43 protein-coding genes and 7 pseudogenes (1 of these 50 only partly in view) are annotated in these 56,706 nt (G+C 69.8%); 24 read left to right on the top strand and 26 right to left on the bottom strand.

What is annotated here, in order from left to right; all coding sequences use genetic code 11:
* Positions 1-35 precede the first annotated feature (35 nt).
* The 3 genes from ACRQ5B_RS02555 to ACRQ5B_RS02545 all read right to left on the bottom strand — a co-directional run bounded on the left by ACRQ5B_RS02555 (position 36) and on the right by ACRQ5B_RS02545 (position 1,519).
* The gene (locus ACRQ5B_RS02555; RefSeq protein ID WP_432396653.1) at positions 36-518 is read right to left on the bottom strand and encodes an SRPBCC family protein; all 483 of its coding nucleotides are present in this window, start codon (positions 516-518) and stop codon (positions 36-38) included.
* Entirely contained in the window at positions 515-874 is a 360-nt protein-coding gene (locus ACRQ5B_RS02550; RefSeq protein ID WP_364138691.1) for an ArsR/SmtB family transcription factor, read from the bottom strand. The genes ACRQ5B_RS02555 and ACRQ5B_RS02550 overlap by 4 nt, the downstream gene beginning before the upstream one ends.
* Before the next feature lie 183 nt (positions 875-1,057).
* Complete coding sequence (locus ACRQ5B_RS02545; protein ID WP_432396650.1) at positions 1,058-1,519, bottom strand: MarR family winged helix-turn-helix transcriptional regulator; 462 nt, start codon at positions 1,517-1,519, stop codon at positions 1,058-1,060.
* A 169-nt stretch (positions 1,520-1,688) separates the two neighbouring features.
* Between ACRQ5B_RS02545 and ACRQ5B_RS02540 the strand changes: the two genes are divergently transcribed.
* On the top strand, positions 1,689-2,993 hold the full coding sequence (locus ACRQ5B_RS02540) for an MFS transporter (protein WP_432396647.1): 1,305 nt from the start codon (positions 1,689-1,691) through the stop codon (positions 2,991-2,993).
* Here ACRQ5B_RS02540 and ACRQ5B_RS02535 read toward each other — a convergent pair.
* Positions 2,990-3,766 carry a gamma-glutamyl-gamma-aminobutyrate hydrolase family protein gene (locus tag ACRQ5B_RS02535; protein WP_432396644.1) on the bottom strand — a complete coding sequence of 259 codons (777 nt, stop codon included), beginning with the start codon at positions 3,764-3,766 and terminating at the stop codon, positions 2,990-2,992. The genes ACRQ5B_RS02540 and ACRQ5B_RS02535 overlap by 4 nt on opposite strands.
* A gap of 74 nt (positions 3,767-3,840) precedes the next feature.
* Between ACRQ5B_RS02535 and ACRQ5B_RS02530 the strand changes: the two genes are divergently transcribed.
* Both ACRQ5B_RS02530 and ACRQ5B_RS02525 read left to right on the top strand, forming a co-directional pair.
* Positions 3,841-4,329, top strand: a complete 489-nt coding sequence (locus ACRQ5B_RS02530; protein WP_432396641.1) for an SRPBCC family protein — start codon at positions 3,841-3,843, stop codon at positions 4,327-4,329.
* Between the two features lie 6 nt (positions 4,330-4,335).
* Positions 4,336-5,469, top strand: a complete 1,134-nt coding sequence (locus ACRQ5B_RS02525) for an LOG family protein (protein WP_432396638.1) — start codon at positions 4,336-4,338, stop codon at positions 5,467-5,469.
* A gap of 3 nt (positions 5,470-5,472) precedes the next feature.
* On the opposite strand, the gene ACRQ5B_RS02520 is transcribed toward ACRQ5B_RS02525, so the two are convergent.
* From ACRQ5B_RS02520 to ACRQ5B_RS02485, 8 genes and pseudogenes are all read right to left on the bottom strand, one after another.
* Positions 5,473-6,432: a matrixin family metalloprotease gene (locus tag ACRQ5B_RS02520; protein ID WP_432396636.1), complete on the bottom strand. Its 960-nt coding sequence runs from the start codon at positions 6,430-6,432 to the stop codon at positions 5,473-5,475.
* Positions 6,432-7,597: pseudogene (locus tag ACRQ5B_RS02515) on the bottom strand (VIT1/CCC1 transporter family protein). Before ACRQ5B_RS02515 ends, ACRQ5B_RS02520 begins: the two are co-directional and overlap by 1 nt.
* 148 nt (positions 7,598-7,745) lie before the next feature.
* Positions 7,746-8,597, bottom strand: coding sequence for an HpcH/HpaI aldolase family protein (locus ACRQ5B_RS02510; RefSeq protein ID WP_432396633.1), 852 nt, complete (start codon positions 8,595-8,597; stop codon positions 7,746-7,748).
* Positions 8,582-9,367: a 2-oxo-hept-4-ene-1,7-dioate hydratase gene (gene hpaH / locus ACRQ5B_RS02505; protein ID WP_412882272.1), complete on the bottom strand. Its 786-nt coding sequence runs from the start codon at positions 9,365-9,367 to the stop codon at positions 8,582-8,584. Before hpaH ends, ACRQ5B_RS02510 begins: the two co-directional genes overlap by 16 nt.
* Before the next feature lie 2 nt (positions 9,368-9,369).
* The gene (hpaD, locus tag ACRQ5B_RS02500) at positions 9,370-10,455 is read right to left on the bottom strand and encodes a 3,4-dihydroxyphenylacetate 2,3-dioxygenase (RefSeq protein ID WP_432396629.1); all 1,086 of its coding nucleotides are present in this window, start codon (positions 10,453-10,455) and stop codon (positions 9,370-9,372) included.
* Between the two features lie 48 nt (positions 10,456-10,503).
* Positions 10,504-12,030, bottom strand: a complete 1,527-nt coding sequence (hpaE, locus tag ACRQ5B_RS02495) for a 5-carboxymethyl-2-hydroxymuconate semialdehyde dehydrogenase (RefSeq protein WP_432396627.1) — start codon at positions 12,028-12,030, stop codon at positions 10,504-10,506.
* Between the two features lie 32 nt (positions 12,031-12,062).
* Positions 12,063-12,743, bottom strand: a complete 681-nt coding sequence (locus ACRQ5B_RS02490) for a GntR family transcriptional regulator (protein ID WP_432396624.1) — start codon at positions 12,741-12,743, stop codon at positions 12,063-12,065.
* Positions 12,736-14,214 (bottom strand): fumarylacetoacetate hydrolase family protein, encoded by a 1,479-nt coding sequence (locus ACRQ5B_RS02485; protein WP_432396621.1) that lies wholly within the window; start codon positions 14,212-14,214, stop codon positions 12,736-12,738. Before ACRQ5B_RS02485 ends, ACRQ5B_RS02490 begins: the two co-directional genes overlap by 8 nt.
* A gap of 239 nt (positions 14,215-14,453) precedes the next feature.
* Here ACRQ5B_RS02485 and ACRQ5B_RS02480 point away from each other — a divergent pair, with 239 nt between their 5' ends.
* Positions 14,454-16,334 (top strand): FAD-binding monooxygenase, encoded by a 1,881-nt coding sequence (locus ACRQ5B_RS02480; protein ID WP_432396618.1) that lies wholly within the window; start codon positions 14,454-14,456, stop codon positions 16,332-16,334.
* Positions 16,335-16,554: 220 nt separating this feature from the next.
* Positions 16,555-16,788, top strand: a complete 234-nt coding sequence (locus ACRQ5B_RS02475; protein ID WP_364138655.1) for a hypothetical protein — start codon at positions 16,555-16,557, stop codon at positions 16,786-16,788.
* 75 nt (positions 16,789-16,863) lie between these two features.
* Here the strand turns inward: ACRQ5B_RS02475 and ACRQ5B_RS02470 are convergent.
* A pseudogene (locus tag ACRQ5B_RS02470) lies at positions 16,864-18,392 on the bottom strand (sodium:solute symporter).
* 270 nt (positions 18,393-18,662) lie between these two features.
* On the opposite strand from ACRQ5B_RS02470, the gene ACRQ5B_RS02465 reads away from it, so the two are divergent.
* Positions 18,663-19,238 carry a helix-turn-helix domain-containing protein gene (locus ACRQ5B_RS02465; RefSeq protein WP_412882279.1) on the top strand — a complete coding sequence of 192 codons (576 nt, stop codon included), beginning with the start codon at positions 18,663-18,665 and terminating at the stop codon, positions 19,236-19,238.
* 127 nt (positions 19,239-19,365) lie between these two features.
* Here ACRQ5B_RS02465 and ACRQ5B_RS02460 read toward each other — a convergent pair whose 3' ends face one another.
* Complete coding sequence (locus tag ACRQ5B_RS02460) at positions 19,366-20,190, bottom strand: DUF559 domain-containing protein (protein ID WP_432396614.1); 825 nt, start codon at positions 20,188-20,190, stop codon at positions 19,366-19,368.
* A 428-nt stretch (positions 20,191-20,618) separates the two neighbouring features.
* Between ACRQ5B_RS02460 and speB the strand changes: the two are divergent.
* From speB to ACRQ5B_RS02415, 9 genes and pseudogenes are all read left to right on the top strand, one after another.
* Positions 20,619-21,595, top strand: a pseudogene (gene speB, locus ACRQ5B_RS02455) (agmatinase).
* Positions 21,592-23,255, top strand: a pseudogene (locus ACRQ5B_RS02450) (thiamine pyrophosphate-binding protein). The pseudogenes speB and ACRQ5B_RS02450 overlap by 4 nt, the downstream one beginning before the upstream one ends.
* Positions 23,256-23,437: 182 nt before the next feature.
* Complete coding sequence (locus ACRQ5B_RS02445) at positions 23,438-26,077, top strand: MFS transporter (RefSeq protein ID WP_432396612.1); 2,640 nt, start codon at positions 23,438-23,440, stop codon at positions 26,075-26,077.
* Between the two features lie 210 nt (positions 26,078-26,287).
* A complete protein-coding gene (locus tag ACRQ5B_RS02440; RefSeq protein ID WP_432396609.1) occupies positions 26,288-28,021 on the top strand; it encodes an ABC transporter ATP-binding protein in 1,734 nt (577 codons plus the stop codon).
* Between the two features lie 140 nt (positions 28,022-28,161).
* On the top strand, positions 28,162-30,102 hold the full coding sequence (locus tag ACRQ5B_RS02435; protein WP_432398666.1) for an ABC transporter ATP-binding protein: 1,941 nt from the start codon (positions 28,162-28,164) through the stop codon (positions 30,100-30,102).
* A gap of 113 nt (positions 30,103-30,215) precedes the next feature.
* On the top strand, positions 30,216-30,635 hold the full coding sequence (locus ACRQ5B_RS02430) for an acyl-CoA thioesterase (RefSeq protein WP_412883223.1): 420 nt from the start codon (positions 30,216-30,218) through the stop codon (positions 30,633-30,635).
* Positions 30,636-30,760: 125 nt separating this feature from the next.
* Positions 30,761-31,015: a hypothetical protein gene (locus tag ACRQ5B_RS02425; protein ID WP_412882284.1), complete on the top strand. Its 255-nt coding sequence runs from the start codon at positions 30,761-30,763 to the stop codon at positions 31,013-31,015.
* Positions 31,016-31,107: 92 nt separating this feature from the next.
* Positions 31,108-33,339 carry an McrB family protein gene (locus ACRQ5B_RS02420; RefSeq protein ID WP_432396606.1) on the top strand — a complete coding sequence of 744 codons (2,232 nt, stop codon included), beginning with the start codon at positions 31,108-31,110 and terminating at the stop codon, positions 33,337-33,339.
* Between the two features lie 135 nt (positions 33,340-33,474).
* Positions 33,475-34,670: pseudogene (locus tag ACRQ5B_RS02415) on the top strand (5-methylcytosine restriction system specificity protein McrC).
* Positions 34,671-34,685: 15 nt separating this feature from the next.
* Here ACRQ5B_RS02415 and ACRQ5B_RS02410 read toward each other — a convergent pair.
* The 3 genes from ACRQ5B_RS02410 to ACRQ5B_RS02400 form a co-directional block, all read right to left on the bottom strand.
* Entirely contained in the window at positions 34,686-34,943 is a 258-nt protein-coding gene (locus ACRQ5B_RS02410; protein ID WP_412882286.1) for a hypothetical protein, read from the bottom strand.
* A gap of 241 nt (positions 34,944-35,184) precedes the next feature.
* Positions 35,185-35,688, bottom strand: coding sequence for a very short patch repair endonuclease (locus ACRQ5B_RS02405; protein WP_432396602.1), 504 nt, complete (start codon positions 35,686-35,688; stop codon positions 35,185-35,187).
* A gap of 74 nt (positions 35,689-35,762) precedes the next feature.
* A complete protein-coding gene (locus ACRQ5B_RS02400; RefSeq protein WP_432396599.1) occupies positions 35,763-36,197 on the bottom strand; it encodes a pyridoxamine 5'-phosphate oxidase family protein in 435 nt (144 codons plus the stop codon).
* A gap of 134 nt (positions 36,198-36,331) precedes the next feature.
* On the opposite strand from ACRQ5B_RS02400, the gene ACRQ5B_RS02395 reads away from it, so the two are divergent.
* The 3 genes from ACRQ5B_RS02395 (at position 36,332) to ACRQ5B_RS02385 (ending at position 39,150) form a co-directional block, all read left to right on the top strand.
* A complete protein-coding gene (locus ACRQ5B_RS02395) occupies positions 36,332-37,036 on the top strand; it encodes a DUF6318 family protein (protein ID WP_432396596.1) in 705 nt (234 codons plus the stop codon).
* A 455-nt stretch (positions 37,037-37,491) separates the two neighbouring features.
* Positions 37,492-37,968 carry a PKD domain-containing protein gene (locus tag ACRQ5B_RS02390; protein ID WP_432396593.1) on the top strand — a complete coding sequence of 159 codons (477 nt, stop codon included), beginning with the start codon at positions 37,492-37,494 and terminating at the stop codon, positions 37,966-37,968.
* Positions 37,969-38,079: 111 nt separating this feature from the next.
* Positions 38,080-39,150: an alkene reductase gene (locus tag ACRQ5B_RS02385; protein ID WP_432396590.1), complete on the top strand. Its 1,071-nt coding sequence runs from the start codon at positions 38,080-38,082 to the stop codon at positions 39,148-39,150.
* A 76-nt stretch (positions 39,151-39,226) separates the two neighbouring features.
* Here the strand turns inward: ACRQ5B_RS02385 and ACRQ5B_RS02380 are convergent, their stop codons facing one another.
* The gene (locus ACRQ5B_RS02380; protein ID WP_432396588.1) at positions 39,227-42,883 is read right to left on the bottom strand and encodes a TM0106 family RecB-like putative nuclease; all 3,657 of its coding nucleotides are present in this window, start codon (positions 42,881-42,883) and stop codon (positions 39,227-39,229) included.
* A 148-nt stretch (positions 42,884-43,031) separates the two neighbouring features.
* Here ACRQ5B_RS02380 and ACRQ5B_RS02375 point away from each other — a divergent pair, with 148 nt between their 5' ends.
* The 5 genes from ACRQ5B_RS02375 (at position 43,032) to ACRQ5B_RS02355 (ending at position 49,589) form a co-directional block, all read left to right on the top strand.
* Positions 43,032-43,613 (top strand): SOUL family heme-binding protein, encoded by a 582-nt coding sequence (locus ACRQ5B_RS02375; protein ID WP_432396585.1) that lies wholly within the window; start codon positions 43,032-43,034, stop codon positions 43,611-43,613.
* 14 nt (positions 43,614-43,627) lie between these two features.
* Positions 43,628-46,015 (top strand): Tex family protein, encoded by a 2,388-nt coding sequence (locus tag ACRQ5B_RS02370; protein ID WP_432396582.1) that lies wholly within the window; start codon positions 43,628-43,630, stop codon positions 46,013-46,015.
* A gap of 205 nt (positions 46,016-46,220) precedes the next feature.
* Positions 46,221-47,615: an OFA family MFS transporter gene (locus tag ACRQ5B_RS02365; RefSeq protein ID WP_432396579.1), complete on the top strand. Its 1,395-nt coding sequence runs from the start codon at positions 46,221-46,223 to the stop codon at positions 47,613-47,615.
* A gap of 1 nt (position 47,616) precedes the next feature.
* Complete coding sequence (locus ACRQ5B_RS02360; protein WP_290258633.1) at positions 47,617-47,760, top strand: MFS transporter small subunit; 144 nt, start codon at positions 47,617-47,619, stop codon at positions 47,758-47,760.
* A 2-nt stretch (positions 47,761-47,762) separates the two neighbouring features.
* Entirely contained in the window at positions 47,763-49,589 is a 1,827-nt protein-coding gene (locus ACRQ5B_RS02355; RefSeq protein WP_432396576.1) for a gamma-glutamyltransferase family protein, read from the top strand.
* A 63-nt stretch (positions 49,590-49,652) separates the two neighbouring features.
* Here the strand turns inward: ACRQ5B_RS02355 and ACRQ5B_RS02350 are convergent, their stop codons facing one another.
* The 7 genes and pseudogenes from ACRQ5B_RS02350 to ACRQ5B_RS02320 all read right to left on the bottom strand — a co-directional run bounded on the left by ACRQ5B_RS02350 (position 49,653) and on the right by ACRQ5B_RS02320 (position 55,475).
* Positions 49,653-50,075, bottom strand: a complete 423-nt coding sequence (locus ACRQ5B_RS02350; protein WP_432396573.1) for a hypothetical protein — start codon at positions 50,073-50,075, stop codon at positions 49,653-49,655.
* Between the two features lie 270 nt (positions 50,076-50,345).
* Positions 50,346-51,081 (bottom strand): annotated as a pseudogene (locus tag ACRQ5B_RS02345) (YqjF family protein).
* Complete coding sequence (locus tag ACRQ5B_RS02340) at positions 51,081-51,860, bottom strand: isocitrate lyase/PEP mutase family protein (protein ID WP_432396570.1); 780 nt, start codon at positions 51,858-51,860, stop codon at positions 51,081-51,083. Before ACRQ5B_RS02340 ends, ACRQ5B_RS02345 begins: the two are co-directional and overlap by 1 nt.
* A 60-nt stretch (positions 51,861-51,920) precedes the next feature.
* The gene (locus ACRQ5B_RS02335; RefSeq protein ID WP_432396567.1) at positions 51,921-52,310 is read right to left on the bottom strand and encodes a DUF1622 domain-containing protein; all 390 of its coding nucleotides are present in this window, start codon (positions 52,308-52,310) and stop codon (positions 51,921-51,923) included.
* Between the two features lie 48 nt (positions 52,311-52,358).
* The gene (locus tag ACRQ5B_RS02330) at positions 52,359-53,273 is read right to left on the bottom strand and encodes an SDR family oxidoreductase (protein WP_412882302.1); all 915 of its coding nucleotides are present in this window, start codon (positions 53,271-53,273) and stop codon (positions 52,359-52,361) included.
* A gap of 158 nt (positions 53,274-53,431) precedes the next feature.
* Positions 53,432-54,337: a nuclease-related domain-containing protein gene (locus ACRQ5B_RS02325; protein WP_412882305.1), complete on the bottom strand. Its 906-nt coding sequence runs from the start codon at positions 54,335-54,337 to the stop codon at positions 53,432-53,434.
* 235 nt (positions 54,338-54,572) lie between these two features.
* Positions 54,573-55,475: an MSMEG_6728 family protein gene (locus ACRQ5B_RS02320; RefSeq protein WP_432396563.1), complete on the bottom strand. Its 903-nt coding sequence runs from the start codon at positions 55,473-55,475 to the stop codon at positions 54,573-54,575.
* 145 nt (positions 55,476-55,620) lie between these two features.
* Between ACRQ5B_RS02320 and ACRQ5B_RS02315 the strand changes: the two genes are divergently transcribed.
* Positions 55,621-56,193 (top strand): hypothetical protein, encoded by a 573-nt coding sequence (locus tag ACRQ5B_RS02315; RefSeq protein WP_432396560.1) that lies wholly within the window; start codon positions 55,621-55,623, stop codon positions 56,191-56,193.
* Positions 56,194-56,277: 84 nt separating this feature from the next.
* Here ACRQ5B_RS02315 and ACRQ5B_RS02310 read toward each other — a convergent pair.
* Positions 56,278-56,706 (bottom strand): annotated as a pseudogene (locus ACRQ5B_RS02310) (transglycosylase family protein) (it continues 224 nt past the right edge of the window).

The following is a 56,706-nucleotide window of genomic DNA, read 5'->3' as shown; positions in this document are numbered from 1 at the left end:
CGGGTTCGTCAGGCCCGTCGTCCGGCCCGGACCCGTCAGACCGTGGCGCCGGCCAGCAGTTCCTCGAGCCGTTCGTAGCCCTCGCTGACGCCGCCCTCCATTCCGGACTGGGCCATGCCGTCCCGGGCCTCCATACTGGGGTAGACCGCATGGGCGCTCAGCCGGGTGCGGCCGCCGCCGAGATCCGTGAAGGTCATGAATTCAATGCTGACCACGTCCGGGTAGCCGTCGAATTCAAAGGTCTGGATGGCGAACTCGTTCTCCCGGACCGTGTGGAAGACGCCGCTGAAAACGTGCGGAACGCCGTCGTGCCCGGTGTGCGTGTAGCTGTAGCTGCCGCCGGTGTGGAAGTCGTAGTGGTCCACCTCCATCCTCATCCCGCGCGGGCCGAGCCACTGCACGATCAGGGCGGGGTCCTTGTGGGCGCGGAACACGTCCGCCACGGGGTAGTCGAAGTCCCGTTCGAAGTCGATGAAGGGCAACCCTTCCGGGACGCTGAGTTTCAGGGCGTTGCTCATGATGAGTCCTTTGCCTGGGTGCCGCGTGCTGCGGCCTGGGTGTGGAGCGCGGCGTCGAGGCTGCGGAACTGCTCCTCGCGGACCAGCCGGTACTGGTCGATCCATGCGGTGAGCGCCTCCAGTCGTGCGGGGTCCAGGTGGACGGGCCGGCGCTGCGCGTCGCGCGTGCGCGTGACGAGCCCCGCCTGTTCGAGGACCTGGATGTGCTTCGAGACCGCCTGCTTGGTGATCGCGAAGGGTTCCGCCAGTTCGTTCACCGTGGCCGGCCCCCGGCTGAGCCGGGCGATGATCCTGCGGCGGACGGGATCGGCCAGCGCCAGGAAGGCGGAGTCGAGCTGGTCGTCGTCGTGGACCATGAAGTGCCCCCTCAGAGTTGGAGGTGCAGCCGCGGTGCGTGGCATGCCATCGGGTGGTCACCGGGGAGTAATCAACTCAACACTTGATCAACCAGATGGTTGTTTAACGGTACCTCCGCAAGAGCGCATGCGCCAGACCCGAGGTGGGAGATGCCCCGTGTGGGACCCGCGCTCCGGGCCGCTTCAATCCCCGGACTCAGGCGACGGCGTGCAGCCGGGGAGGGCGTCCACCAGCGGGGCGAGTTCCGGGATGTCCTGCGCCGCGGCCAGGGCGCGCTCCAGTGTGCTGTCGTGGACCGGCCGGGCCCGCTCCAGGAGTGCGATGCCGCTGGCCGTGAGTTCGGTGTAGATGCCGCGGCGGTCGTCGTCGCAGAGGATCCGGGTCAATAGGCCCCGGTCCTCCAGCCGGTTTACCAGCCGGGTGGTGGCGCTCGCGCTCAGTGCCGTGGCGCGGGCGAGCTGCTGCATGCGCATGTGCCAGCCGTCCTGACGGCTGAGTGCGTCCAGAACGGTGTACTCGACCACGGAGAGTTTTGCCTCGGCCTGCAGGGCCCGTTCCAGCTCCGTCTCGATCAGTCCATGCAGGGCCGCGAGGGTGCGCCAGCCTTGTGCGCGGACCTCTACGGCGTCGTCCTTGATGCCCATTCGTGTGCTTCCTTTCCCAATCGGACCGCCCGCGGCACCAGTCCGTGCCCGGCCAACCCAAAGTAGTTGCTTGCGCGCTATAGTTGCGTGTGCAACAATAAATAACGCGTCTGCAACTAATAGCTTACGCGTCCCCCCACTCTCAGTACAGTTTTCGAAGGAGTCATCCATGCCTATCGGCCTGATAGCACTCGCCCTCGGCGGGTTCGGAATCGGACTCACCGAGTTCGTCATCATGGGCCTGCTGCCGCAGGTCGCCGCGGATTTCCACGTCACCGAGGCGGTCGCCGGCTGGCTCATCTCCGGGTACGCGCTCGCCGTCGTCGTGGGGGCGCTGGCACTGACCGCCGCCGTGACCCGGTTCGAGCGCAAGCCCGTGCTGGCGGCCCTGATGGTGTTGTTCATTGCCGGCAACCTCATCTCCGCCCTCGCCCCCGGCTACACCGTCATGATGTTGGGCCGGATCATCGCCGCACTGGCGCACGGTGCGTTCTTCGGCATCGGCGCGGTGGTCGCCGCCAGCATGGTCGCGCCCACCAAGAAGGCCGGCGCCATCGCCATCATGTTTACCGGCCTGACAGCCGCGAACGTCCTGGGCGTCCCCTTCGGCACTATGCTGGGCCAGGCGGCCGGGTGGCGCTCCACCTTCTGGGCCATCACCGTCATCGGTGTCCTGGCACTGGCCGGCATCCTGGCCCTGGTCCCGCGGACCGGCGCCGGCGATGCGGGCACTGGTTCTACCGCAGGCGGTTTGCGCGGCGAGCTCCGCGCCTTCCGCTCCGGGCAGGTCTGGTTGTCCATCCTGGTCACCATCCTGGGCTACGGCGGCATGTTCGGGGCCTTCACCTACATCGCCTTCACGCTGACCGAGGTCACCGGCTTCTCCGCCGCCACCGTTCCGTGGCTGCTGATCGTCTTCGGCGTCGGTCTCTTCATCGGCAACACCATTGGCGGCAAGGCGGCGGACCGCAACGTGGACCGCACCCTTCTGATGGTGCTGGCGGCCCTTGTGCTGGTGCTAGTGGCCTTCGCGCTCACCGCGGCCAACCAGCCGATGACCATCGCCTCCATGGTGCTGCTGGGCGGCTTCGGTTTCGCCACCGTCCCCGGCCTGCAGATGCGCGTCATGAAGTACGCGGACAGCGCCCCCACGCTGGCCTCCGGCGCCAACATCGGCGCGTTCAACGTCGGCAACGCCCTGGGCGCCTGGCTCGGCGGCGTCACCATCACCGCCGGCCTGGGTTACACCTCCCCGATCTGGGCGGGCGCGGCCACCACGCTGGCCGGGCTCGTGGTGATGGCCATCGCCGCCGCCGGTGCCGTGAAGCGGGCACGGAACGCCGTCGTGCGGACCGAGGGAACGAACGACGTGGGTACGAACGACGGCGCCATGAACGACGACGGCGCCATGAACGACGACGGTGCCGCCGCCCCCGCGGAAACCGCCGAACCCGTGGCCGCGGGCCGGGGCTAGGCTCCCGCCCGCTCTGCCGGCACCCGCTGCCGGCAGACCGCCACGAACGCCGCGAACGGCGCCAGCCGCTCGGCCGCGGGAAGTTCGGCGGCCTCGGGGTGCCACTGCACCGAGGCCACCCAGCGCGCCGGATCCTCCAGCGCCTCAACCGTCCCGTCGTCGGCGAGAGCCGTGACCATCAGGCCGTCGCCCACCCGGGCGACGGCCTGGTGGTGTCCGGAGGCGATTCTGACCCGCTCCGGATTCCAGTCCGCGTACAGGGCGGCGACCTTCGATCCGGCCACGATGTCCACGTCGTGCCAGGCCCACGGCCCGGCGTCGTGGTCCGGATCGTTGGACGGGGCGGCCTCCCGGTGCGGCACCGCGCCCGGGTCCATGTCCTGGACCAGGGTGCCGCCGTAGAGCACGTTCAGCAGCTGGTGGCCCCGGCAGATGCCCAGTACCGGAACGCCGCCGGCCATCGCCTCCCGCGCCACCGCGAGGTCCAGCTGGTCCTGGGCGGCGTTGACGTCGTAGCAGGGGCCGCCGTCGGTCTCCCCGTAGAGCGCCGGATCGAGGTCCCCGCCGCCGGGGAGGATGACGCCGTCGAGTCCGCGCACGGCCTCCGCGTCCGTCAGGAGCACCGGTTCGCCGCCGGCCCCGCGCAGGAGCGCCACGATGTAGTCGAAGAGGTCGTTCGCCTCGCCCACCCGGGGGTCCGGGTCGGAGGAACTGCTGAGCCGGACGGGCACCCCGATGCGGGGTCCTCCGGCGGATGAGGTCGGAATCTGCATGCCTCATTCTGTACCACGTTCCGGGCTCCGCCGCGGCGACAGTCCCGCCGCGCGACGGAGGCTAGGATGGCCGGATGAACAACCGGTACCTGGTCTCCCGCAGCCGTTTCATCGCCGCCTCTCCGGAGGAGATCTTCGAGGTGCTGGCCACCCCCGCCCTGCACAGCGAGATCGACGGTTCCGGCACCGTGAAGGGCGCCCAGCCGCGCGGCCCGGAACGGCTGGGACCCGGCGCCCGGTTCGGCATGGAGATGAAAATCGGCGTGGACTACAAGATCCTCAATACCGTCAGTGAGTTCGAGGAGGGCCGCCGCATCGCCTGGCGCCACTTCTACGGCCACATCTGGCGGTACCTGCTGGAACCGGCCACCGAAGCCGGTGTCCCGGGCACCCTGGTCACAGAACAGTGGGACGCCCGCGCGGTCCGGGGACGGTTCCTGCTGCGCCTGGCCGGCTACCTCCGCCGGCACCCCGCCAACCTGGAGCAGACCCTGGCCCGGCTGGACCGGTACCTGGCCGAGCGGCCCGCCCGGGACGTCCCCGCCCCGGACGCCCGGGCGTAGCGCCGGATGAGCGCCGCCCGCAGCCTGCACCCCAGCCCCCGCACCCTCGAGGTCGAGAGCCTGGAGAGCTTTGACCGGCTGCTGTCCGGCGGCGCCCGGTCCCTGCACGGCTGGCACCTGCAGTCCCTGGACCTCCGCGGCCGGCGCGCGGCGCTGGAGTCAGCCGACGTCCAGGGCGCCGTGTTCCTGGGTTGCACCTTCGACGACGGCGTCGAGGTCATGCTCCGGTCCGGCGGCGCGCTGATCTTCCCCAAGCTGGAAAAGGTGCCGTTCAACCCGTACCGCGGGACGCTGTACACCCCGGAGGAGCTCTACGCCGGCATCGCCGACACCCGCTACGAGGACACCCCGGACGCCCGGATCTACCACTGGAGCATCCACTCCGGGCAGCGCCGCCGGCTCGACGCCACCCTCGCGGCCGCCCTCCACGATCACGCGATCGGGGACGCCCTGGAGGAATTCACCCGCTCCGACGCGGCCCGGGGAAAGACCCTCGTGGGGGTGATGGGCGGCCACGCCGCCACCCGTGGATCGGCCGGCTTCACGGAGGCCGCACTGCTGGGGCGGCTGCTCGCCGGCGCCGGGCGGCTGGTGGCCACCGGCGGCGGCCCGGGCGCCATGGAGGCCGCCAACCTGGGCGCCTACCTCAGCGGGGCCGCCGAAAACGACTTCCGGCAGGCGCTGGCGGACCTGGCCGCGGTGCCCGGCTTCCGGCCCTCCGTGTCGGCCTGGGCCCGGGCGGCCGCCGCCGTCGTCGAACGCCACCCGGACGGGACGCCATCGCTGGGCATCCCCACCTGGTTTTACGGGCACGAACCGCCCAACTACTTCGCCACCCACTTCGCCAAGTACTTCGCGAACTCCATCCGCGAGGCGGTCCTGCTGGAGCTGTGCAACGGCGGGATCGTGTTCCTGCCCGGTTCCGGCGGCACCATCCAGGAGATCTTCCAGGACGCCTGCGAGAACTACTACGGTGCGCCGGAGACCATCACTCCCATGGTCCTGGTGGGGCGGGAGCACTGGTTGCGCCGCTACCCGGCGTGGCCGTTGCTGCAGAGCCTCGCCTCGGGCCGGCAGATGGAACGGCGGATCTTCCTGGTGGACACCGTCGAGGAGGCGCTCGCCGTCCTGGACTCTTGAGCCCTAAAGGTCCTTGCGGCAGGGGACCCGGCCGAGTTCGTACAGGCCGTTCAGGTCGCCGGCGGCGAGCCCGTCCGGGGCACCGATCTCCGGATACATCAGCTGGTTCGGGTCGGTGACGTGCTCCAGGCCCATGACGTGGCCCAGTTCGTGCAGGATGACGGCGGTGGCGTAGGCGGACCCGTCGCCGCGCTGCAGTTCCTCGGTGATCTGCGGGGCGTCCAGCTCCAGGCTGCCGGTGACGTAGGTCTTGGGGCCGCCGCCGAAGCTGAAGTGGGTGCTGCCGCCGGTGCCGATCACGGGGCCCTCCAGCTGCGGCGCCTGCTCCGGCGTTGTCCAGGCGATCAGCAGGGGCGCCCAGTGGTCCCCGTAGGCGTCCTTTTGGTACGGGGCGCGGGCCTGGGACGGCAGCTCGGTGGTGGCGCCGTCGCTGACGAACCTGATTCCGGTCGCGGCGGCGACTGTCTTGATGGCGTCCTCCACCAGGGTTTCCGCGCCGGCCGGTGCCAGGGCGGCGTTGACCACGTAGTGCAGCGGCCGGCAGGGCGAGTAGCCCACCGGTCCGCCGTCCGCGTTGGTGGCCAGGAACGTGAAGGAGCTGCTGGCCGACGCGGGTTTGCGGGCCTGCCCGAGGGGCTGGTCCTGTTCCTCGTAGCCGGGTGGGGGGACGGCCATGGCGGTTCCGTCCGCCGGGACCCCGGCCTGCCGGGCGGGGCTGCTGGCCGTCGCATGGCCGACGGCGCCGGGCCCGGTGCCCAGCCCGGTCCCCGGCACGCGGCGGGCGGTGGCGTCGTGGGGGAGCCCCAGCAGTTCGGTCAGCCGGGGATCGTTGTAGACCAGCCCGGCAGTAGCGAAAGCGGCCACCGCGATGAACGCGATGGCCGCCAGGTTCCGGGCCGCCCGGAAGCCGCCGGCGGCACGGCTGTGCCGCGGCGGCCGGTTCCGGGAGCCCGGGTCTTCCACTAGCCGACCACCGCGCCGAAGGCCATGCCCAGCAGGTAGGTGACGGCGGCGGCGCCCAGGCCGATCGCCAGTTGGCGAAGGCCGCGGGTCACCGGGGAGGTGCCGGAGAGCAGGCCCACGACGCCGCCGGTGAGCAGCAGCGCGATACCGACCAGGCCGGCGGACACCACCAGGGCGGCGATGCCGGTCATGCCCAGGACGAACGGGATGATCGGGATGATGGCGCCGGAGGCGAAGAAGCAGAAGCTCGACGCCGCCGCGCTCCAGGCGGTGCCGACGGCCTCGTGCTGGTCCTCCGCCTCGGGTAGTTCCGGCCGGAGCGAGAGGCTGGGGTCGCAGTCGCAGTCCAGCAGGCCCATCCGCTCGGCCACCCGGTGCTCGGCGGCTTCCCGGGACATGCCGCGGGCCAGGTAGACGAGGACGAGTTCGTTGTGCTCGATGTCCAGGGACGGCGCCGCGGCCAGGGTGATCTGGGTGGGCCGGGTGGCGGCCAGCAGCTCACGCTGGGAGCGGACGGAGATGAACTCGCCGGCGCCCATGGACAGCGCACCGGCCAGCAGGCCCGCGACGCCGCTGAGCAGCACCACGGAGCTGCCGACGCCGGACGCGGCCATGCCCATCACCAGGGAAAGGTTGCTGACCAGGCCGTCATTGGCGCCGAACACGGCCGCGCGGAAGCTGCCGGCGAGACGGTTGCGGCCGCGGGTGGCCAGGCCCCGGACCACCTCCTCGTGGATTTGTTCGTCCGCGACCATGGCCGGGGTGGCGTTGGGGTCATTGGCGTAGGGGAGCGGCTCTCGGCGCGCTGGGCCAGGGCCAGGACGAACACGGAGCCGAAGTGCCGCGCCAGGAAGCCCAGCAGCTGGCTGGGCAGGGACGCGGGACGCGGCCGGCCGGCGTGCTCGCCGAGCAGCTGCAGCCAGTGCGCCTCGTGCCGGCCCTCGGCCTCGGCCAGGGCCAGCAGGATGGCGCGTTCCTCGCCGCTGCGGTTCTGGGCCAGGTCGCGGTAGACGCGGGCCTCGGCGCGTTCGTCGGCCAGGTACTGCCGCCAGCGCCGGATGTCGGCGGGGCTGTGTTCCGTCGTCGACGGGGCCGGGGCGTGGCCGGAGCCCGCCGGGGCGTCGCCGTGGGCGTGGTTTTGGTTGGATGGTGCGTGCTGGGACACGGAAAAACTCCTGGGTGGATGTGGCCTCATCGGGCCCGGATCAGCTCCCAGCGTACCCCGGTATTCCGCGGATTTTCGGCCGGTTGTCCTCACCGAAAAGTTTAGGGCCGCCGTAAAATCGCGGGCTCCGGCGGCCCCTCCGGGAGGGTCAGTAGCTGGCCGTCCCGCGGCCCGCAGCGGCGCCGTCGTCCGCCTCCGTTTTTCCTTCGGACGAGCCGTCCGCGCAGAACCGGGCGGCGAGTGCTTCGGAACCCCGGGCCAGGAGCGCGACGTCGGCGCCCACCAGGATGAACGCGGCGCCGGCCGCCCGGTAGCGGTCCGCCGTCGCCGGGGTGAAGGCGTTGACGCCGGCGGGTTTCCCTGCCTCCCGTGCCGCGGTCAGGCAGCGCTCGACGGCGGCGACGACGTCGGGGTGTTCCTGCTGTCCGAGCAGCCCCATCGAGGCGGCGAGGTCCGAGGGGCCCAGGAAGATGGCATCCACACCGTCGATGGCGAGGATGTCCGCCACGGCGTCGACGGCGGCGGTGGACTCGATCTGGACCGTGAGGCCGATGGTTTCTCCGGCCCGGGCAAGGTAGTCCGGGACCCGGTTCCAGCGGGCGGCGCGGGCCAGGGCGGACCCCACCCCGCGGACCCCCTGCGGCGGGTAGCGCGTGGCGGCGACAGCGGCTTCGGCCTCCGCCGCGGAGTTGACCATGGGAATCAGCAGGTTCTGCACGCCCAGGTCCAGGTACTGCTTGATCAGGACGGTGTCGTTGACCGGCGGCCGGACCATGGTGTGGACCGGGTAGCCGTGGATGGCCTGCAGCTGGGCCAGGATGGATTCCAGCCCGTTGGGGCTGTGCTCGGCGTCCACCAGCAGCCAGTCCAGGCCGGACCCGGCGCAGAGTTCGGCGATCAGCGGGCTGCCGGAGCAGACCCACATGCCCGCCAGCGGCCGGGTGCCCTCGGCCCGGCGGTGGAGGGCATCGCGGAAGGTTTCTTCTAGTCGAAACGGCATGTCACGGCTCCCAGCGGTCCGTAGTCGGCGTGGACGGTGTCGCCCCGGTAGACCCAGAGCGGGCGGGTGAAGGACCCGGCCAGGATGATGTCCCCGGCTTCGAGGGCGTCCCCGTGGGCGGCGATCTTGTTCGCCAGCCAGTGCACCCCGTTGGCCGGGTGGTCCAGGACGCCGGCGGCGACTCCGGTTTCCTCGACGGTCTGGTTCTTGTAGAGGATGGCGGAGACCCAGCGGAGGTCGACGTCGCCCGGTTTCACCGGGTTGCCGCCCACCACCATGGCGCCCATCGCGGCGTTGTCCGCGATGGTGTCCACGATGGTCCGTCCCTCCATCTCGATCCGGGAGTCCAGGATCTCCAGTGCCGGGACCACGTATTCGGTGGCCCGCAGCACGTCGAAGAGCGTCACGCCGGGGCCCTTGAGCCCGTCCTTGAGCACGAATGCGAGCTCCACCTCCACCCGCGGGTGGGTGTACCGGTCCCAGGGGACGGAGCAGCCGGTCTCCAGCACCATGTCATCGAAGATCGCCCCGTAGTCCGGTTCGGTGATGCCGGTGGCGGCCTGCATCGCCTTGGAGGTCAGGCCGATCTTCCGGCCCACCAGGGTCCGCCCGGCGTCCTCGTTCCGGCGCCGCCAGAGCCGCTGCACGGCGTAGGAGTCCTCCACCGTCATCTCCGGGTAGCGGGCCGTCAGCCGGGGCACGGGGGTGCGGGTCCGGCCGGCGTCGACCAGTTCGTCTGCGATCGCCTCGATCGCCTCCTGCTCCATCATGGTCAGAGCTGCGCGCCGAGCTTGAACCCGGTCCGGTCGCCCTCGGGGGAGCCGTCCTTACGGGTGTAGGAGAAGCCGTCCGCGCCGACCGTGACGGCCATTTCCGAGGCGTCGGTGCGCTCGATGACCGGCTGCGGGTTGCCGTCCAGGTCCAGGACCAGGGACGCCTCGGTGTACCAGGACGGGACCACGGGGTTGCCCCACCAGTCGCGGCGCTGGTTGTCGTGCACGTCCCAGGTGACGGTGGGGTTGTCCGGGTCGCCGGTGTAGTAGTCCTGGGTGTAGATCTCGATCCGGTGCCCGTCCGGGTCCAGGATGTAGAGGTAGAAGGCGTTGGAGACGCCGTGCCGGCCGGGGCCGCGTTCGATCCGGTCGCTGATCCGCAGGGCGCCCATCTTGTCGCAGATCTGGATGATGTTGTGCTTCTCGTGGGTGGCGAAGGCGACGTGGTGCATGCGCGGGCCGTTGCCGCCGGTCAGGGCGGTGTCGTGCACGGTCTGCTTGCGGTGCATCCAGGCGGCGTAGGTGACGCCGTCGGAGTCCTTGATGTCCTCGGAGACCCGGAAGCCCAGGTCCTCCAGGTACTTCCGGCCGCGGGGGACGTCCGGGGTGACCTGGTTGAAGTGGTCCAGGCGTACCAGTTCCCCGGCGGAGTACAGGTCGTAGCGCTGGGTGAGGCGCTCCACGTGCTCCACCTCGTAGAAGAACTCGTAGGGGAAGCCCAGCGGGTCCTCGACCCGGACGGCGTCGCCGATGCCCTTGGTGAAGCCCTCCTTGCGGCGCTCCACCCGGCAGCCGAGCTCCCGGTAGTAGGCCTCGGCGGCGTCCACCTCGGCGGGGGACTTCACCCGGTAGGCGAAGGCGGCGACGGCGGCCACCGGTCCCTTGCGCAGCACCAGGTTGTGGTGGATGAACTCCTCGAGGGAGCGCAGGTAGATGGCGTTCTCGTCCTCCTCGGTCACGTGCAGGCCCAGCAGGTCCACGTAGAACGCACGGGATGCGGCGAGGTCGGTGACCACGATCTCCATGTAGGCGCAGCGGACAATGTCCGGCGCCGGGACGGTGGGGGTGGGGATGAAGTCGGTCATGGGAGTCTCTCTTCGTTGAAAGGTGTCAGGTGGCGCTGGCTGGAAGATTCAGGCGCCGAACTTGGGCGTGTGAACCTTGCCAAGCGTGATGTGGACGGCCTGCTGGTCGGTGTAGAAGTCGATCGAGCGGTAGCCGCCCTCGTGGCCCAGCCCGGAGGCCTTGACCCCGCCGAAGGGGGTGCGCAGGTCGCGGACGTTGTGGCTGTTGAGCCAGACCATGCCGGCCTCGACGCTCTGCGAGAAGGTGTGCGCGCGGGTCAGGTTCTGGGTCCAGATGTAAGCGGCGAGGCCGTACTTGGTGTTGTTCGCCAGGGTGAGGGCCTCCTCGTCCGTATCGAACGGGGTGATCGCGACGACGGGGCCGAAGATCTCCTCCTGGAAGATCCGCGCGTCGGGGGCGACGTCGGCGAAGACGGTCGGGGCGATGTAGTTGCTGTTGTCCAGGCCCTCGGGGAGGTTCTCCGGGCGGCCGCCGCCGGCCAGTAGCCGGCCCTCGGTCTTGCCGATTTCGACGTAGGAGGCCACCTTCGCGTAGTGCTCGGGGTGGACCAGCGCGCCGACCTCGGTCCGGGGGTCCTGCGGGTCGCCGACGACGATGTTCTTCGCCCGGGCGGCGTACTTTTCGCAGAACTCCTCGTAGACGGGGCGTTCGACCAGGATCCGGGACCCGGCGGTGCAGCGCTCGCCGTTGAGCGAGAAGACGCCGAACAGGGCCGAGTCGATCGCGGCGTCCAGGTCGGCGTCGGCGAAGACGACGCAGGGGGACTTGCCGCCGAGCTCCATCGAGAGGCCCTTGAGGTTCTCCGCCGCGTTCCGGAAGATCGTCTGTCCGGTGGTGGTCTCGCCGGTGAAGGAGATCAGCGGCACGTCCGGGTGCTTGACCAGCGCGTCGCCGGCCTCTTCGCCCAGGCCGTTGACCAGGTTGAAGACGCCGTCCGGGAGGCCGGCGTCCTTGAAGATCGTGGCCCACAGGGAGGCCGAGAGCGGGGTGAACTCGGCCGGCTTGAGCACCACGGTGTTGCCGGTGGCCAGGGCCGGGGCCAGCTTCCAGGACTCGAGCATGAACGGTGTGTTCCACGGGGTGATCAGGCCGGCGACGCCGATCGGCTTGCGGTTGACGTAGTTGATCTGGGCGCCGGGGACCTTCATGGCGTCGTCGAACTGGGCGACGATCAGGTCCGCGAAGAAGCGGAAGTTCTCGGCGGCGCGGAGGGCCTGGCCCTTGGCCTGGGTGATGGGCAGGCCGGTGTCGAAGGTTTCCAGCTCGGCGAGCCGTGCCTCCTGCGCCTCGACGGCGTCGGCGATCCTGTTCAGCACCCGGGCGCGCTCGCGGGGCTTCATCGTCGGCCAGGGGCCGTTGGTGAAGGCTTCGCGGGCGGCGGCGACGGCGAGGTCGATGTCCTCCTTCTGGCCGGCGGCAGCGGTGGCGTAGGTCTGGTTGGAGGCCGGGTCCAGGACGTCGAAGGTCTTCCCGGACACGGAGTCAACGAACCGGCCGTTGATGTAGTGCTGGATGGTGGTGGGGAGGTCCTCCGGCACGTGCCGGGCGACGGTGGTTTCTGCAGGAGTCGTCATCGTTGAGGTCCTATCTGGTGATCGGTGGTCAGTCAGTGGTTGGTCTGGGCGAGGTAGGCGTCCAGGGTGGCGCTGCGGTGCCGGCGGGCGGCTTTCTCGATCTCGTCGGGATCGGCGGCGTCCTCGATCAGCCGCAGCAGCGCCTCGTGCTCCTCGACCGATTCGCTGGCCCGGCCGGGGACGAAGCGGAACGTGGAGGACCGCAGCGCGGCCAGCCGGTTCCAGCCCCGGTGCACCAGGTCCAGGATGTGCGGGTTGGGGCAGTGTTCGAACAGGACGCTGTGGAAGTCCTGGTTCAGCCGGGTGAACCGGACCGGGTCAAAATGCTGCAGGCACTCGCGCATCTCGGCGTTGACCGCCCGCGCCCGGGCCACGTCCGCGGCGCCGATCAGGGGAGCGGAGAGCGCGGTGGCGGCGCCCTCCACGATGCTGAGGGTCTGCATGGTGTAGAGGTACTCGGTGGGGTCGATCCCGGCGACGGTGGCGCCGATGTTCCGCTCGAACGTCACCAGGCCTTCGGCCTCGAGCCGCCGGATTGCCTCCCGGACTGGGACCACGCTGACGCCCAGGTCCTTGGCGATGGCGCCGAGTACCAGCCGGTAGCCGGGGGAGTAGCTGCCGTCCACGATCCTGGCCTTGACCGCGTCGTAGGCAAGCTGGGATGTGCTGGCGGCGCCCGTTGATGCGGTGCCCGGCGCGGCGGTCTCAGTCACGGGGCTGCTCCGCGTCCCAGGCTTCGTACTTCGCCCGCCAGGCGGCGTCGAGCGGGTAGAGGCCGTCCACGCTGTGGCCCTGGGCCACCATCTCGGCGATGAAAGCTTCCTCGCGTTCCTGGGCGATGGAATCCTCCGCCAGTTCCGCGGCGAGGGCCGGCGGGATCACCAGGATGCCGTCGGCATCGGCGACGATGATGTCCCCGGGCTGGACGGTGGTGCCGCCGCAGGCGATGGTGATGTCCGTGTCCCAGGGGACGTGCCGGCGGCCCAGGACGGCGGGATGCGGGTTGGCGAAGTAGGTGGGCATCTCCAGGGCGGCGACGGCGGAGAGGTCGCGGACGCCGCCGTCGGTGATGATGGCGGCGGCGCCGCGGACCTGGGCGCGGAGGGCCAGGATGTCCCCGACAGTGCCGGTGCCCTTCTCGCCGCGGGCCTCCATGACCAGGATCTCGCCGTCGTTGACGGTGTCGATGGCACGCTTTTGGGCGTTGAAGCCGCCGCCGTGGGTCTTGAAGAGGTCCTCCCGGTTGGGCACGTAGCGCAGGGTCCGGGCCAGGCCCACGATCCGCTTCCCGGGGCGGGTGGACTGGAGCCCGTCGATGCTGACGTTGTTCAGGCCGCGCTTGCGCAGTTGGGAGGAGAGGGTGGCGGTGCAGACGCTCTCCAGTTTCGCCTTCAGCTCCGGGGACAGAGCAGGTGCGGTGTTTTCGGCGGTACCGGTCTCGGGGAGGCCGGCCGCCGCGCGGGAGCCGTACGCCTCCTCGCGCTGGGTGTCGTCGGCCCTGGGTCGGGCGCCGAAGTCGGCGAACGGCGTCGTCCCCTCGGTCACCGTGGTCCGCAGCCGGCCGGTGCTGTGCGCGACGCCGCTGACTTCGACCTCGACGACGTCGCCGGGCCGGGCCACGGAGGCGCCGGCGGGGGTGCCGGTGAGGATGATGTCGCCCTCCTGCAGCGTGAGAAGCTGGGAGAGGTCCGCGACCAGCAGGGCGAAGGGGAAGAGCAGGTCCCCGGTGGTGTCGTCCTGGACCAGTTCGCCGTTGTGCCAGGTGCGGATCCGCAGCCCGGCGGGGTCGACGGCGTCGGCGGGGATCAGGGCCGGGCCCACCGGGGTGAATCCGTCGCCGCCCTTGGAGCGGAGGTTGGAGCCCTTGTCCGCGTAGCGGAGATCGTAGACGCCGAGGTCGTTGCTGGCGGTGACCGCGGCGACGTAGCTCCAGGCGTCCTCGATGCCGACGCGGCGGGCGTCCTTGCCGATGACCAGGGCCACCTCGCCCTCGAAGCCGAGCAGTTCGCAGCCGGCGGGACGTTCGACGCTTGAGCCGGAGAGGGCCAGGGAGGACGATGGCTTCAGGAAGTAGGAGGGCTGCTCCGGCGTGCGGCCGCGCTGGGCGGCCCGGCTGGGGTAATTGAGGTGGACCGCAATGACCTTCCGTGCCGCGGCCAGGGTGTGGTCGGTGACCTGTTCCAAGAGCTACTCCTCATCGAGTACGAAATCGTATACGATCACTGTCCCCCGGCGGCGGGGCTCTGTCAACCCCGTCCCGGCGGGATATTTCGGGCCACTTGTAAGCTGCGTCATACCTGCCGTACAGTCGATGAGCAGACACAAGCGTTCTATTATCGAACGCAAAATTCTATTATCGAACACATCGGGCCGCGCATCCGGCGCCCGAAACCCAACGCCACACAACGAAGTGAGGACAGCCCGTGCATTTCCACCACCACGGATACGTTTCCGGTGACCCGCGGGTCCAGGCTGCCGCCGGCGTCGGCCTCGACCGCCCCGACGAGCTGCCCGACCGGATGGACGTGCTGATCGTCGGTACCGGCCCCGCCGGCATGCTGGCCGCCGCGCAGCTCGCCCAGTTCCCCGGCGTCAGCACCCGCATCATCGAACGCCGCCCGGGCCGCCTCGCCATCGGCCAGGCCGACGGCATCCAGGCCCGCAGCGTCGAGACGTTCCAGGCCTTCGGCTTCGCCGAGCGGATCATCGCGGAGGCGTACCGGATCACCGAGATGGCGTTCTGGAAGCCGGACCCGGCCGACCCCTCCCGGATCGTCCGCTCCGCCCGCGCCCTGGACGACCCCGCCGGCATCAGCGAATTCCCGCACCTGATCGTCAACCAGGCCCGCGTCCTGGACTACTTCGCCGAGTTCATGGCCAACTCACCGGCCCGGATGCGGCCCGACTACGGCTGGGACTTCGTCCGCCTCGAGGTGGGGGAGGGCGACTACCCCGTCACCGTCACCCTCACCCGCACCGCCGGGCCCGACGCCGGCACCGAACGCACCGTCCGGGCCAAGTACGTCGTCGGCGCCGACGGCGCCCGCAGCCGCGTCCGCGACTCGATCGGATGCACCATGGCCGGGGACAAGGCCAATCACGCCTGGGGCGTCATGGACGTGCTGGCCAACACCGACTTCCCGGACATCCGGACCAAGTGCGCCATCACCTCCGGCTCCGGCGGCAGCATCCTGCTGATCCCGCGCGAAGGCGGCCACCTGTTCCGCATGTACGTGGACCTGGGCGTGGTCCCCGAGGGAGACGCCGGCGCCGTCCGGCAGACCAGCATCGAGCAGATCATCGCCAAGGCCAACGCCATCATCCACCCCTACACGCTGGACGTGCGCAACGTCGCCTGGCACAGCGTCTACGAGGTGGGCCACCGGCTCACCGACAGGTTCGACGACGTCGTCCCCGCGGACCGCGGGACCCGCACCCCGCGGGTATTCATCACCGGCGACGCCTGCCACACCCACAGCGCCAAGGCCGGCCAGGGCATGAACGTCTCCATGCAGGACGGCTTCAATATCGGCTGGAAGCTGGGCCACGTGCTCGAGGGACGCAGCCCGGAAGACCTGCTGGCGACCTACTCGGCCGAGCGCCAGGTGGTGGCCAAGAACCTCATCGACTTCGACAAGGAATGGTCCACCCTGATGGCCAAGAAGCCGGAGGAGTTCAACAGCCCCTCCGAGCTGGAGGACTTCTACGTCAGCACCGCCGAATTCCCGGCCGGCTTCATGACCCAGTACTCCCCGTCCATCCTGATCGGCGAGCCGGCGCACCAGGACCTCGCCGCCGGATTCCCGATCGGCAAGCGCTTCAAGTCCGCGCCGGTGGTCCGGGTCTGCGACACCAACCCCCTGCACCTGGGCCACCAGGCCACGGCGGACGGCCGCTGGCGGATCTACGTCTTCGCAGATCCCGCTGTAGCCGGCGCCCCCTCGCCCACCACGGACCTGGCGGCCTGGCTGGCCGGGGCCCCGGAATCGCCCGTGGCCGCGACGCCCGAAGGCCTGGACCGGGATGCCTGGTTCGACGTCAAGGTCATCTACCAGCAGCCCCACACGGAGGTGGACATCACCGCCGTCCCGGACGTGTTCAAGCCACAGGTGGGCCCCTTCGCGCTGACCTACCTGGAGAAGGTCTACGGCACGGACCCGGCCGCGGACATCTTCGACCTGCGCGGCATCAGCCGGGACGGCGTCGTCGTCGTGGTCCGGCCGGATCAGTACGTCGCCACGGTGCTGCCGCTGACGGCGACGGCGGAACTCGCCGCCTTCTTCGCCCCGCTCCTTCCCCGGTAGTCGACCCTCCCGGTCTCCTGAGGGCGGCGTCCGCCGCGCAGTCCCGCGAAACGCCGTCGGCGCCCCTACGGGTACCGGCGGCGTTTCCTTGACCGGAAGCGCGGCCGGTGTTCGAATGAAAACGCCAGGCGGGATTCCCGGCAGGCCCGCCAGCCGCTCCCGGAAACGTGAGCGGAGCAACCGCACACCGCTGCCAGCCCGAGCGCACGGAGGTCGCACCATGGACAACACCGGATCACAGGCCGCCCGGCCCTCGAGGGACTCCGTCGAGTCCGACCCCGACTACGATTTCGCCGACGACGCCCCGGTCGAGGACTCGGAGACCGTCGAGGAGGAGCTGCTGGAGGAGGCCGACCAGCGCCTGCCCCTGGATACGGAGGACTTTCTGGGTGAGGACCAGCCCGTCGGGTCGCCGGACGCGGACGAGTTCCGCGGCCCGGAGGACGGCGGGTAGCCCCGGCCCCACACAGCACGACGGCGGCGCCCCCCCACGGGAGGCGCCGCCGTCGTTCTTAGTCCGGGCGGGCCGTTAGTGCGTGAGAACCGGGACCTCGTCCGGTTCCTGTTCCGCGGAACCGCCGGCGACCCGCTGCTGCCACGAGCGCATCACGGCGGCGTCGGTCGGCTTGGTCAGCAGCGAGACCGCTACGTAGACCAGTGCCGAGGCGATGAGGCCGTAGTAGATCGGTTCGTTGGCGTAGATGCCGTCCAGTGGGACCTCGGCGTTGATCTCGAGGATGATCATGGTGCCAAGGGTGATGACCGATCCCACGGCCATGGACGCGGCGGCGGCGATCCCGGTGCCGCGCTTCCAGACCAGGCCGCCCAGGATTGCCACCAGCAGGCCGCCGACCAGGATGTCGTAGGCGATGGTGAGCGCGGCGACGACGTCCTTGGTGATGATCGCGATGACGATCGCCACGACGCCCAGGCCCAGGACCCAGGCGCGGTTGGCCTTGACGTCGTGCTCCGGGTTGTCCGTGTCATCGGTGTTGACGGTCTTGCCGAACCAGCCGGCGACGAAGGGCACGACGTCGGCGCGGGCCACGGTGGCCGCGGCGATCAGTGCGCCGGAAGCGGTGGACATCATGGCGGCGACGGCGGCGGCGAGCACCAGGCCGCCGATGCCGATCGGCAGCAGGTTGGTGGCGACCTCCGCGTAGACCACGTCCTTGCCGAGGGCCTTCACATCGATGGCGGGCAGGGCCACGCGGGCGCCCAGGCCGATCAGGGCGCCGGCGGCACCGTAGAGGATGCAGTAGATGCCCGCCGTCGAACCGCCCCAGCGGGCGACGGAGGGGGTCTTGGCCGTGAACACGCGCTGCCAGATGTCCTGGCCGATCAGCAGACCCAGGGTGTAGACGACGAAGTAGGTGATGATCGTTTGGGTGCCGATGCCGTCGATCTGGAAGAAGCTGGCGTCCACGCGGCTGCGGATGCCATCCAGGCCGCCCGCGGCGTTCAGGGTGAACGGGAGCATGAGCAGGAAGATGCCGACCGTTTTGATCACGAACTGGACCTGGTCCGCCAGGGTGATGGACCACATGCCGCCGATCGTGGAGTAGACCAGCACGATCGCGCCGCCGACGGCGATCGCGAGCGCCCGGTCCCAGCCGAAGAGCACCACGAAGATGGTGGCGTAGGCGCCGGTGGAGGTGGCGCAGAGCATCAGCGTGTAGGCCAGCATGACGATGCCCGAGGCCTGGGTGGCGCGGCTGCCGTAGCGCAGGGTCAGCATCTGGGAGACGGTGTAGATCTTCAGCTTCTGGATGGTGCCGGCGAAGAGGAGGCTCAGCAGCAGGACGCCGGCGCCGATCGCCACCACCAGCCACATGCCGGAGATGCCGAACTTGTAGCCCAGGCCCACGCCGCCGACGGCGGAGGCGCCGCCCAGGACGACGGCGGCCATGGTGCCGGTGTAGAGGAAGGGCCGAGCCGGCGGCCGGCCACGAGGAAGTCGCTGTTGTTTTTGGTGCGGGACTTGCCCCACCAGCCGAACGCCAGCATGGCGATCAGGTACACCACCACGATGGCGATGTTGAGGAATTGTGCATCCATAGAGGCTCCTTGGAGCGGTTGTGGCAGCCCGCGGGCCGGCCGCGGCACTGCGGAGCGGCCGCCGGATCTGCTGGACGGAAGAACATGCGGAGGGTGCGAGGTGTAACGTTCTTTGCCAAATAGGCAACACCTGTTGCCAAACGCTAGATTGTGATGGTGCTTACAGTCAACCTGTGAACGCCGTGTGTCCCAGCGGGAAACGGCCTCGGGGCAACGGCTAGGATTGGCACCAATGCTGGGGCCGCGCGGCCGGCCGTGAAAGGTTCCCTTATGAAGGCTCTCCCTGTTGAACCGAGCAACGTTCCGGTTGCCATCGGCTCCAGAATCCGCGCCGCGCGGCAGTCCCAGCGGCTCACCATCGAACAGGTTGCCGACGCCACCGGCCTGACCAAGGGCTTCCTGAGCCGGGTGGAGCGGGACCTGACCTCCCCGTCGGTGAGCTCCCTCGTGACCCTCTGCCAGGTCCTCTCCATCTCCATCGGTGACCTCTTCGCCGCCCCGGAGACGCACCTGACCCGACGGGGCGAGGGTCCGCGGATCTCCCTGGGCGGCGAGGGGATCGTGGAGCGGCTGCTTACGGCCCGCTCCGAGCGGCGGCTGCAGATTATCCAGGCCGTGATCGAACCCCGCGGCCGCGGCGAGTCCGAGCTGTACGCCGTGGACTGCGACGTCGACGTCCTGCACGTGGTCAAGGGCAGCATCCGGCTGGTCCTGACCAACGAGGCCTTCGACCTGGAGGCCGGCGACACGGTCACCTTCCCCGGCCGCGAACCGCACACCTGGATCAACCCCACCGACGAACCCGTCGAGGTGCTCTGGGTTTTGGTCCCCGCCGCCAGCCAATAGCGCCATTCCCCGTACGTTCCTCCCCGGTTACCTCGCCCCGGCCGGCGTACGGTCACGACTGGTGCCCGCCGTTCCGCGGGCTGTTTCTGGTGCCGGCCCGGGTAACTCGGCGGGAGCGTACGACGCCCTAGCGTCCGGCCCGCGGACCATGGGCCAGCGCTGCCCGGATCTCGGCCACGACCCGCTCCGGCTCGAACCACAGGTGTTCGGGCATGTAGCGCAGCACGGCGAACCCGTTCAGTGTGGCGGCGTTGTTCCGGCCCAGGTCACGCCGCATCGCCTCCCGGCCGGAGTGGAACGCGAACCCGTCCACCTCGACGATCAGGAACCCCTCCAGGAGGAAGTCCACCCGGCCGATCCCCGCCAGGAAGACCTGCGCCTCGTAGGAGATGCCGTGGGCGCGGAACAAATGGATGGCATCCACCTCCACGATCGACTCCGCCCGCAGGTCCAGTTCCCGCAGCACCGACCGCGCCGTGCCGGAGCGGTCGGCCCGTAATTGGTCCGCCAGCAGCTCCCGTGGCACGCCGAGCAGCCGCATGGCGGAGGTGGCCACCGCGGCGGAGGCTGGCAGGGCGAGGCAGCCCAGGGCGTGAAGGACCACGTCCTCGACGGCTGCCACCGGCGGGCCGGCAGGTGCCTCGAAGCGGACGGTCCGGTGCCGGACGAAGCCGCTGCCGTGGCCGTGGTTGCAGGCCAGATGATGGCTGCCTGGGGCCACGCGGAGCCAGAGCCCGTAGTGGGCCGCAGCGCTCGCGCAGGTCACCCGGGCATCGTTGAGGACGGCGGCGAGGAACTCCGGGCGGCATTCCGGGAGGGCAAAGATGCCCCGCCGCGGCTGTTGGACCCGGGCTGCGAGCCGGGCGACATCCCGCCGGGAGTAGCCCGCGGCCAGCAGTTTCCCGGTCCGGGCCACGCCGCCGAGCTGAGACAGATAGGTGAGCGGATCCATGGGATCCAGTCCAGGCCCGGACGGGACCGCCCGGAACGGGGGAGCGGGCCTATCTGGACAACTCCGGAACGGATTCCGCCCGGCTAGGCGTGCGTTCCTCCCCGGTTACGCCCGCAGACTCCCGCTCCCGCCCGGGCCGATCAGCGGAATGGCGGGGTTCGGCCGGCCGGACTGGAGTACGGGCCGGAGTAACTGGGGAGGAACGCACGGGGCCGCCCGGATCCAGCAGTCAGAAGTAAACAACAGGTGCGCAGCAGGCAACTTCGAGTGTATGATGACAGTCACATCCACCCCCGTATCCAGAAGGAGACGCCCGCTTGGAAGAGTTGCGCATCGAGGCCAACGGAAACCTTGGCCCCATCGATTCCGCCCGCATCCCCCGGTACGCCGGCGCGGCCACCTTTGCCCGCCTGCCCCGCCTCGACCAGGTGGCCAAGGCGGACGTCACGGTGGTGGGCGTGCCCTTCGACTCCGGGGTCTCCTACCGGCCCGGCGCCCGCTTCGGCGCCAACCACGTCCGCGAGGCCAGCCGCCTGCTCCGGCCCTACAACCCGGCCTGGGACGTCAGCCCGTTCGAGAACCTCCAGGTGGCCGACGCCGGCGACATGGCGGTCAACCCGTTCAACATCAACGAGGCCATCGAGTCCATCCAGCAGAACGCGCTGGACCTGACCGCCGCCGGCAGCAAGCTGCTGACCCTCGGCGGGGACCACACAATCGCCCTGCCGCTGCTCCGCGCCGCCGCCGAACGCGCCGGCCAGTCCGTGGCCATGCTGCACTTCGACGCCCACCTGGACACCTGGGACACCTACTTCGGCGCCGAGTACACTCACGGCACCCCTTCCGCCGCGCCGTCGAGGAGGGCATCCTCGACACCGAGGCGATCAGCCACATCGGCACCCGCGGCCCGCTCTACGGCAAGAAGGACCTCGACGACGACCACCGCTTCGGCTTCGGCATCGTCACCTCCGCCGACGTCTACTACCAGGGCGTGCTGGAAACCGTCGCCAAGGTCCGCGACCGGATCGGCAACCGCCCGCTTTACATCTCCGTCGACATCGACGTCCTCGACCCGGCCCACGCCCCCGGCACCGGCACCCTGGAAGCTGGCGGCCTCACCAGCCGCGAACTGATCGAGATCATCCGCGGCTTCCGCGGCATGAACCTCATCGGCGCCGACGTCGTCGAGGTCGCCCCGGCCTACGACCACGCGGACATCACCGGCGTCGCCGGCAGCCACGTTGCCTACGAACTGGTCACCCTGATGGCGGACAACGCGGCCGACGGCGGTCCGACGTCGGGCAACGGCTATGCGGCGCAGGCGCTGGGCCGCGAAAACCGCCGCCCGGCCGGCTTCGCCGCTCCTGTCCAGACCCCGGCCGCATCCGCGGAGGCGGCCCGATGAGCGGCGTGCGCAACGGCGGCGACCTCGTCGTCGAAACCCTGGAAGCGCTCGGCGCCAAGACCGTCTTCGGCATCCCCGGCCAGCACGCCCTGGGCCTGTTCGACGCCATGGGCCGTGGCAACCTCCAGTTCGTCTCCTCCCGGGTGGAAAACAACTCCGCCTTCGCCGCGGACGGCTACTCCCGCGCCACCGGCGAGGTCGGCGTGCTCTTCCTCTCCACCGGCCCAGGCGCCCTGACTTCCCTGGCCGGCCTGCAGGAGGCTTACGCCACCGGCGTGCCGATGGTCGTGGTGGCGAGCCAGATCCCGCTCGAGGGACTCGGCGCCCGGCGCAAGGGCATGCTGCACCAGCTCGATGACCAGAAGGCCTCCGCCGCCAACGTCACCAAGAGCCAGCGCCTGATCCAGCACGCCTCCGGCATCCCCTCCGCCATCCAGGACGCCTGGACCGAGGCCATCTCCTCCCCGCAGGGCCCGGTCTGGATCGAAATCCCACAGAACGTGCTGCTGGACCCGATCATGGTGCCCCCGGTGGAGGACGCCCTCGCCGAGGCCGCCGATAACCCGCCCCGGGTGGAGCTGGTCCGCGAGGCCGTGAAATGGCTCGAGGACGCCAAGCGCCCGGCCATCATCGCCGGCGGCGGCACCCGCCGCGGCCATGCGGAGAAGTCCCTGCTGTCCCTGGCCGAGAAGCTCCGCGCCCCGGTGATCTGCACCCCCGGCGGCAACGGCGCCTTCCCCTGGACCCACGAACTCTCGCTGCAGTCCTGGATCGAGGACCAGCACATGACCGAGCTGCTCGAGGACGCCGACGTGCTGATCGTCATTGGCTCCTCCCTGGGCGAGGTCACCTCCAACTACTTCACCTTCGAGCCGCGCGGCCGGATCATCCAGATCGACGCCGAACCCCGCGTGCTCGAGTCCAACCGGCCGGGCCTCGGCATCCGCGCCGACGCCGGCCAGGCCCTTGCCGCCCTCGACGAGGCACTGCTCGAACCGCACGGGGAACGCGCCGACTGGCACGGCACCCCGCCGGAAACCCTGGTCAAGGACACCCTCGCCAAGGTCCGCGCCCGGCTGGAGTCCCAGGACCTCGGCAAGGAACTGCAGTTCATGGCGGACATCCGCGAGGCGGTCCCCGCCACCATGCAGACCTTCTGGGATATGACCATCTCCGCGTACTGGGCCTGGAGCTGCTGGGACGCCCGCGAGGGCCAGTTCCACTCCGCGCAGGGCGCCGGCGGCCTGGGCTTCGGCTTCCCCGCCGCGATCGGCGGCGCGGTGGGCCTTGAGACGACGGGGCAGTCCGGTGCCTCGGCCCGGGTGCTGGCGGTCTCCGGCGACGGCTCGGCGATGTACTCCATCTCCGAGCTCGCCACGGCCAAGCAGCACAACGTCCCTGTCACCTGGCTGATCGTCGACGACGGCGGCTACGGCATCCTGCGCGAGTACATGGTGGGCGCCTTCGGCAAGGCCACGGCCACCGAGCTTGCGCGGCCGGATTTCGTCAAGCTTGCCGAGGCGTTTGGCGTTCCCGCGGTCCGGGTGGCCCCCGAGGATGTGGGGAGGCGCTGAAGGCGAGCTTCGCCGCGGACGGCCCCAACGTCGTCGTCGTCGAGACCTTGCTCAAGATGTTCGCCCCGACCCACCTGGACATCTAAACGCCCGAGGTCTAAAAACCCGTAGTACGAAAGGCCCCGATCCGCCCGGATCGGGGCCTTTTGCCGTCTCCGGAGCATCCCGGGGCAGGCCCGCTATGCCCTCCACGAACGCCCTTAGTTTCCCAAAGCAATCATTTTCATGTATTGTTGCTTCGGGCAAGCAAATAAGGGGGCATCCTCATATGTCAGTCGCATCGACCACTGCAGCCAAGTTGGTCCACCACATTTTTGATCTTCAGCGCGCCGTCCGGTGCGTTGCCGCCGCGAGCCTGCGCGGTGACGATACCGGCGTCGCGCTTCAGGGCGTCCTCCGCTTCGTGGGGGAGGGCGAGACCCGCGCCACCCACCTGGCGGAACGGCTCGGCGTCAGCGCGCCGGTCCTCAGCCGGCACCTGTCTGAGCTGGTCGACCACGGCTACGTCGTGCGCCGGCCCGATCCCGAGGACGGCCGCGCCCAGCTGGTGGCGCTGTCCCCGGCCGGCGTGGAGAAGCTCCGCGTCATCGAGGAACACCGGGCGGCCAGCCTGCAGTCCCTGTTGCAGGACTGGAGCGAGGACGACGTCGAAGAGACCGCCCGCTCGCTGAAAAACTTGCCGAGTCCCTTCGGAACTCGGCCCGGGCAAAGACGGCCGGATCCACCGATACCACCACCTTTGTTGAGGAGTAAAGATATGGCCAGTCACGCAGCGGCCGCCGGGCCAGCCCCGACAGCCACGCAGAATCCGCAGCCCGCACCGCAGGTGGTGATGTCGCACCGCCAGATCATGGAGGCCCTCACCGGCCTGCTGGCAGCGTTCTTCACCGCGATCATTAGCAGCACCATCGTCGCCAATGCCCTGCCGACCATCATGTCGGAGCTCAAGGGCACCCAGACCGACTTCGCCTGGGTGATCACGGCCGCGCTGCTGGCCAACGCGGCCACCACCCCCATCTGGGGCAAGCTCGCGGACCTCTTCGACAAGAAGTTCCTGGTCCAGCTGAGCATCGTCGTCTTCGTCGCCGGCTCCGTGATGGCGGGTTTCTCGCAGACCATCCCGTTCCTGCTCACGGCCCGCGTCATCCAGGGCATCGCCATGGGTGGCCTCACCGCCCTGGCGCAGGCCATCATCGGCTCGATGATCCCGCCGCGTGACCGCGGCAAGTACTCCGGTTACATGGGCGCCGTCATGGCCGTCGGCACCGCGGGCGGCCCGCTCCTGGGCGGCTTCATCGTGGACAGCCCGCTGGGCTGGCGCTGGACCTTCTTCGTCTGCGTCCCGCTCGCCATCATCGCCCTGATCCTCCTGCAGATCACGCTGAAGCTCCCGCACGTCAAGCGTCCCGCCAAGATCGACTGGCTGGGCTCGATCCTGCTCACCTCCGGCGTCAGCCTGCTGCTGATCTGGGTCTCCTTCGCCGGCAACCCGGACTACTACGACTGGTGGTCCTGGCAGACGGTCGCCATGGTCGGCGGCGGCATCGCCCTCCTGGCCCTGCTGGTCTTCGTCGAAGGCCGCGTCGCGCAGCCGGTCATCCCGCTCAAGATCATCTCCGAGCGCACCACGGCCCTGGCCATCCTGGCCTCCGTCGCCGTCGGCGTCGCGATGTTCGGTTCCTCTGCGTTCCTGGGCCAGTACTACCAGGTGGCCCGCGGCGCCAGCCCCACCGAGGCCGGCCTGCTGACCCTGCCGATGATCGCCGGCAACCTGATCGGCTCGGTTCTCTCCGGCCAGCTGATCAGCCGCACCGGCAAGTGGAAGCGCTACCTGATCGCCGGTTCCATCCTGCTGATCGGCGGCCTGGGTCTCGCCGGAACCATCGACCACACCACCGACCTCTGGATCACCGGCCTCTACACCGCGGTCCTCGGCCTCGGCCTGGGCCTGCTGATGCAGAACCTCGTCCTCGCCGTCCAGAACACCGTCCGGGCCACGGACATCGGCACCGCCAGCGCCTCGGTCGCGTTCTTCCGCTCCGTCGGCGGCGCGATCGGCGTGTCCGTCCTCGGGGCCGTCCTGGGCAACCGGGTCAAGGAACTCGCCACCCAGGGCCTGGCCGCGGCCGGGATCCCCGTCCAGGGCGGCTCCTCCGGAGGCAGCCTGGACCTCAAGGACCTGCCCCCGCAGATCCGCGACATCATGCGCGCCGCCTACGGTGACGCCACGGCGGAAATCTTCATGATCTCGGCGATCGTGGGCATCCTGGCGCTGGTTTCGGTCCTGTTCATCAAGGAGAAGCCACTGCGCCGCACCGTGGACGTCCAGGCCGAGCCCGCCGCCCAGACCGCGGCATCCGGAGCGATCACCGGTTCCGGCGCGGACATCGACGCCGGGGCTGCCGCCCACGCCGTCGCCGCGCACGGTTCTGCCGGCCAGGGTTCCGCCCAGGGTTCCGGCGAGCCGTCCACGGACACCACCCCTACCGGGATCGTGGACTTGGACCGCGAGTTCATCGAGGTCCTGAGCCGGCAACGGAACGGCGGAACCCGGTTCCCCGCCGCGGCCCGCGAGCAGGACCCGGCCGACGACGCCGACGCCCGCGCCGAGCGTGAGGGCGCCCGCCTCCGGTCCCGGACCATGGTGGCGGACGCGAAGGCTGACGACGCCGACGTGCTGCAGCTGCTCATGCAGACCCAGCGGCTGCTTGCCGAGCAGCAGGTGCAGCTCGCGGATGCCCTCCGCGCGGTGCACGACCAGGCCGCCGAGCAGCGCGCCATCGCCGCGGAACAGGCCCGCGTGGCCGAGCAGCTCACCACGCTCCGCCGCCAGCTGGCCAAGGAACGGAAGCTGCAGCGCGCCGCCGCGGATTACATCGCCACCCACGGCCGGCACCGCGGCGAATAGCCCCGCGCACCGCCCGGCGTCGCAGCCCGCATCCGACGGCCCCGTACCTTCCCGCGAGGGGAGGTGCGGGGCCGTTGGTCTCCCTTTCCGGACGCTGTTCCGCCGGCGCCCAAGACCTCGTAGAGTTGGACGGCTAAGGCTGTCGGCCCCTGCTGCTTTACTTTTGTCATGTATTTGGATTAACCGCTTCTTCCAGAAGGACCAGTGGGCATGCTTCTCACCCTCATCCGGCGCTACTCGAGGCCGTACCTGCCGTTCATCGCGGCCGTCGTCGTCTTCCAGTTGGCCTCCACCATCGCCGCGCTGTACCTGCCCAGCCTCAACGCCCAGATCATTGACGAGGGCGTCTCCCGCGGGGACACCGACTACATCTGGCGCACCGGCGCCCTGATGCTCGGCGTCGCCCTGGTCCAGGTGGTCACGGCCATCGCGGGCGTCTACTTCGGCTCCCGCGCGGCGATGGCGTTCGGCCGCGATCTGCGCCGCGGCGTCTTCCGCAAGGTCAGCAGCTTCTCCGCCCGAGACGTCAACGTCTTCGGGGCGCCGTCGCTGATCACCCGCGGCACCAATGACGTGCAGCAGGTGCAGATGCTGATGCTGATGGCGCTCAACTTCATGGTGGCCACGCCCATCATGTGCATCGGCGGTATCGTGATGGCCCTCCGCGAGGACCTGAACCTCTCCTGGCTGGTGTGGGTGTCCGTGCCGCTGCTGGTGGTGGTGGTCGGTTACCTGGTGGTCCGTCTGATGCCGCTGTTCCGCTCCATGCAGGCCAAGATCGACCGGCTCAACGCCGTCCTGCGCGAGCAGATCATCGGCATCCGCGTGGTCCGCGCCTTCGTCCGTGAACCGCACGAGGAGCAGCGCTTCGGCGCGGCCAACCAGGACCTGACCAACGTCTCGCTCAAGATCGGTTCGCTGTTCGTCCTGATGTTCCCGGCGATCGGCATGATCCTGCACATCTCCACCGCCGCCGTACTCTGGTTCGGCGGCCAGCGGGTGGATGCGGGGGAGATGCAGGTCGGCTCGCTGACCGCGTTCCTGCAGTACCTGCTCCAGATCCTGATGGCGGTCATGATGGGCACCTTCATGGCCATGATGATCCCGCGCGCCTCCGTCTGCGCGGACCGCATCGGCGAGGTGCTCGACGTCGAACCCTCCATCCACGAACCCGGCACCCCCGTGGCGCCCGCCGCCCGGGCCGGCCGGGTGGAATTCCGGAACGTCTCCTTCGCCTACCCCGGCGCCGAGGCCCCCGTGCTCAGCGACATCAGCTTCACCGCCGAACCCGGGCAGACCGTGGCCATCATCGGGTCCACCGGCGCGGGCAAGAGCACCCTGCTGGCCCTGCTGCCGCGCCTCTTCGACGCCGCCACCGGCGAGGTCCTCCTGGACGGCGTCCCCGTCACCAACCTGGACCGTGCCGAGATCACCAGCCGCGTCGCCATGGTCCCGCAACGGCCCTACCTGTTCTCCGGAACCATCGGCCACAACCTGCGGTTCGGCAAGTCCGAGGCCACCGACGCCGAACTCTGGGACGCCCTCACCGTGGCGCAGGCCGCCGACTTCGTCCGGGAGAAGAAGAACGGCCTCGACGCCCGGATCGCCCAGGGCGGCACCAACGTCTCCGGCGGCCAGCGGCAGCGGCTCTGCATCGCCCGGGCCCTGGTCACCGAACCCAAGGTCTTCCTCTTCGACGACTCGTTCTCCGCGCTCGACGTCGCCACCGACGCCCGGCTGCGCAAGGCCCTCAAAGCCAAAACCGCGGACGCCACCGTCATCATCGTCGGCCAGCGGGTCTCCACCATCGCCGACGCGGACCAGATCCTGGTGCTGGACAAGGGCCGGATCGTGGACCGCGGCACCCACGAGGAGCTCCTCGAGAGCTCCAGCACCTACCAGGAAATCGTCGAATCCCAGCTGACCGCGGAGGCCATCGCGTGAGCACCAACGAAAAGCTCGGCCGCACCGCGCCGAACGAAACCCCTCTCGACGGCACCGTGACCGGCCCGCAGGACGCACCGGACACCGTCGACGAGGACTTCGTCGAGGAGGAATTCACCCCCGGCGAGGCCGACGGCGGCATGTTCGGCGCCGTCCCGGCAAAGAAGGCCCAGCACTTCTGGCCCTCGGCGAAGCGCCTGATGGGCCTGCTGAAACCCGAACGCGCCGGCATCATCGCCGTCCTGGCGATGGTGACCGTCGCAGTCGTCCTCAACGTCGTCGCGCCCCGGATCCTCGGCCAGGCCATGGACGTGATCTTCGGCGGAGTCGTCGGCAAGCAGCTCCCCGCCGGAGCCACCAAGGACCAGTTCATCGCCGGGCTCCGCGCCCAGGGCCAGGACAATTTCGCGGACATGCTCTCCCGGATGGACGTGATCCCCGGCGTCGGCATCGACTTCCAGAAGCTCGCGTTCCTCATCAGCGTGGTGCTGGTGATGTACTTCGTCGCCAACATCTTCCTCTGGCTGCAGGGCTATGTCCTCAACGTCCTGGTCATGCGGGTGGTGCGCCGGCTCCGGGATGACACCGAGAAGAAGCTCAACGCCCTGCCGCTTAACTACCTCGACACCCGCCAGCGCGGCGACATCCTCTCCCGCGTCACCAACGACGTCGACAACATCCAGCAGGCCCTGCAGCAGGCGTTCGCGCAGCTGGTGAACTCGGCGCTGACCGTGATCGGCATCGTCATCATGATGTTCATCGTGTCCTGGCAGCTGGCCCTGATCGCCCTCATCGCACTGCCGCTCTCCGGGGTGGCCGCCGGCGTCATCGGCGCGCGCAGCCAGAAGCTCTTCGCCGCGCAATGGAAAAACACCGGCGAGCTGAACGGCCAGATCGAGGAGTCCTTCTCCGGCCACGACCTGGTCCGGGTCTTCGGCCGCGACGCGGACATGCTGGCCCGCTTCGATGAGCGCAACGAGGAACTCTACAAGGCCAGCTTCGGCGCCCAGTTCGTCTCCGGCATGATCATGCCGGTGATGCAGTTCGTCTCCTACCTCAGCTACGTGGGCATCGCCGTCGTCGGCGGCCTGCGCGTGGCCTCCGGCGGGATGAGCCTGGGCGACGCGACGGCGTTCATCCAGTACTCCCGCGAGTTCACCCAGCCGCTGGGTCAGATGGCCGGCATGGCCAACATGCTGCAGTCCGGCGTCGCCTCCGCCGAGCGCGTCTTCGAGTTCCTCGACGCCGACGAGCAGGATCCGGAGACCGCCACCGACCAGCTGCCGGCCAGGACCGACGGTCACGTGGAGTTCAACCACGTCACCTTCAGCTACACCCCGGACAAGCCGCTGATTGAGGATCTGTCCTTCACCGCCGAGCCCGGCCACACGGTCGCGATCGTCGGACCCACCGGCGCCGGCAAGACCACGCTGGTGAACCTGGTGATGCGCTTCTACGAGCTCAACGCCGGCACCATCACCCTGGACGGCGTGGACATCACCCGGCTCAGCCGCGCCGAACTCCGCTCCAAGGTGGGCATGGTGCTGCAGGACGCCTGGCTGTTCGGCGGGACCATCTACGAGAACATCCGCTACGGCAAGCTGGACGCCACCGAGGACCAGATCATGGCCGCCGCGAAGGCTACCTTCGTGGACCGTTTCGTCCGGGCCCTGCCGGACGGGTATGACACGGTCATCGACGAGGACGGCAACAACGTCAGCGCCGGTGAGAAGCAGTTGATCACCATCGCCCGCGCCTTCGTGGCCGACCCGTCGCTGCTGATCCTGGACGAGGCCACCAGCTCCGTGGACACCCGCACCGAAGCCCTGGTCCAGAAGGCCATGGCCGCGCTGCGGACCGAGCGGACCAGCTTCGTCATCGCGCACCGGCTCTCCACCATCCGGGACGCGGACACCATCCTGGTGATGGAGGCCGGCCGGATCGTGGAGCAGGGCCGGCACGCCGAGCTGCTCGAGAGCCAGGGCGCCTACTACCGGCTGTACATGTCCCAGTTCGCCGGCGAGGACGCGGAGGCGGCACTGGCCGACGCCGCGGGCGGCCCGGCGCCGGTGCGCAGCTGAGCGCCGCGGCGGCCGGGGCAGGCGGAACCGACGGTCCCGTCCCCGGGGGCGCAGGCGCCGGGAGCGCAGCCTCCGGGGGAGCGGAGCCGCGCCGGCTGGAGGTGCGGGTGCCGATGCGCTGGGGCGACATGGACGCCTACGGCCATATCAACAACGTCCAGCTGGTCCGCATCCTGGAGGAGGCGCGCATCGCCGCCTTCGGGCCGCCCGGCGGCACCGGACTGCCCGGCCTGGAGCCGGTGGTCCCGCTCTTCAACGAGGTCCCCGCCGGCATCCTGGCGCTGGTGGTCGAACACCGCATCCGCTACGTCCGGACCCTGGAGTACCGCAACATCCCGGCCCTCGTGCAGCTCTGGATCGGCGCGGTCAAGGGTGCCAGCTTCGACATCCACTACCTGGTCCAGGACCCCGTCACCGGCGAGGACTGCGTCAAGGCCAGCAGCCACCTGGCCTTCGTGGACGAAGCCACCGGACGGGTGGTGCGGCTGACCCCGGAGCAGAAGGCCAAGCTGGAGCAGTTCACCGCCCACTGACAACGCGGAGTTTCCGCACCGCGGCACGGGGCGGGAGGCCCTTACCCCGGCCGCCCGCGCCGCCCTGGACTGGACGCGCCCCACGGGCATCGGCACCAGAACCGACCAGAGCGAGGAGCAGGACCATGGCCAAGCGAAGCAAAGCGGCGGGCAGGAAGAAGACGTGGAAGGAACTCTCGCCGATGGCGAAGTTCGGCACCGTCACGGCGGCCCTCGTTCAGCTCTCCCTCCTGGTCGCGGCGCAACGGGACATCTCCCGCCGCCCGGCGGAGGAAATCCGTGGCAGCAAGGCGCTCTGGCGTGTGGCCACGCTGGTGAACTTCGTCGGACCGGGCAGCTACTTCACCTTCGGCGTGAAGCGTAAGGCCGGCGGCAAGTAGCCCGCACGGGCGCTTGGAGAACGTCCCGGACGGTCCGGCGGCGGGCCGCCCCGTGATGCGGGCGTTCAGCTTAAGCCTGTAAATTGGAGGGCATGACCCCCCACAAAAAGCCTGCCATGCACCGCGCCCTCGGTATCTCCAAGGAAATCGAAGACGCGGCGTGGTTTGTGCTCGGCCCGGGTCTGCTCGGCAAGGCCTCTCCGCTGGACGGCCGCACCCGGACGTGGTCCGTGGCCGCCGCCTCGGAGCTGCTGGAGCGGCTGGAACGGGGCATCCCGGATCCCAAGGCACCCATGATGACCAACCTGCGGGAAAACCTTGAGGGAGCCACCCGCGGCGCGAAGCAGCTCGCCGTCGAACTGCTGTTCCTGCAGTCCCTCCCGCTGGCCCACGAGGTCAAGTCCCTCAAGGTCAAGCGCGCCCGCGTGGCCGAGGCCGCGTCCTGGCTCGAGCCTCCCCTGGACCTGCCGGAGGAGCTCTACGCCGGTATGACGGATCACGGCGTTATCCGTGACCGCACCGCCGAGTTCAACTGGACCATCTGGGACCACCTGAAGTGGCTCTGCCGCTTCGTCCGCCACGTCGCGCAGCGTCCCGCCGGCGTCGTGCAGGCCGCCATCAAGGACCCGTTGGCGTTCCACGAGCTGACCATGGGCACCCCCGATGACCAGCCGGCGATCCGCCGCAGCATCGAATTCCTGGTCTGGCCGGCCTACTTCGAACCGATCGTGGCCGACGTCGAACGCCAGGAAATCCGGGACGCGTTCGCCTCCCTCGTCGGCGGCGCCAAGGGCGACTCGGACGAGGAAATCTCGGCCGACATCCACCGCATCCGCCTGCACCTGGACGAGCAGGCCGGACAGCGGATCGACTGGTACTCCCGGCAGCTGGTCAGCCAGTGGCGCAAGGTGGGAGACCCCGGCCGCCGCGCCTGGCTGCTGCGCAGCCACCACGACAATGCCGAGCTGCTCGCCGCGTGGCAGGACGAGGAGGCGGTGACGCTCGACGTCGAGCACCTCCGCCAGCTCGACCCGGGCGTCACCGCGGGACTGGTCCAGCACGCCGTCGACGAGGACTACAAGCACCTGAGCTACGTCGAGCGCGAGGACACCAAGACCGCCGTCTTCGCCTTCCTGACTGTCATGAAGCCCGGCGACCTCACCCTCTACCAGAGCGCCGGCGCGGTGCGCGTGGGCGTGGTGCTGGGCGAACCCGAACAGAACGAGGACAACCGCCGGCTGCGCCGCAAGGTCCGCTGGTTCGACGGCGACCACCAGCTCGCCGAGCTGCCCCGGCACGTGCAGCGGCAGCTGGCCAGCTCCGGCGTCGTCGTGGACGTTACCCGTGTGATCCAGGCGCTCGAGGCGCTGCTCCCGGCCGAGGCGGAGGGTGACACCCTCGACGGCGACGAGCCGGCCGCCGTCGTCGAACCCGTGGTTGAGGGCTTCCGGCCCCTGACCCCGGAGTTCGCCGCCACCCTGCACATGGACCTGGAACCGCTGCAGGAAATCGCCGAAATGCTGGAGGAGAACCGGCAGCTGGTGCTGTACGGCCCGCCCGGCACCGGTAAGACCTACCTGGCCAAGCACCTCGCCGCGGAGCTCGCCGGCGACACCGGCGACGAGCGCGTCAAGCTGGTGCAGTTCCACCCCTCGTACGCTTACGAGGACTTCTTCGAGGGCTACCGCCCGGACAAGACCGACGAGGGCCAGGTGTCCTTCAAGCTGGTGGCCGGGCCGCTGCGCCGGCTGGCCGAGGAAGCCGCGAAGCCGGGCAACGAGAACAAGCCCTACTTCCTGATCATCGACGAGATGAACCGCGCGAACCTGGCCAAGGTGTTCGGCGAGCTGTACTTCCTGCTGGAGTACCGCGACGACCGGATCTACCTGCAGTACAGCCCCACCGAGCCGTTCTCGCTCCCGGACAACCTCTACATCATCGGCACCATGAACACCGCGGACCGCTCCATCGCCATGATGGACGCCGCAATCCGGCGCCGGTTCTCCTTCATCGAGCTGCACCCCAGCACCGAACCCGTGAAGGGGACGCTGCTGCGGTTCTTGCAGGCCCGCGGCCTCGACACGACGCCGGCGCTGCTGCTCGATGAGCTGAACAACGCCATCGACGAGTGGGACCGGGACCTGATGATCGGACCGTCCTACTTCATGAAGAAGGCCGCCCAGACCCCCGCCGGGCTGCGGCGGATCTGGAAGTACGAACTGATGCCGCTGCTCGAGGAGCACTACCACGGTCAGCTGAACCGCGCCCAGCTGCAGGAGCGGTTCGGGCTCGAGCAGTTGATGGGTCGCCTTGCCCGCGTCTAGCGCCCTCCGGGACGGGTACGCGCGGCCGGGCGCCGCGCAGCCGGGCTTCGGGCAGCCCGACGACGCGCGGTCACCGGGCGAGGCGACGGCGGGCACGCGGGCCCCGCCGGGCAGTCGGCCGTCCGGCACATCGCCATGGACGAGCTGTCCCAGGGCGTGGTGGAGCGCCTCGATCCCGGCAGCGCCGCGTACATCAACGACAGCGGCCTGGCCAAGGCGTCGCCGCTGGGCATGGGACTGTTCCGGATCGAACCGGTTGGGAAGGTCGGCTCGGTCCGCACCCCCACGGTCCAGCTGGAGGTCCGGCCCAAGGAGCGCCTCGGCCTGGCGCGGCTGCTGTTCCTGCTCGGCTACACCGAGAACCAGGGCTTCCGCGATGACGCCGTCGCCGCCGTGGAGGACGCCGAACTCTGGAGCGCACTGGCCGAGTCCCTGGCCCAGCTCGCCGACCAGGCGCTGAGCCGCGGCGTCCTGCAGGGGTACCTGAACGTGGACGAATCGCTGCGGACCGTCAAGGGCAGGATCCGGATCTCGGACCAGATTTCCCGGCGGCCCGGCATGCTGGTGCCGCTGGAGGTTTCTTACGACGAATTCACCGAGGACATCCCGGAAAACCGCATCCTGCGCGCGGCGTTGGAGCGGATGTCGCAGGTGCCGGGGGTCCGGGCGGAAGTCTTGAGCCGGCTGCGGCGGTTGAAGGGCAAGCTCGACGCCGTCACCCGGCTGCAGTCCGGGGCGCCGCTGCCGCCGTGGCGGGCCAGCCGGATGAATGTCCGGTACCATCCGGCGCTACGCCTGGCCGAACTCATCCTGCGCAACGCCTCGGCCGAGGCCGGCGACGGCAAGCAGCAGGCGGCGTCGTTCGTCGTCGACATGTCCAAGGTGTTTTCCGACTTCGTGGGCGTCGCCCTGCGCGAGGCGATGGGCGCATTCCCGGGGAGATGCGGCTGCGGTACAACGCCATGCTCAACGAGGCGGTGGACGACGCGGACCGGATCATGGTCCAGCCCGGCGCGGTGCACCTGCTCGGCGGCCGCCCCGTGATGGTGTACGACGCCAAATACCAGGCCGCGTCCGACGTCGGTGCCTCCCTCTCGGGGGACCACTACCGGATGCTGGCCTACTGCACGTCCCTGCGGGTGCCTACCGCCTGGCTGATCTACCCGGGGTCGGGGGAGATCAAGCTGCGCCGGATCCTGAACACGGACATCGACGTGGTGGAGTTCCCGCTTGACCTGTCCCAGCCGCCAGCGCAGATTCTCGCCTCGGTGGCGGACCTGGCCCAGCAGTCGTGGGGCGAAGTGGTGCGTCAGGCAACCATCAGCCGCTAGGCCGGTGGCCTGTGGTTAGGCCGTGCCATCCTGAACGGTGGTGGAAACCGAGAGCAGGTGGTTCAGCAACGCCTTCTCGGGCTGGCCTGGATTGTCCGCCACATGCTGGCGGAGACGTTCCCGGACGAGTGCCTCTTCGGGGTTCTCGTCGGAAAGAATGGCGTCGATGATGTCGGTCACCTGCCGGCGGAGGGGATCGAGCTCCGACGCGGCCTCCGGACTGCGAACCGCGTGCAGCGGGCGGGCCTCGGTGGACAACAATAGGTGTGGCATCGTGCTTCTCCTGAGGAGTGAGTAGTACCCCGACGTACTGACCGATAGAGTCCTAGTTCCCCGAATGCCGAGTTTAGCCCAGGTGCGCGGGACTGTCTCTGGGCAGGGCCCAGATATTTCCGACGCGAGCATACCGGCACAGGTCTCTTACCCCGAAATCGTCAACGGCGCACGACGGCGGGTTGCAGCAAACCGGCACTGGGGCAGTGCCGGCGAAGCCGAGATTACCGGCCGGTAAGGCCTAGGACGCGGAGGCGGCGCGTGAAGGGTTCGACGGCGTGTCGTGCGTCACGTTGGCGTGGTGCTTTGTGTTGCCGGCCGTGTCCGGGCCGAGGAAGGATTCCAGCTCGGCTTCCAACGCTGGGAGATCTTTGATGCGGCACTCCCAGAGGGTGAGGACGTCCCAGCCCAGCTCCTCGAGCCGCTGGCGCTGTTCGGCGTCCCGGGACTTCGTGCGGCTCCGTTTGGTGTCCCAGAATTCGGCGTTGCTCTTGGGCGCGTGCTGGCCCACGCGGCAGTCGTGGAAATGCCAGAAGCAGCCGTTGACGAAGATGACCTTGCGCCGGCCGGCGAACACGAGGTCCGGGTTGCCCGGGAGCTTGCCGCCCCGGGCGGTGCCGTGGAGGCGGTAGCGGTAGCCCTTGGCATGCAGCAGCCTTCGGACCAGGAGTTCGGGCTTAGTGTTCTTGCCCCGGATGCGGGACATGTTCCAGCTGCGCCGCTCCGGGGTCAGACTGTCCGCCATGCGTTAAGTCTAGGCAGGCCTGCCGGCCGCGGCCGGCCCTGCCTCCGGTGGGTGACTCTTCTTGAGGCTCTGCCTTAGATGTCCCGTTCCGGGTGTTCGCCGAACTGGAAGTGGCGTCCGCTAAGGGCGGTGGGGGCGATCTCGACGTAGAAGTCCTTGAGCGTGGGGACCCAGGGCTTGAGCTGAAGGGCCTCCGTGGCGGCGATCTCGGCGGAGTGTTCCAGGGTGCGTGCGGTTCCGCGCACCACCACCGACCAGGCCTCTTCGGAGAGGATGCCGTCCGTTTCGAAGAGGACCTTGGCGTTGATGGTCAGCTCGGCGAGTTTGTTGCCGGGGGCGGTGCGCAGATAGAGCTTTCGGTCCGCGACGGCGTAATTCACCGGGAAGATGTCCGGTTCGCCGCCGACGGTGACCACAAGCCGCCCGTGCTTGGTGCCTTCGATGAGTTTCCAGCATTGATCCTCGGCCAGAGTCAGGATCGGTTGACCTTCAGCGTGTTCGAACATCATGGGCTCATTCTTCTATTCGGCGTAGAAGGACGCCAGAGGCCGAAAGGAACTGTTTGCCTCGAAGTTGAGCGGCCCGAATGATCTGTGGATAACTCTTACCGGGGGTCTGCGGTTCAGTTACCCTTAGGCATTGTTTGGATTTCAGGCGTCATGATTTTCTATTGGGGGATCAGCTGAACATGCCATCTCATAGTCCAATGCCTCGCCGGCTCGGAGCCGCAGCAGTCTTCCTTCTTGCCGCGCTGATCGGAACGACATCCTGTTCGGGCGGACAGTCGCCCCCACCGGCGCCGACGACGGCGGCCCCCGCGGAATCCTCAGCCTCGCCATCGCCGGCAACCACGTCGGCCACGGCTTCTGCCGCACCCGCCTACAAGCCGGCCGATGCCGCCGGCCGCGCCCAGAACGTCCCCGTCCCTGTCCTGCCCGAGGCCGCCAAAGCGGAGACCAAGGAAGGGCTCGAGGCCTTTGCGAAGTACTGGTTCGAGGTGCTCAGCTATGGGTACGAAACCGGAGATGTGAGCCGGTTGGATGCGATCACCTCGAGCGATTGCCAGCTGTGCTCGAATGTTGCCAAGTCCATAAGCACTAATTACCAACCCGATAGGTGGCTCGTCGGAGGAAAAATCGCGACTCCCTCGATCACCGGAAACGCTGGCCCGGATGCGAACGCCTATTATCAGGTTGTCGTGCAGGTTCGGCAGTCTGCTATCGCGTACTACAAAAGTGATGGCTCGGAATTCCGCGCTGCCACCCCGCCCTCCGACACCGGAAATGTGATGCTCGCCGTCTTTAAGGACGCAGCGTGGCGGGTGGCGGGATTGCACCCCATCCGATGAAGCCAAAACGTCGCCTATCCCGGCTGTTCATTGTGCTGGCGCTGGGCTTATCTCTGCTCTTCCGGGCTTCCGGCGCGGCGGTCGCCGACGAAGGGACGGACGCAGGATTCGGAAATCAGGGAGTCAATGTTGGTGGCTGGCGGCTGGACCCTGAAACCGGGCAATTCGCGCCACTGGGATCTGGAGTTCTCGCAAATGACCCCTACCAATACAAATACGAACTCCAATGTCATCTGGGCGGGGGAGAGTTCGACACCGTTTGCCTGAGCGATCTGGTCGACTGTAAATCCGGCCCGGACGGAAAACCCGGAATCCCTGTCGTCTGGCTCAAAGCGCCGGCTGGCGTGCCCAATCCGGTGTGGAGCTTCCACTCGGGGCCAACCTGCCTCTTCGATCCAAAACCGGCGGATCTGCTGCCGCGCATTGCCGCGATGATTCAGACCGAGTTTCAAAAGTTGCCGATCAACCCCGGGCAGGCCACCGCACAACCCAGCCCGCATACGCTCCGCGGAGCCGAAACCAACTTCTTCGCCCAGTCGGCGGCACAGCAATTCGACATCACCATCCTGAACCAGGCCGTCCACGTCACCGCCACCCCCGTCCAGTACACCTGGACGTACGGGGACGGCACCTCGCTGGGACCCACCCCGGCGGCCGGCGGCCCATTGCCGCAGGAACGCTGGGGAGAAAAGACCGCCACCAGCCACGCTTACGCCGAGACCGGTGACTTCGGCGTCGTCCTGACCACCCACTTCCAGGGAACGTACTCCGTCAACGGCGGCCCGCCGCTGCCCATCCCCGGACAGGGGCAGTTCAGCGGCCCCTCGCAGACTGTCAGCGTGTGGCGGTCCATCACCCGGAACTTCGCCGACGACTGCCTCCGCAACCCGCAAGGCCAGGGCTGCCCCGCCGGAGCCCCGCCGTCGCCCTGATCGGCCCGTGACCCCAGCCCGAGTGAAAGTGATTCGAGTCTCAGCCGGAATAGTTGCACGCGCCTCCTTGCTGTTCTACGTGGACATCATCCACAGCGAAAGGAACCGCGCATGCTGTTTTCCACTTTGACCGTTGGCCAAATGGAGCTCCCGAACCGACTCGTCATGGCGCCGCTGACCCGCCTGCGCTCCGGCAAGGAAGGCGTCCCGGGCCCGCTGGTAGCTGAGCACTACCGGCAGCGCGCATCGCTCGGCCTGATCGTCAGCGAAGGCACCTACCCCAGCGAAGCCGGCCGCGGCTTCCCGGGCCAGCCCGGCCTGGTCACCGAGGAACAGCTCAAGGGCTGGGCCGACGTCACCGCCGCCGTCCACGCCGAGGGTGGACGCATCTTCGCCCAAGTCATGCACGCCGGCCGTGTCACCCACGAGGCCACCACCGGCGGCCACGAGGTCGTCGCCCCGAGCGCCATCGCGATCGACGGCGTCACCCGCACCTACGAAGGCAAGCAGTCCTTCCCGGTGCCGCGGGCCCTCGCCACCGACGAACTGTCGTCCATCCGCGACGAATTCGTCCGCGCGTCCCGCAACGCGATCGAGGCCGGGTTCGACGGCGTCGAGCTGCACTCCGCCAACGGCTACCTGCTGCACGAATTCCTCACCCCCGCCGCCAACCAGCGCGATGATAACTACGGCGGTTCCCCCGAGAACCGCGCACGCTTCGTCATTGAGGTGGCCCAGGCCGTCGTCGACGCCGTGGGCGCGGACCGCGTAGGCATCCGCATCTCCCCGGAACACAACGTCCAGGGCGCCACCGAAACCGACGCAGCCGACGTTCGCGAGACCTACGGCATCCTGGTGGACGCCCTCTCGCCGCTCAAGCTTGCCTACCTGAGCGTCCTGCACAAGGACGCTGACAGCGAGCTGGTCAAGGACCTTCGCTCCCGCTTCGACGGCCCGTTCCTGCTGAACACCGGCTTCGGCGTCATCACCACCCGTGACGAGGCCGTTTCGCTGGTCGCCGACGGCCACGCCGACGCCGTCGTCGTGGGCCGCCCGGCCATCGCGAACCCGGACCTGGCCCGCCGCTGGCGTGAAGGACTGCCGGTCAACGAGCCGGACCAGTCCACGTTCTACGCCGAAGGCGCCGAAGGTTACACGGATTACCCGTTCTACCAGAACTAAATCCCGGCGGCCCCGGCTGCAACGGGGCGCCAGCAGGCGGCGGAGAGGAATTCCCTTCCTCTCCGCCGCCTGGCGTCTAAGCCCCGGTGCCGGTTCCGACCGATCGCTGGCACAGGGCAATGAAGCTGCCCAGTTGCTCCAACGATGCCGGCTGCGGCGGCAGGTAGTGGGTCAGCTCCGGCGACCGGACGATGACCGCGCGCCACTGCCCCCGGGAAACGGCCACGTTGATCCGGTTGCGGGATAGCAGGAATTCCATGCCGCGCGGTGCATCGGCCACGGCCGAGCATGCCATCGACACCAGCACCACCGCCGCCTCCTGGCCTTGGAACTTGTCCACCGTGCCCACCCGGACACCGCCCAGACCGGCCCGATTCAGTGCCTCCCGGATGAGGTTGACCTGGGCGTTGTAGGCGGCCACCACCAGGATGTCCGCGGTCCCCAACGGCCGGCTCTCCGCCGGCGTGTGCCACATCAGGCCGAGGTGCAGCCGGACCTGGCGGACGACTTCCGCCGCTTCTTCCGGGGACGAGGTGGTGTTGCCGGCGTGCGGGACCATGACCGTCTCGATTCCGGCCGGGACCCCGTCGAGGTGGCGCTGGTCGGCTGCCGGCGCCGACCGCAGCCGGCCGTCGTAGGCGAGCTCTGAGACGGCCCGGCAGAGCGCCGAGTTCATCCGCCACGAGTCGGCCAGGAAGTAGCCGAGCTCCGGTGGGAGCGTGGCGTGCCCCGCGGAGATCCAGCCGAGCGCCGATTCATCCACCGGCTCCGGGTGCTGGCCCTGGCTGACCTGCGGCAGTTGCTGCGGGTCGCCCAGCAGCAAGAGCCTGCTGCTTGCCTGCGCCACCGCCAGCGTGTTGGCCAGCGAGAACTGCCCGGCCTCGTCGATCACCAGCAGGTCCAGGGCTCCGGCCGGGACGGTGGCGCCGGTGAGGGTCCAGGCGGTGCCGCCGATCAGCGCCCCACCCCGGGAGGCGAGCAGCGCGGACACGCCCTTGGCGCTCCGGGCCTCCCAGGGGAGGGGCTCGGAGTGTTTGACGTCCTTGGCCACGAGGGCGGGGCTGACGCCGGCCGAGGTGGCGGTGCTGAGGAGGTGTTCCACGACGGAGTGGGATTGTCCGACGACGCCGATCTTCCAGCCGCGCTCGACCAGCCGGGCGATGACGCGGGCACCGACGTAGGTCTTTCCCGTCCCGGGCGGGCCCTGCACGGCAAGGTAGGAGCGGTCCAGGCCCAGCACGGCGCCGGTGATGGCGTCGATGAACCGGTCGGGTCCCTCCCCGGGTTGCGGCAGGGGAGAACCTCCCACCAGCCGGGGCGGCAGCCGGCGGACCAGGTCGAGGGCCGGGTGCCGCGGGAGAGTCCCCGACTCCAAACCCGCGGCGATGTCGGCGGCCAACGTTTCCAGCGCCTGCTCCAGGCTCCTGGTAGCGATCGGCTGGTCTTCGGTGAGCGCGATCGGCAGGTCTGCGTATGGCTCGATGTTTCGGTGCAGCCGGTCCCGGATGATGACCGTGTCCTTGCCGTCCTCATCGCCGAGTTCCAGGACTTCGGTGCCGAACCAGCCGTTGCGGCCGGCCCCGCTCTTGCCGGTGCTTTCAAGTCCGGCGGGCAGCGGGTGGCCGTACATCCGGAACCACTTGCTGCCTTCGCGCAGGTCCGATCCCGGGCTGATGGTGCCGGTCAGCTTCACCCGGCGCTCCGGCAATTTCCGGCCTTCCTGCCGCCAGTCATCGAGGATCTCCGCGGACTCGACCAGGAAGACGTTCCGGTCCTCGCCATGGGTGTCCGGTCCCTGTTCGCACCGGTCGAAATGAGCCCACCAGAACGATTTCCGTTCCCTCCGGTGGTAGCTGACGGCGGCGGCCAGCATGGCGACGGCCTTGCGGTCGTCCTCGGCCAAGCCGGAGTCGGGCGCGGCGAAACGGAGGAGCGCGGCTTCGGCCGGCCCCACCGTTTCCGCGGCACCCTTCTCATCTCCGGAGCCGTCGGCAGCTGCCGACCCTGCGGCGTCGCCCTGTCCCACAGCCGAGCCGTCACCAGCCGTCGCCGGCCCGCTCATACCGCCCGCCGCGGGGGAGATGCCGCGTTCTTCCGCCCGCCGCAGCAGCCAGTCCCGCAGTTCCAGGGTCGAGAGGCAGTCGTACTCGTTGTAGTCCGAGATGCCGGCCAGGATCGCCGCCGCCTCCTCGGCCCGGCCGGCGTCGCGCGCCTCGCAGTAGTGGGCGTAGGCCACCACGGAGGCGCCCGCGTCCTTCACGTCCCCGGTGCGGAGGTTGCTGCCCATGTAGAGCGGCTCGAGCCGCTTGATGCTGTAGGAGTTCTCCGAGATCCGGATGCTGTTGCGGACCGTCTGGTACAGGTCCACCAGGAGCCCGTCGCGCAGCCACTGGTCCACGGTGTCTTCGCCGGCGACGTGCTGCACCGAGAGCTTCCGCAGCGCCGTCTTCTCGTACGGCGCGTAGTGGTAGACGTGCATGTCGGGAAACTCGCTGCGGCGCTTCTCGACGTAGTCCAGGAAGTCCAGGAACGCCTGCTTCTCCGCCTCACGGCTGTGGGCCCAGAACGGACGGAAGACCCCCGGCGCGCCGGGCGAGGTGGGCGCCTCGATGACGCCGAAAAGGTATTCCAGTCCCCAGACCCCGGAGGCCGGATCCTGCCAGAGCGGGTCGCCCTCGAAGTCGAAGAAGATGTCCCCGGGGCTGGGCGGCGGCAGTTCCGCCAGCGTGTTCCGACTTAGCACGGCGTAGCGCAGCGTGTGCTCCTCGCCGTCCTTGCGGTACCGGACCTCCCCGTCCGCCGGGCCGCGCCCGCTCTGGATCCGGGCCTGTTCCTGCAGCCGCTGCAGCGTGGGGGAGGCGCCGGTCAGGTTGGCCTCCGCCAGCTCCGCCACCGTGTAGATTCCCAGCGCGTGCAGGTTTTTCCGCTGCACCGCGTTCATTCGCGCCACCAGCAGCAGGTCGTCTGTGGCCGCCACCTGCTCCCGGCAGTAGTCGCAGCGGCCGCAGGCACTGATCCCGTTCGCGCCCCACACAACGGGTCCTGGCTGGGCGGTGTGCGCCCCGGTCAGGGAAAGGAAGCGTTCGCGCCGCTCCCGGAAGACGGGGAGGATGTCCGCCAGTTTGTGGTGGCTCCGGACGTAATCGAAGCCGCCGCCGGGCAACGGCACGGTCGCGCCGAGGACCAGGGTGACGGCCGGGGCCACGTCGATGCCGGCCTTGAGCAGCTGGTCACCGTAGGCGGCCAGCTGCAGCAGGGCGGTCACCTTGGCGTGGCGGGCCAGCTTGGTATCGAACACCGCGTAGGCGCCGTCGTCCTGACGGACCAGAAAGTCGGAGCGGCCGTGGAACTGCCCGTCGAAGAAGGCGGCCTGGAAGACGACGTCGGCGCCGGCCCGCAGCGCCGCGATGGACTCTTCGTGCTTGGCTACCAGGGCGGTGCGGTCCATGCCTTCGGCGGGGACGACGTCGTACACTCCTGCCCCGCGCTCCGCATTCCATGGGCCGAACTCGGCGACGAAGGTGTCAAGGACCCGGTGTTCGTGCACGTCGCCCAGCACGGCCGCGTGCTGGAGCATTTCGTCGGGGCCGAAGTCGGCCTTCGCCGCCCTGCCGAGCTTCTCGTCCAGCTTGCGCAACAGCTGGTACTCGCACTCGGCGGCCACCACCAGGTCGCTCGCGGAGTAGACCAAGTCCGGGGCCGCGCCGGGTACTTCCGGTTCAAGGAAAAACACTGTGTCCCCGCCTCGTTTCTGTCCGCCTGCCTCTTTTGCCAAGCTACCAAAGCCCACTGACAAGAAAGACGTCTGGCCCCGCTCGGGAGGGCGATGCCGCCGCCGGGTCTGGCCGCGCCGCGAGGACCGGCGTAGGGTCGGTACGACCATGACCGAACAGCAGCCCTTTGACCTGGTGCGTCGCTATCCGCACTTCGAACTCCGCCGCTACCCCGCCCACGTCGTGGCCGAGGCGCAGGTCAACGCCCGCTTCGACCGGGCCGGCAACGCGGCTTTCCGCTACCTCTTCAACTACATCAGCGGCGCCAACACCGCCGGGCAGAAGGTAGCCATGACCGCCCCGGTGCTGCAGGCCTCCGGACCCGGCCAGAAGATCGCCATGACCGCGCCTGTGCTGCAGCAGGGCCCGTTGCCGGGAAGCGACGGCCCGGCGGACTTCGCCGTGGCGTTCGTGCTCCCGGCCGGCATGACGGCGGAGACAGCGCCGGTGCCCACCAGCCCCGAAGTGCACATCCGCTCCGTACCCGGGTCCCTTGCCGCCGCCGTGCGCTTCTCCGGCACGGGCACGGAGGACGCGTTCCGGCGCCGCCTCGAGGGCCTGCACGCGGCGCTGGCCCTGGCCGGCCTGACCCCCGTGGGGCCGCCGCGGTTCGCCCGGTTCGACCCGCCGTTCAAGCCCTGGTTTCTGCGCCACAACGAGGTGGTCCAGGACGTGCGCGAGCCCGGATAGGGCAAAATGGCTGGGTGAACTCCAGCTCCCAGCACCGCCCAGCCACCGCCATCGAGACCCTGATTGCCGAGGAACTGGGCGTCAAAGCCTGGCAGGTCGCGGCGGCGGTGGCCCTGCTCGACGGCGGCTCCACGGTGCCCTTCATCGCCCGCTACCGCAAGGAAGCCACGGGGACCCTCGATGACACGCAGCTGCGCACCCTTGAGGAGCGCCTGCGCTACCTGCGCGAACTCGAGGACCGCCGCCGGACCATCCTCGAGGCGATCGCCGCGCAGGGCGCGCTCACCCCGGAACTGGAGGCCGCCGTCGACGGCGCCGAGACCAAATCCCGGCTCGAAGACATCTACCTGCCCTTCAAATCCAAGCGCCGCACCAAGGCCCAGGCGGCCCGCGAGGCCGGGCTGGAGCCGCTCGCGGACACGCTTCTCAAGCACCCGGACCGCGACCCGGAGCGGGAAGCAGCCCGCTACCTCAACCCCGAGCACGCCGTGGGGGACGCCGCCGCCGCACTCGCCGGCGCCCGGTCCATCCTGGTCGAACGGGTCGCGCAGGACGCTGACCTGGCCGAGACGCTGCGCGAGCGGCTCTGGACCCAGGGCCGGATGGTCTCCCGCGTGAAGAAGGGCAAGGAGGCGGAGGGACAGAAATTCAAGGACTACTTCGAGTTCGCCCAGGCGCCGGCCGGGATGCCCTCACACCGGGTCCTCGCGCTGCTGCGCGGCGAGAAGGACGGGGTGCTCGAGCTGGACCTGAGCGAGGCGGCGCCGGACGACGACGCCGCCCTGGCCGCCGCCCGCGCCCGGTACGAGGCCGCCGTGGCCAGGTTCCTCGGCGTCGCCGACCGCGGCCGGCCCGCCGACGCGTGGCTCCTGCAGACCGCCCAGCAGGCCTGGCGCTCCCGCGTCCTGACCCGGCTGAGCGGTGACCTGCGCAGCCGGATGTTCGCCGCCGCGGAGGACGAGGCCGTGCGGGTCTTCGCCGCCAACCTCCGCGACGTGCTGCTCGCCGCCCCGGCCGGAAACAAGGCCACCCTTGGCCTGGACCCGGGACTGCGGACCGGCGTGAAGGTCGCCGTCGTGGACGGCACCGGCAAGGTCGTCGCCACGGACACGGTCTACCCGCACGCACCGGCCCGGAAATGGGACGACGCGCTCCGCACCCTCACCGCCCTGGCCCGCAAACACGAGGTAAAACTGGTCGCGATCGGCAACGGCACCGCCTCCCGCGAGACGGACAAGCTCGCGGCCGAACTGATCAAGCAGCTCGGGGCCGGGGGTACCGCCCCGCAGAAGCTCGTCGTCTCCGAGGCCGGAGCGTCGGTCTACTCCGCCTCGGCGCTCGCCGCCGCGGAGCTGCCCGGCATGGATGTCTCCCTGCGCGGTGCCGTCTCGATCGCCCGGCGGCTGCAGGACCCCCTCGCGGAGCTGGTCAAGATCGAACCCAAGTCGATCGGCGTCGGTCAATACCAGCACGACGTGACGGCCTCGAAGCTGGACCGCAGCCTGGACGCCGTCGTCGAAGACTGCGTGAACGCCGTCGGCGTGGACGTCAACACCGCATCCCCGGCCCTGCTGAGCCGGGTGGCCGGCGTCGGGCCGCTGCTGAGCGAGAACATCGTGGCGTACCGGAACGAGCACGGCCCCTTCGCCAAGCGCAGCGAGCTGAAGAAGGTACCGCGGCTCGGTGCCAAGGCCTTCGAACAGTGCGCCGGCTTCCTCCGGATCAGCGGGGGAGCGGAGCCGCTGGACGCCTCCAGCGTGCACCCGGAGTCTTACCCGCTGGCGCGCCGGATCAAGGCCGCCGCCGGTGCGGGCAGCGTCGCGGCGCTGAACCCGCAGGACTTCGTGGACGGCAGCTTCGGACTGCCCACGGTGCGGGACATCATCGCCGAACTGGAGAAGCCGGGCCGTGACCCGCGGCCCGAGTTCGCCGCGGCGAGCTTCCGCGAGGGCGTGGAGAAGATCTCGGACCTGGTGCCGGGCATGGTGTTGGAGGGGACTGTCACCAACGTGGCGGCGTTCGGCGCGTTCGTCGACGTCGGAGTGCACCAGGACGGGCTGGTCCACGTCTCCGCGCTGGCCAACCGGTTCGTCGCCGACCCGCACGAGGTGGTCAAGTCCGGCCAGGTGGTCCGGGTCAAGGTGCTCGAGGCCGACCCCGACCGCAAGCGCATCTCCCTGACGTTGCGGCTCGACGACGAACCCGGGCAGGGCGGGTCGGGCGGCGGCGCGCAGCGCCCGTCCGGCGGCCAGGGCGGCGGCGACCGGCGGGGTGCGTCCGACGGCGACCGCCGGAGCCCGCGCGGGCCACGGCCGGCGTCGGCAGCCAAGGCGCCTGCCGCCCCGGCGCCGGGGAACACCGCGATGGCCGAAGCCCTGCGCCGGGCCGGCCTCGGGAAGTAGTCGCGGCCTTACCGTTCGTCGCTTAATTGCTACCGCTCGTCGTGAATCCGCACATCATTAGTCCGGAACCTCGACGCCGCCGTGTGATCTGCACCATGATTGCCGAAGGCAACGGCCAAGTGAGGCCTTTCGCCTCTGTGCCCCGGGGAGGCGCAGATCAAACTGCGGGGACGGCGTCGTCCCCGACTGAGCAAGGGGAGCACCAATGGGCTGGCTGGACCGTGACCGCACAATCGCCCCTCCGGGGTTCAACCGCTGGCTGGTTCCGCCCGCCGCGCTCGCCGTGCACCTGTGCATCGGCCAGGCCTACGCCACCAGCGTGTACAAGACCGCCCTGGTCAAACACTTTGGCGCCAGCCTGACCGAGATCGGCATCATCTTCTCCATCGCGATCGTGATGTTGGGCCTCTCCGCCGCCATCATGGGCACCTGGGTGGACAAGAACGGCCCGCGCAAGGCCATGTTCACGTCGGCCATGTTCTGGGCCAGCGGCTTCCTGATCGGCTCCCTCGGCATCTTCACCCGCCAGCTGTGGCTGGTCTACCTGGGCTACGGCGTGGTGGGCGGCATCGGCCTGGGCATCGGTTACATCTCGCCGGTGTCCACCCTGATCAAGTGGTTCCCGGACCGGCCGGGCCTGGCCACCGGCATGGCCATCATGGGCTTCGGCGGCGGCGCGCTGATCGCCAGCCCCGTCTCCACCGCCCTGCTGAAGGCGTACGACCCCAACTCCGGCGCCCAGGGCTGGGTAGCCAGCGGCGACGCTGTCGGCAAACTCTTCCTGACACTCGCCGTCGTCTACCTCGCCTACATGCTCTTCGGCGCGTTCACCATCAAGGTCCCCGCCGACGGCTGGAAGCCCGCCGGCTTCGACCCGTCCAAGGTCAAGGCCGCCAAGCTGGTCACCACGGACAACGTCTCGGCCAAAAACGCGGTGAAGACCCCGCAGTTCTGGCTGGTCTGGGTGGCGCTGTTCTGCAACGTCACCGCCGGCATCGGCATCCTGGAGCAGGCCGCTCCCATGATCCAGGACTTCTTCCGCCAGCCCGGCGGCACCTCACTGGTCAGCGCCGCCGTCGCCGCCGGTTTCGTGGGCCTGCTCTCCATCGGCAACATGGCCGGCCGCTTCGCCTGGTCCGCCACCTCCGACGTCACCGGCCGCAAGCGCATCTACATGGTGTACCTGGGCGTCGGCGCCGTGCTGTACGTGCTGCTGGCCCTCGCCGGATCGTCCACCACCATCCTCTACGTGGCGCTGGCGTTCCTGATCATCTCCTTCTACGGCGGCGGCTTCGCCACCGCCCCGGCCTACCTGCGGGACCTCTTCGGCACCTTCCAGGTGGGGGCCATCCACGGCCGGCTGCTGACCGCCTGGTCCGCCGCCGGCGTCGCCGGACCGCTGATCGTCAACGCGTTCCTCGACGCCCAGGGCACCCCGGGCAAGCTGACCGCCGCGTCCTACCAGCCGGCGCTGCTGACCATGGTGGCCCTGCTGGTGGTGGGCTTCTTGGCCAACCTGATGGTCAAGCCAGTCGCCGCCCGCTTCCACGAACCCCGTCCCGAGAGCAACCGCTCCACCGAACCCGCCATGGAGGCCTGAGATGAGCACCCAGCACCCGCACGGAGCCGACACCCCCGTCAACGCGTCCCCCGCCCGGCTGACCATCGCGTGGGCCCTCGTGGGCCTGCCGCTGGCCTACGGCGTCTACGAGACGCTGACCAAAGTGACGGCGCTGTTCGGCTGAGCATGACGTTTACCGCGCCGGAACAGTTCACCACCCGGCCCACCCTGCAGGGCACCTTCGGCATGAGTGCCTCGACGCACTGGCTGGCGACGGCGGCCGCGCAGGCGGTGCTGGAACGCGGCGGCAACGCGTTCGACGGCGCCGTCGCGGCAGCCTTCGTCCTGCACGTCGTCGAGCCGCACCTCAACGGGCCCGGCGGGGACATGACCGGCGTCTTCGTGACCGCCGCGGACCCGGACACCCCGGTGGTGCTCATGGGCCAGGGCCCGGCGCCGGCCGCCGCCACCGCGGAGCATTACCGCAGCGAGGGCCTGGACCTGGTTCCCGGGTCCGGGGCCCTCGCCGCGGCCGTGCCCGCCGCCGTCGACGCCTGGCTCCTCCTGCTGCGCGACCATGGCACCTGGGAACTGGACGCGGTGCTGGAGTTCGCGATCGGCTACGCCCGCGACGGCCACCCGCTGCTGGGCCGGGTGGGCGCCACGATCGCGACCGTGGCTGAGCTGTTCCGCGAGCACTGGCCCAGCTCCGCCGAGCTCTGGATGCCCGGCGGCACCATCCCCGCCGAGGGCAAACTGTTCCGCAACCCGGCCTACGCCCGCACCCTGGAACGCCTGGTCGCGGCCGGACAGGCCGACGGCGGCTCCCGCGAGGACCGGATCGACGCGGCCCGGCGCGAATGGAGCCAGGGGTTCGTGGCCAGCGCAATGGTCGCCTCCGTCCAGCTCCCGCACCGGCACTCCTCCGGCACGGACCACGCCGGCGTCCTGGCGGCCGAAGACGTGGCCGGGTTCCGCGCCCGGTACGAGCCAGCCGCCACGGTCGAGTTCCGCGGCCACACCATTGCCAAGACCGGACCCTGGGGCCAAGGCCCGGCGTTGCTGCAGACGCTCGCGATCCTGGACGGGTTTGAGGACCGGTACCTGGACCCGTCGACCGAGCTCGGGGCGCACACCATCCTGGAGGCGCAGAAACTGGCGCTGGCGGACCGGGAAGCCTACTACGGCGACACCGACGTGCCGCTGGACTACCTGCTCTCACCGGCATACTGCGCCGAACGGCGCGCCCTGATCACCGAGCAGGCCTCCCACGAGTTCCGCCCGGGGACGGTACCCGGCCGGGAACCCTACCTGCCGCCGCTGCGGACCGAATACACCCCGCCCGCCCTGGTCCACGACGGCGCCGGGCCGGGCCCCGCGGAGCTGGGCGCCGGGGAACCGACGGTCGCCCGCACCGGGGAGACCCGCGGCGACACCTGCCACCTCGACGTCGTCGACCGCTGGGGCAACATGGTCTCTGCCACCCCCTCGGGCGGCTGGCTGCAGTCCTCCCCGGCCATCCCGGAGTTGGGGTTCTGCTTGGGCACCCGGCTGCAGATGACCTGGCTCGAGGAAGACACCCCCTCCACCCTGACGCCGGGGAAACGGCCCCGCACCACCCTGACGCCCACTCTGGTGCTCCGCGACGGGCACGCCGTCGCCGCCCTCGGCTCTCCCGGCGGCGATCAGCAGGACCAGTGGCAGCTGCCCTACCTGCTGCGCACGATCGTGGGCGGCTACACCCCGCAACAGGCCGTTGACGCGCCCGCCTTGCACACGACGTCGATGCCAGGCTCCTTCTGGCCGCGCACGTGGGAACCCGGCGGCGCGGTGGTCGAGGAACGGCTGGGCGACGAGGTCATCGCCGGGCTGAAGCGCCGCGGCCACGTGGTGACGACGGCGCCGGGCTGGAGCCTGGGCCGGCTGTCCGCCGTCGCGCGGGACCCGGAAACCGGGGTACTGCAGGCAGCAGCGAACCCGCGGGGCGCGCAAGGGTACGCCGCGGGGCGGTAACCACGCTGCGGTGGTCCGGTAGGCATCGCACGGCGGGCCGGTTGGTGGGCCCGGTCCGGCCGGCTACCGACCGTGGCCGTGCTCCAGGCAGAGCGTGGAGCTGAACTGCTCGATCGTGTCCGGTGTGCCGGGCGCACTGGTGAAGAGCGACACCGCGGCGGCGGCCTCCCCGGACGTGAAGCGGCCGCCGCCGGCCGGCAGCGTCAGTGTGACGGTCTCGGTCTCGCCCGTGCAGGGGTGCTGGCCCGAGCCGGCGCCGCCGACGACGTCGGGCCCTGGCTCTGCCGCCTGGCTGAGGACGATCCCGATGCCGGCGCTCCGGCCCTCATCATACCGGTAGCTGAAGCGGACCTGCACCTCCGCGCCGTGGCCGCGAAGGGTCGCCGCCTTTAGGTTGACCGGGTTGCCATCGTCGTCGGCGTGGGCGGGTACCGCCGCCGCGAGCATGGCCCCGCCGAGGGCCACACAGCCGGTCAGCGCCGCCAACAGGTGCCTGCGCCTGAGCGGACCCGGGCGGCTCTGTTGGAGCGTCTGTCGGAGTGCCGCGGTATTTTCTGAGACCTCGGGGCTGTGGTTCATGAGGTGCCTGCCTTGGCGCCCGGGGGTTTGGTGGCCGGGACCCCCTCCACTAGACGCCCGATGGGCGCTTCGCAGACAGGGACAAAAGACCTTCAAGCCCGGTCGGGTCCGCCGCGGCCCCGTAAGCCTGGGTCCGCCGCGGCCCCGTGCGCCCGTCTCCGTCAGCGGCCGGCCCCCTCAGCTCCGGCCCGCCGTGCCCGTCAGCACCCGCGGCCGGCCGAACTGGGTCCGGACCCCGGGGAGTAAAGCACCGACTCCGGCGGCCCGGCTACCGAAATCCCGGCCGCAGCCACCAGCCCGTCCTCCAGCCGCGCGATCCCCGCCGGATACAGCGGCCAGGGGGTGTGCGTGTTGGGGATGTACAGCGTCTGGCCGCGGAACCGGGAATGCAGCCCGAACCGCGCCGTCAGGTGCACGGAGAGCGGGTCCGCGGCGTCGCCGTCGTAGCCCGGCACCACGGCGAAGTCGCTGGCCGCCCCGCCCCGGAACCGCCGCACCGTGTACCCGGTGGCGTGATCGTCCGGGGTGGGTGGCCGGTAGCCGTCCCGGGACCAGACGTACGGGATGCCCGCGGCCCGCGCCGCGAGGACCACCGCCAGCCGCGAGGCGTCCAGGGACAGGAACACCACGCCGCGGGTGCCGTCCGGTTCGCGCGAGTAGAGCCGGACGTTGATCTCGGTGAAGCTGCCGAAGTACGGGATGGCCGGGCCGGTGCCGATGCCCGCGCCCTGCATCCGGAAGCCGATCAGGCCCACCCAGGCGGACCCGTCGAACTCGTCAGGCTCCACCCCCGCGGGCATGAAGCGCGCGGCGGTGGCCAGGGGATGCGCCAGTGCAGGAACACCGCGTCCGTCCAGCGCTGGTCCATGATGACCGGGCGGGGCAGCTCCGGCGCGGCGGGCCAGGAATCCATTAGTTCAGCGGCCGGGTGCCGTCGGGCAGGGCACCGCCGGCGAGGAGCTGGGCGGCGGCGTCGGCCAGGGCGGTCAGCGCCACCCGCTGGGTCCATGGGCCGTAGGAGATCCGGGCGACGCCGAGTTCCTGCAGGCGGGCCGGGGCGAGGGAGCCGGGGACGTTGATGACGGAGACCTTGTTCCAGCCGATCCCGTCCACCAGCGCGGCGACGGTTTCCTCGTCCAGCAGCCCGGGCACGAAGACGGTGGTGGCGCCGACGTCGAGGAACGCGCGGCCGCGTTCGATCGCGTCGGCGAGGACCTCGCGCTGGTCACGGTCCTTGCTTTTGAGGAACGCGTCGGTGCGGGCGTTGAGGACAAAGTCGATGCCCTCGTCCGCGGCGGCTTCGGTGACCGAGCGCATCTGGGCGACGGCGTCGGCCAGGGGCCGCATCTGGTCCTCGATGTTCGCACCGACGACGCCGACGCCGATCGCCTTCCGCACGGCCTCGCCGGGGGTTCCGTAGCCGGATTCGAGGTCGGCGCTGACCGGCAGCTCCGTGGCGGCCGTAATCCGGCCGATGGCGGCGATCATCTCATCGAGCGGGATGTTCTCGCCGTCCTCGTAGCCCAGCGACGCGGCGATGGAGTGGCTGGCCGTGGCGAGCGCCTGCGTGCCGGGCACGTCGCCGATGACCTTGGCGCTGATGGCGTCCCAGACGTTGACGACCTGGAGGATCTCGGGCGCCTGGTGCAGGCGCAGGAGTTCGGTGGCTTTGGAGGCTGTGGTTTCCGTCATTTCGCGAGCCTAACCGGGTGCGGCGGTCCCGGAACAGGGGTTTTGCTCAGGGATGAACGGTCAGGCCGCGCCGGCCTCGGCCCGGCTGCCGGAGGAGGGCTTCTGCCAGGGCCAGCGGCCGGTGATCTCCAATTCCAGGGAGAAGCTGAGGAAGGTCCGGATCAGCACGATGATGGCCAGCACGGCGACGCTCTCAAAGGTGGGGGTGATGGCCACGGTGCGGATGATGTCCGCCGCGACCAGCAGTTCCAGGCCCAGCAGGATGGACCGGCCCAGCAGCTGCCGGTAGGACCGGTACTTCGAGAGCGGCTCCGAATCGACCGGCAGGCCGCGCGGCTGGACGCCCCGCAGCGCCATGGGCAGCGACACGAGGGCGCCCACCACTATCACCGCCACCCCGGCGAAGTCCATGAAGCCGCCGACGGCCTCGATGATGCTCCTGAAGTCCATGCTGCTCCTTGGGACGAGGTGGGTGGCGTGGTTTTGCTGCTGCCTGTGTCAGGGGTGGCGGACGCCGACGCCGGCCAGTACGGCGCGGTAGCCCTCGCGGTAGCTGGGGTAGGTGAACTCCAGGCCGGTGCCGCGCAGCAGGGCGTTGCTGACCTTCTTGTTGCCGCCGCGGGACGGCTCTCCTGAACTGCGGCCGGCGGTTGGGCGGTCACCGCCGGTGCGGCCGCCGTCGTCGGGGTTCTCGGCCTGCGGGGCGGGCAGGCCCAGCTCGGCAGCGAGGAAGGTGAGGACGTCCGCCATCTCGGCCGGTTCGTTGTCGACGCCCAGGTAGAGCGGCGCCGGATCGGCGTCCATGGTGCAGAGGTGCACGATCGCGGCGGCGGCGTCGTCGCGGTGGATGCGGTTGGTGAGCTTGGAACCGGCCGGCAGCGTGGCCTTGCCGCCGCGGACCATGTCGATCAGGCGGGTCCGGCCGGGGCCGTAGATCCCGCCGAGCCGCAGCACCACCGGGGCGATGCCGGTTCCTTGGAGCCGGTCGGCCAGCAGCTGCTCGGCCTCGAGGATGATGCGGCCGGAAAAACCGCCGGGATTCGGTGCGGTGGTCTCGTCCACCCAGCCGCCGTCAGCGTCGCCGTAGACCGCCGTGGAGGAGACGAACAGCACCCGCCGCACGGGGGCCCCGGAGGCCGTGACGGCGTCGAGTACGCGGGCCAGGCCGTCCACGTACGCGGCGCGGTAGGCCTCCTCGGTGGGGGAGTCGGCGGCGACGGCCACGACGACGGCGGTGGTGTCCGCCGGGACCGGCGGCAGCTCACCGCGGGTCAGGTCCGCCGCGAAACCCTCGATTCCGGCAGGCAGCTTCTCCGGCGAGCGGCGCCAGCCCACCACGCGGTGTCCGGCGGCGGCGAACCGAAGCCCGGCCTCGGTCCCCAGGTCGCCGCATCCGGCAAGCAGAACAGTCATACCGGCAAGTCTGCCAGCAAATCGGAGCGGGCTTGGTTGCGGGGCGTCGCCGGCCGGTTGGTGCTCGCCGTTTGCTGGGACTCGGCCCGACTCGCGGGTTCGGCCCGCGCTCGCCGCATGGAAACACCGAGTGCGGACCGAACCAGCGAGTGGATGGGCTATCGCTTCGGAACGGGCTGGACCACCGTCGGTGTCGGGTGTGGAGCTGGCGGGCCTGCCGGCGCTGCCGTTCTTAGACCGGAGAGAAAGTTGAAGATGAAGGACAGCAGAATCATGAGGACGGCCAACCTGAAGAGCGCACCAAGGCAGCTGGTCTGTTGTGGGCCCCTGCGGCGGCGTTGACTCCGTGCTGGCGCCTTCGAGCGTGCCCATTGGTCTCGCCGGGAGCCCGGGTTTCGGGGTGGCACGGTGGCGGCACTGGGTGGCCGCGATGCTGTGGTGCTGGACGCGGTGAACTGCGCCGTGGAAAGCAGCTGCGGGCTGGTGGCGCCACCCAGGAGAGACTGCAGATAGGCATGGATTGTTGGAATCAGGGCCGCATCAAGGACCGGAGGCAGCTCGGCAACCGCCCGCGCAATGGTGTTGAGACCCTCGATGCGTGTGCCACCGCTCGCCGTACCGCTGAGCTCCGGCTGGCCTACCAGGCAGATCCATCCCTGCACCAACCGCCGATGCCCCGGTTCCAGTACCGCCGCCACGGCGGCCGCCTGCTGCCCGACCCCGGCAACGCTGTGGTGTCGGGCATATCCGTTTTGCCGGAGAGTTCCGCCGGAGAGACTGACCTCTCCGTTCCAGTTCTTGGCGTCCACCACCACAATGCCGCCCGGACCGATTAGGACGTGGTCAAGATTTGCCTGGGGCCGCCCCGGCCAGTGGACATCGTGGATGACCTGCCAGCCAAGCGGCTCAATCTCTCTGAGTTTCTCAGCGAGGATTGCTTCGCCCGCTGCACCCAGGGACCAGGCGTGGGCGTTCCGCTCGGCGTGCTCCAGCTCCCGTCGCAAACGTGCAACCCGTTCAGCTGCGAGCCGCGACTTCTCCGCGGCTCCTTCTCCTGCAGCCATGACTTCCCCCAAGCAGTGTCTGGCGTGATGCCCGTCGCCGAAGCGATGGGACGGTGGCAGACACCATATGTCACAGGGGCTGGTCTCACCAGTCACATCAACGGACTCACTCGCGGGTCCGGTCCGCTCTCGCCGCATGGAATCGCCGAGTGCGGTCCGAACCCGCGAGCGGAAGGCCGGCCACGAACGAGGGGCCGCCCGCAGAAACCCCGCCCCGCGGAGACCCCGCCCTCGCCTAGCGCGCGGGGATCGGGAAGAAGAGCCGGGGGTCCTGCAGCAGGGCCGGGTAGTCGAATTCCTCGCGGGCTATGACCTCGTCCACCTCGAAGTTGCGGGCGAATCGGCCCTCCACCTCGATCGGTCGTCCCACGACCTTGCCGACGGCGAAGGTGCGGCCGGCGTCGAACGGGACAGCCACCACGGACTTGCCCGGGAGCGTGGTGAACGCCTCCTCTTGGGCCAGGCGCTTGCGGGTGGGCTTCTTCGGCTGCGGCTTCGCGGGCCGCTTCTTGGCGTTCTTCTCCGGCCGGCGGGAGGTGGGCTCGGCGTAAACGAACTGGTACTCGCCGTCGTCCGGTGCCGCGCCCTTGCCGCGCACGGGCGGCAGGCTCACGGTCAACAGGTCCGAGGGATCGGTGCCCTCGACGGGCAGCCGCAGGATCCACATCTTCTCGCCCTCGGGGTCCTCCGGCAGCAGCTCGAGCTTGGGCTCTGGCCAGAGGTACTCCAGGTCCGGGTCCGTGCCGGGGAACACGTCGGCGTAGAACGCGGGCTCCTTGGCCAGCAGGCGGGAGCGGTGGGCGAGGTGGAACCCGGGGTCGCCCAGCCAGTACGGCATCTGGATCCGGTCCGCGTAGTCCGGGTGGCCGGCCTGCGGAGCGAACTCGAGGATCCTGCCGCGGGTGGTGTCCTCGCCGCCGCGGGCCACCCATTCATCAACCATTGCCAGGCCGTACATGGTCAGTGCGGGGACGTGGCCCATCCACATGCGGACGGCCGGGTGGGTCTGCCAGCCGTACTGGGGGATGACCAGGGCGCGGAGCACCTGGAGGGCCTCGACGCGCTGCTTGCCCAGCCGGGCACGGTCCAGGGCCGCGGCGCTTTGCCGGAAATCGGAGTAGGGCAGGAAAGTTTGCATCTCTCCAGTTTGAGGCCGCGGCCCCGCATCGCCAATTGCGGGCCGCCCGGGGTGAGCGTGTTCACATGTCGGGCGCCTACAGACAGCTCCCAGCCGCGGGATTTATCATGGATCGGAACCACCCACGCTCCACGGAAGATCCGCCATGACCCCTGAAACCACGGCGCCTTTTGCGCCCAAATACGGACAGATGCTCAGCCCGGAAGCCAACGGCATCCTGGTGCTCGAGGAATTCACCCTGGACCCGGCCGCGGCCCGCAAGGAACAGCACGGCTTCCGCGCGGCCCTGGCGTCAGTGGCGCTGACGATGCGCAGGATCCTCGCGTTCCGCATGCTGATCGCCCTGGTCGCCATCGCCAACCTGCCGCTATTCCTGCTCTCCAGCGGCTGGGAAATCTACGTGGTGTCCGTGGCCCTGGTGGTTGCCGTCCACGCCGCGGTGACCTGGCTGAACCGGCATGAGCCGCGGCTGAAGCAGCGCCGGCTGCTGGAACTGCACCTGCACCGGGAGCGTAGCGACAATTACCGCAAGGTCCGCGACGCCGTGAAGTACGTCATCGACACCCCCGCGCGGATGAACGAGCAGCTCTACCTCGAGCTCCTGGCCGCCAAGCGCGTGGCCCTGAACCTGGCCCACGGCACGGTGGCGCTGCTGGACACCAGCGACGACGCAGCGTGGAAGGTCCGCATCATCCGCGAGCTGCCGCGCACCGCCTGAGCACCTGCAGAGACAACAAAACGACGACGCCGGAGCGGCCCCGAAAGGCCGCCCCGGCGTCGTCGTTTTGTCGTGCCCTGAAAGTTAGGCCGGAAGCTGCAGGACCTGCCCGGCGAGGACCAGGTTCGGGTCGCTGATGGTGTCCGTGTTGGCGTCGGCCAGGGCCTGCCAGCCGCCCTTGATGTTCAGGTGCTCGGCGATGGTGCTGAGGCTGTCGCCGCTCTGCACGGTGTACGTCTTGCCGCTGAGCGCCACCGGGGCCGCGTGCCGGGCAGGAACGGGTGCCTGGACGGGCGCCTGCACCGGGGCAGACCGCGGCGCGGCCTGAACCGGGGCACTCTGGACGGGGGCGGACTGCACGGGCACGCTCGCCCCGCCGCCTCCGCTGAGGCCCAGCTGCGCGGCGCAGGACGGCCACGCGCCCCAGCCCTGGCTGGCCTGGACGTTCTGGGCGACGGCGATCTGCTGCTCGCGGGTGGCGTTCGCCGGGGAACCCGTGCCGCCGTTGGCCGC

This window comes from Pseudarthrobacter sp. L19 (assembly GCF_050859435.1).
GTDB lineage: Bacteria > Actinomycetota > Actinomycetes > Actinomycetales > Micrococcaceae > Arthrobacter.
Note: the sequence above shows the minus strand (reverse complement) of the source record. Positions and strands in the feature narration are given on the sequence as shown.

What these genes read in the sequence shown, in the direction of transcription:
- ACRQ5B_RS02475 (WP_364138655.1), top strand. Translation starts at nt 16,555, where the DNA reads ATGGACAACACCGGATCACAGGCCGCCCGGCCCTCGAGGGACTCCGTC.
- ACRQ5B_RS02400 (WP_432396599.1), bottom strand. Translation starts at nt 36,197, where the DNA reads ATGATGTTCGAACACGCTGAAGGTCAACCGATCCTGACTCTGGCCGAG.
- ACRQ5B_RS02540 (WP_432396647.1), top strand. Translation starts at nt 1,689, where the DNA reads ATGCCTATCGGCCTGATAGCACTCGCCCTCGGCGGGTTCGGAATCGGA.
- ACRQ5B_RS02535 (WP_432396644.1), bottom strand. Translation starts at nt 3,766, where the DNA reads ATGCAGATTCCGACCTCATCCGCCGGAGGACCCCGCATCGGGGTGCCC.
- hpaH (WP_412882272.1), bottom strand. Translation starts at nt 9,367, where the DNA reads ATGATGGAGCAGGAGGCGATCGAGGCGATCGCAGACGAACTGGTCGAC.
- ACRQ5B_RS02510 (WP_432396633.1), bottom strand. Translation starts at nt 8,597, where the DNA reads ATGCCGTTTCGACTAGAAGAAACCTTCCGCGATGCCCTCCACCGCCGG.
- ACRQ5B_RS02550 (WP_364138691.1), bottom strand. Translation starts at nt 874, where the DNA reads ATGGTCCACGACGACGACCAGCTCGACTCCGCCTTCCTGGCGCTGGCC.
- hpaE (WP_432396627.1), bottom strand. Translation starts at nt 12,030, where the DNA reads ATGACGACTCCTGCAGAAACCACCGTCGCCCGGCACGTGCCGGAGGAC.
- ACRQ5B_RS02465 (WP_412882279.1), top strand. Translation starts at nt 18,663, where the DNA reads ATGAAGGCTCTCCCTGTTGAACCGAGCAACGTTCCGGTTGCCATCGGC.
- ACRQ5B_RS02365 (WP_432396579.1), top strand. Translation starts at nt 46,221, where the DNA reads ATGGGCTGGCTGGACCGTGACCGCACAATCGCCCCTCCGGGGTTCAAC.
- ACRQ5B_RS02315 (WP_432396560.1), top strand. Translation starts at nt 55,621, where the DNA reads ATGACCCCTGAAACCACGGCGCCTTTTGCGCCCAAATACGGACAGATG.
- ACRQ5B_RS02335 (WP_432396567.1), bottom strand. Translation starts at nt 52,310, where the DNA reads ATGGACTTCAGGAGCATCATCGAGGCCGTCGGCGGCTTCATGGACTTC.
- ACRQ5B_RS02525 (WP_432396638.1), top strand. Translation starts at nt 4,336, where the DNA reads ATGAGCGCCGCCCGCAGCCTGCACCCCAGCCCCCGCACCCTCGAGGTC.
- ACRQ5B_RS02325 (WP_412882305.1), bottom strand. Translation starts at nt 54,337, where the DNA reads ATGGCTGCAGGAGAAGGAGCCGCGGAGAAGTCGCGGCTCGCAGCTGAA.
- ACRQ5B_RS02330 (WP_412882302.1), bottom strand. Translation starts at nt 53,273, where the DNA reads ATGACTGTTCTGCTTGCCGGATGCGGCGACCTGGGGACCGAGGCCGGG.
- ACRQ5B_RS02545 (WP_432396650.1), bottom strand. Translation starts at nt 1,519, where the DNA reads ATGGGCATCAAGGACGACGCCGTAGAGGTCCGCGCACAAGGCTGGCGC.
- ACRQ5B_RS02430 (WP_412883223.1), top strand. Translation starts at nt 30,216, where the DNA reads ATGCGCTGGGGCGACATGGACGCCTACGGCCATATCAACAACGTCCAG.
- ACRQ5B_RS02530 (WP_432396641.1), top strand. Translation starts at nt 3,841, where the DNA reads ATGAACAACCGGTACCTGGTCTCCCGCAGCCGTTTCATCGCCGCCTCT.
- hpaD (WP_432396629.1), bottom strand. Translation starts at nt 10,455, where the DNA reads ATGACCGACTTCATCCCCACCCCCACCGTCCCGGCGCCGGACATTGTC.
- ACRQ5B_RS02555 (WP_432396653.1), bottom strand. Translation starts at nt 518, where the DNA reads ATGAGCAACGCCCTGAAACTCAGCGTCCCGGAAGGGTTGCCCTTCATC.
- ACRQ5B_RS02320 (WP_432396563.1), bottom strand. Translation starts at nt 55,475, where the DNA reads ATGCAAACTTTCCTGCCCTACTCCGATTTCCGGCAAAGCGCCGCGGCC.
- ACRQ5B_RS02340 (WP_432396570.1), bottom strand. Translation starts at nt 51,860, where the DNA reads ATGACGGAAACCACAGCCTCCAAAGCCACCGAACTCCTGCGCCTGCAC.
- ACRQ5B_RS02405 (WP_432396602.1), bottom strand. Translation starts at nt 35,688, where the DNA reads ATGGCGGACAGTCTGACCCCGGAGCGGCGCAGCTGGAACATGTCCCGC.
- ACRQ5B_RS02385 (WP_432396590.1), top strand. Translation starts at nt 38,080, where the DNA reads ATGCTGTTTTCCACTTTGACCGTTGGCCAAATGGAGCTCCCGAACCGA.
- ACRQ5B_RS02425 (WP_412882284.1), top strand. Translation starts at nt 30,761, where the DNA reads ATGGCCAAGCGAAGCAAAGCGGCGGGCAGGAAGAAGACGTGGAAGGAA.
- ACRQ5B_RS02420 (WP_432396606.1), top strand. Translation starts at nt 31,108, where the DNA reads ATGACCCCCCACAAAAAGCCTGCCATGCACCGCGCCCTCGGTATCTCC.
- ACRQ5B_RS02460 (WP_432396614.1), bottom strand. Translation starts at nt 20,190, where the DNA reads ATGGATCCGCTCACCTATCTGTCTCAGCTCGGCGGCGTGGCCCGGACC.
- ACRQ5B_RS02445 (WP_432396612.1), top strand. Translation starts at nt 23,438, where the DNA reads ATGTCAGTCGCATCGACCACTGCAGCCAAGTTGGTCCACCACATTTTT.
- ACRQ5B_RS02435 (WP_432398666.1), top strand. Translation starts at nt 28,162, where the DNA reads ATGTTCGGCGCCGTCCCGGCAAAGAAGGCCCAGCACTTCTGGCCCTCG.
- ACRQ5B_RS02410 (WP_412882286.1), bottom strand. Translation starts at nt 34,943, where the DNA reads ATGCCACACCTATTGTTGTCCACCGAGGCCCGCCCGCTGCACGCGGTT.
- ACRQ5B_RS02355 (WP_432396576.1), top strand. Translation starts at nt 47,763, where the DNA reads ATGACGTTTACCGCGCCGGAACAGTTCACCACCCGGCCCACCCTGCAG.
- ACRQ5B_RS02360 (WP_290258633.1), top strand. Translation starts at nt 47,617, where the DNA reads ATGAGCACCCAGCACCCGCACGGAGCCGACACCCCCGTCAACGCGTCC.
- ACRQ5B_RS02440 (WP_432396609.1), top strand. Translation starts at nt 26,288, where the DNA reads ATGCTTCTCACCCTCATCCGGCGCTACTCGAGGCCGTACCTGCCGTTC.
- ACRQ5B_RS02375 (WP_432396585.1), top strand. Translation starts at nt 43,032, where the DNA reads ATGACCGAACAGCAGCCCTTTGACCTGGTGCGTCGCTATCCGCACTTC.